Origin of the sequence: Paenibacillus aurantius (assembly GCF_032268605.1) — a bacterium.
Lineage (GTDB): Bacteria > Bacillota > Bacilli > Paenibacillales > NBRC-103111 > Paenibacillus_AO > Paenibacillus_AO aurantius.
In genome coordinates this window covers 1368880-1426550 of sequence record NZ_CP130318.1, presented here as the reverse complement: position 1 = coordinate 1426550, position 57671 = coordinate 1368880, and the positions used below count along the sequence as shown (strand labels likewise).

General features: G+C 58.2%; 52 protein-coding genes (1 of these 52 running past the window's edge). 13 read left to right on the top strand and 39 right to left on the bottom strand.

All coding sequences use genetic code 11. The features are described 5' to 3' along the window. A protein-coding gene (locus tag MJA45_RS06945; RefSeq protein WP_315606544.1) for an MBL fold metallo-hydrolase crosses the window boundary here: on the bottom strand, window positions 1-379 show its start. It extends 479 nt beyond the left edge of the window; only the first 379 of its 858 coding nucleotides appear in the window; its start codon is at window positions 377-379; its stop codon lies beyond the left edge, outside the window. A 243-nt stretch (window positions 380-622) separates the two neighbouring features. Between MJA45_RS06945 and MJA45_RS06940 the strand changes: the two genes are divergently transcribed. Then, window positions 623-1186 (top strand): hypothetical protein, encoded by a 564-nt coding sequence (locus MJA45_RS06940; RefSeq protein WP_315606543.1) that lies wholly within the window; start codon window positions 623-625, stop codon window positions 1184-1186. A gap of 178 nt (window positions 1187-1364) precedes the next feature. On the opposite strand, the gene MJA45_RS06935 is transcribed toward MJA45_RS06940, so the two are convergent. The 6 genes from MJA45_RS06935 to MJA45_RS06910 all read right to left on the bottom strand — a co-directional run bounded on the left by MJA45_RS06935 (window position 1365) and on the right by MJA45_RS06910 (window position 8100). Next, entirely contained in the window at window positions 1365-3719 is a 2355-nt protein-coding gene (locus MJA45_RS06935; protein WP_315606542.1) for an FdhF/YdeP family oxidoreductase, read from the bottom strand. A gap of 297 nt (window positions 3720-4016) precedes the next feature. After that, window positions 4017-4808, bottom strand: a complete 792-nt coding sequence (locus MJA45_RS06930; protein WP_315606541.1) for a DUF4367 domain-containing protein — start codon at window positions 4806-4808, stop codon at window positions 4017-4019. After that, entirely contained in the window at window positions 4805-5380 is a 576-nt protein-coding gene (locus MJA45_RS06925) for an RNA polymerase sigma factor (protein ID WP_315606540.1), read from the bottom strand. The genes MJA45_RS06930 and MJA45_RS06925 overlap by 4 nt, the downstream gene beginning before the upstream one ends. 24 nt (window positions 5381-5404) lie before the next feature. Beyond that, complete coding sequence (locus tag MJA45_RS06920; RefSeq protein ID WP_315606539.1) at window positions 5405-6187, bottom strand: SDR family NAD(P)-dependent oxidoreductase; 783 nt, start codon at window positions 6185-6187, stop codon at window positions 5405-5407. Between the two features lie 249 nt (window positions 6188-6436). Continuing rightward, window positions 6437-6859, bottom strand: coding sequence for a selenium binding protein (locus tag MJA45_RS06915; protein ID WP_315606538.1), 423 nt, complete (start codon window positions 6857-6859; stop codon window positions 6437-6439). A 341-nt stretch (window positions 6860-7200) separates the two neighbouring features. Then, a complete protein-coding gene (locus MJA45_RS06910; protein WP_315606537.1) occupies window positions 7201-8100 on the bottom strand; it encodes an aldo/keto reductase in 900 nt (299 codons plus the stop codon). Window positions 8101-8299: 199 nt separating this feature from the next. Between MJA45_RS06910 and MJA45_RS06905 the strand changes: the two genes are divergently transcribed. Then, window positions 8300-9079 carry a TIGR01457 family HAD-type hydrolase gene (locus MJA45_RS06905; protein WP_315606536.1) on the top strand — a complete coding sequence of 260 codons (780 nt, stop codon included), beginning with the start codon at window positions 8300-8302 and terminating at the stop codon, window positions 9077-9079. A gap of 100 nt (window positions 9080-9179) precedes the next feature. Here the strand turns inward: MJA45_RS06905 and MJA45_RS06900 are convergent, their stop codons facing one another. Together MJA45_RS06900 and MJA45_RS06895 are read right to left on the bottom strand one after the other, a co-directional pair. Continuing rightward, on the bottom strand, window positions 9180-9887 hold the full coding sequence (locus MJA45_RS06900) for a response regulator (RefSeq protein ID WP_315606535.1): 708 nt from the start codon (window positions 9885-9887) through the stop codon (window positions 9180-9182). Further along, a complete protein-coding gene (locus MJA45_RS06895) occupies window positions 9884-11485 on the bottom strand; it encodes an ATP-binding protein (protein ID WP_315606534.1) in 1602 nt (533 codons plus the stop codon). Before MJA45_RS06895 ends, MJA45_RS06900 begins: the two co-directional genes overlap by 4 nt. 187 nt (window positions 11486-11672) lie before the next feature. Here MJA45_RS06895 and MJA45_RS06890 point away from each other — a divergent pair, with 187 nt between their 5' ends. The 5 genes from MJA45_RS06890 to MJA45_RS06870 all read left to right on the top strand — a co-directional run bounded on the left by MJA45_RS06890 (window position 11673) and on the right by MJA45_RS06870 (window position 15556). Then, a complete protein-coding gene (locus MJA45_RS06890) occupies window positions 11673-12710 on the top strand; it encodes a Bug family tripartite tricarboxylate transporter substrate binding protein (RefSeq protein WP_315606533.1) in 1038 nt (345 codons plus the stop codon). Window positions 12711-12789: 79 nt separating this feature from the next. Continuing rightward, window positions 12790-13245, top strand: coding sequence for a tripartite tricarboxylate transporter TctB family protein (locus tag MJA45_RS06885; protein WP_315606532.1), 456 nt, complete (start codon window positions 12790-12792; stop codon window positions 13243-13245). A 58-nt stretch (window positions 13246-13303) separates the two neighbouring features. Then, window positions 13304-14830 (top strand): tripartite tricarboxylate transporter permease, encoded by a 1527-nt coding sequence (locus MJA45_RS06880; protein ID WP_315606531.1) that lies wholly within the window; start codon window positions 13304-13306, stop codon window positions 14828-14830. Between the two features lie 220 nt (window positions 14831-15050). After that, on the top strand, window positions 15051-15245 hold the full coding sequence (locus tag MJA45_RS06875; RefSeq protein ID WP_315606530.1) for a DUF2188 domain-containing protein: 195 nt from the start codon (window positions 15051-15053) through the stop codon (window positions 15243-15245). 29 nt (window positions 15246-15274) lie between these two features. Continuing rightward, complete coding sequence (locus MJA45_RS06870; RefSeq protein ID WP_315606529.1) at window positions 15275-15556, top strand: hypothetical protein; 282 nt, start codon at window positions 15275-15277, stop codon at window positions 15554-15556. A 173-nt stretch (window positions 15557-15729) separates the two neighbouring features. Here MJA45_RS06870 and yqeK read toward each other — a convergent pair whose 3' ends face one another. Continuing rightward, window positions 15730-16347: a bis(5'-nucleosyl)-tetraphosphatase (symmetrical) YqeK gene (gene yqeK / locus MJA45_RS06865; protein WP_315606528.1), complete on the bottom strand. Its 618-nt coding sequence runs from the start codon at window positions 16345-16347 to the stop codon at window positions 15730-15732. A 351-nt stretch (window positions 16348-16698) separates the two neighbouring features. After that, on the bottom strand, window positions 16699-17847 hold the full coding sequence (dgoD, locus tag MJA45_RS06860; protein WP_315606527.1) for a galactonate dehydratase: 1149 nt from the start codon (window positions 17845-17847) through the stop codon (window positions 16699-16701). Window positions 17848-18192: 345 nt separating this feature from the next. Between dgoD and MJA45_RS06855 the strand changes: the two genes are divergently transcribed. Both MJA45_RS06855 and MJA45_RS06850 read left to right on the top strand, forming a co-directional pair. Further along, complete coding sequence (locus MJA45_RS06855) at window positions 18193-18888, top strand: response regulator transcription factor (protein ID WP_315606526.1); 696 nt, start codon at window positions 18193-18195, stop codon at window positions 18886-18888. Then, on the top strand, window positions 18878-20371 hold the full coding sequence (locus tag MJA45_RS06850) for a sensor histidine kinase (protein WP_315606525.1): 1494 nt from the start codon (window positions 18878-18880) through the stop codon (window positions 20369-20371). The genes MJA45_RS06855 and MJA45_RS06850 overlap by 11 nt, the downstream gene beginning before the upstream one ends. A gap of 144 nt (window positions 20372-20515) precedes the next feature. On the opposite strand, the gene nagA is transcribed toward MJA45_RS06850, so the two are convergent. The 18 genes from nagA to MJA45_RS06760 all read right to left on the bottom strand — a co-directional run bounded on the left by nagA (window position 20516) and on the right by MJA45_RS06760 (window position 44509). Next, window positions 20516-21703: an N-acetylglucosamine-6-phosphate deacetylase gene (nagA, locus tag MJA45_RS06845; protein ID WP_315606524.1), complete on the bottom strand. Its 1188-nt coding sequence runs from the start codon at window positions 21701-21703 to the stop codon at window positions 20516-20518. Between the two features lie 56 nt (window positions 21704-21759). Continuing rightward, window positions 21760-23385, bottom strand: a complete 1626-nt coding sequence (locus tag MJA45_RS06840) for a putative N-acetylmannosamine-6-phosphate 2-epimerase (protein WP_315606523.1) — start codon at window positions 23383-23385, stop codon at window positions 21760-21762. 48 nt (window positions 23386-23433) lie between these two features. Next, on the bottom strand, window positions 23434-25008 hold the full coding sequence (locus MJA45_RS06835) for an FAD-dependent oxidoreductase (protein ID WP_315606522.1): 1575 nt from the start codon (window positions 25006-25008) through the stop codon (window positions 23434-23436). A 25-nt stretch (window positions 25009-25033) separates the two neighbouring features. Continuing rightward, window positions 25034-26671: a glycoside hydrolase family 3 protein gene (locus MJA45_RS06830; protein WP_315606521.1), complete on the bottom strand. Its 1638-nt coding sequence runs from the start codon at window positions 26669-26671 to the stop codon at window positions 25034-25036. Further along, window positions 26652-28496 (bottom strand): YyaL domain-containing protein, encoded by a 1845-nt coding sequence (locus tag MJA45_RS06825; protein WP_315606520.1) that lies wholly within the window; start codon window positions 28494-28496, stop codon window positions 26652-26654. Before MJA45_RS06825 ends, MJA45_RS06830 begins: the two co-directional genes overlap by 20 nt. A gap of 133 nt (window positions 28497-28629) precedes the next feature. Beyond that, entirely contained in the window at window positions 28630-29640 is a 1011-nt protein-coding gene (locus MJA45_RS06820) for a hydroxyacid dehydrogenase (RefSeq protein ID WP_315606519.1), read from the bottom strand. A 297-nt stretch (window positions 29641-29937) separates the two neighbouring features. Beyond that, complete coding sequence (locus MJA45_RS06815) at window positions 29938-31764, bottom strand: sensor histidine kinase (protein ID WP_315606518.1); 1827 nt, start codon at window positions 31762-31764, stop codon at window positions 29938-29940. After that, the gene (locus tag MJA45_RS06810) at window positions 31764-33335 is read right to left on the bottom strand and encodes a response regulator (protein ID WP_315606517.1); all 1572 of its coding nucleotides are present in this window, start codon (window positions 33333-33335) and stop codon (window positions 31764-31766) included. The genes MJA45_RS06815 and MJA45_RS06810 overlap by 1 nt, the downstream gene beginning before the upstream one ends. A 349-nt stretch (window positions 33336-33684) precedes the next feature. Further along, window positions 33685-35169, bottom strand: coding sequence for an extracellular solute-binding protein (locus MJA45_RS06805; RefSeq protein ID WP_315606516.1), 1485 nt, complete (start codon window positions 35167-35169; stop codon window positions 33685-33687). Between the two features lie 141 nt (window positions 35170-35310). Next, window positions 35311-36240 carry a carbohydrate ABC transporter permease gene (locus MJA45_RS06800; protein ID WP_315606515.1) on the bottom strand — a complete coding sequence of 310 codons (930 nt, stop codon included), beginning with the start codon at window positions 36238-36240 and terminating at the stop codon, window positions 35311-35313. After that, the gene (locus MJA45_RS06795; RefSeq protein ID WP_315606514.1) at window positions 36240-37196 is read right to left on the bottom strand and encodes an ABC transporter permease; all 957 of its coding nucleotides are present in this window, start codon (window positions 37194-37196) and stop codon (window positions 36240-36242) included. The genes MJA45_RS06800 and MJA45_RS06795 overlap by 1 nt, the downstream gene beginning before the upstream one ends. Window positions 37197-38433: 1237 nt before the next feature. After that, entirely contained in the window at window positions 38434-39273 is an 840-nt protein-coding gene (locus tag MJA45_RS06790) for a sugar phosphate isomerase/epimerase family protein (protein ID WP_315606513.1), read from the bottom strand. A 218-nt stretch (window positions 39274-39491) separates the two neighbouring features. Further along, on the bottom strand, window positions 39492-40061 hold the full coding sequence (locus MJA45_RS06785; RefSeq protein ID WP_315606512.1) for a ferric reductase: 570 nt from the start codon (window positions 40059-40061) through the stop codon (window positions 39492-39494). A 6-nt stretch (window positions 40062-40067) separates the two neighbouring features. After that, the gene (locus MJA45_RS06780; RefSeq protein WP_315606511.1) at window positions 40068-41042 is read right to left on the bottom strand and encodes an FAD:protein FMN transferase; all 975 of its coding nucleotides are present in this window, start codon (window positions 41040-41042) and stop codon (window positions 40068-40070) included. A 30-nt stretch (window positions 41043-41072) separates the two neighbouring features. Continuing rightward, a complete protein-coding gene (locus MJA45_RS06775; RefSeq protein ID WP_315606510.1) occupies window positions 41073-41588 on the bottom strand; it encodes a hypothetical protein in 516 nt (171 codons plus the stop codon). Between the two features lie 122 nt (window positions 41589-41710). Then, window positions 41711-42256, bottom strand: a complete 546-nt coding sequence (locus MJA45_RS06770) for a GNAT family N-acetyltransferase (RefSeq protein WP_315606509.1) — start codon at window positions 42254-42256, stop codon at window positions 41711-41713. Between the two features lie 65 nt (window positions 42257-42321). After that, on the bottom strand, window positions 42322-42933 hold the full coding sequence (locus tag MJA45_RS06765; RefSeq protein WP_315606508.1) for a PadR family transcriptional regulator: 612 nt from the start codon (window positions 42931-42933) through the stop codon (window positions 42322-42324). A 4-nt stretch (window positions 42934-42937) separates the two neighbouring features. Beyond that, window positions 42938-44509, bottom strand: a complete 1572-nt coding sequence (locus MJA45_RS06760; protein ID WP_315606507.1) for an MDR family MFS transporter — start codon at window positions 44507-44509, stop codon at window positions 42938-42940. 243 nt (window positions 44510-44752) lie between these two features. Here MJA45_RS06760 and MJA45_RS06755 point away from each other — a divergent pair, with 243 nt between their 5' ends. After that, complete coding sequence (locus MJA45_RS06755) at window positions 44753-45418, top strand: hypothetical protein (protein WP_315606506.1); 666 nt, start codon at window positions 44753-44755, stop codon at window positions 45416-45418. A gap of 688 nt (window positions 45419-46106) precedes the next feature. On the opposite strand, the gene MJA45_RS06750 is transcribed toward MJA45_RS06755, so the two are convergent. The 3 genes from MJA45_RS06750 to MJA45_RS06740 all read right to left on the bottom strand — a co-directional run bounded on the left by MJA45_RS06750 (window position 46107) and on the right by MJA45_RS06740 (window position 48761). After that, window positions 46107-46568: a hypothetical protein gene (locus tag MJA45_RS06750; RefSeq protein WP_315606505.1), complete on the bottom strand. Its 462-nt coding sequence runs from the start codon at window positions 46566-46568 to the stop codon at window positions 46107-46109. An 82-nt stretch (window positions 46569-46650) separates the two neighbouring features. Beyond that, window positions 46651-48075, bottom strand: a complete 1425-nt coding sequence (locus MJA45_RS06745) for a sensor histidine kinase (protein WP_315606504.1) — start codon at window positions 48073-48075, stop codon at window positions 46651-46653. After that, complete coding sequence (locus MJA45_RS06740) at window positions 48072-48761, bottom strand: response regulator transcription factor (RefSeq protein ID WP_315606503.1); 690 nt, start codon at window positions 48759-48761, stop codon at window positions 48072-48074. Before MJA45_RS06740 ends, MJA45_RS06745 begins: the two co-directional genes overlap by 4 nt. Before the next feature lie 194 nt (window positions 48762-48955). On the opposite strand from MJA45_RS06740, the gene MJA45_RS06735 reads away from it, so the two are divergent. Continuing rightward, window positions 48956-49378 carry a hypothetical protein gene (locus MJA45_RS06735; protein WP_315606502.1) on the top strand — a complete coding sequence of 141 codons (423 nt, stop codon included), beginning with the start codon at window positions 48956-48958 and terminating at the stop codon, window positions 49376-49378. 106 nt (window positions 49379-49484) lie between these two features. Here MJA45_RS06735 and MJA45_RS06730 read toward each other — a convergent pair whose 3' ends face one another. From MJA45_RS06730 to MJA45_RS06700, 7 genes are all read right to left on the bottom strand, one after another. After that, window positions 49485-49712 (bottom strand): hypothetical protein, encoded by a 228-nt coding sequence (locus MJA45_RS06730; RefSeq protein ID WP_315606501.1) that lies wholly within the window; start codon window positions 49710-49712, stop codon window positions 49485-49487. A gap of 55 nt (window positions 49713-49767) precedes the next feature. Then, window positions 49768-50652 (bottom strand): ABC transporter substrate-binding protein, encoded by an 885-nt coding sequence (locus tag MJA45_RS06725; RefSeq protein ID WP_315606500.1) that lies wholly within the window; start codon window positions 50650-50652, stop codon window positions 49768-49770. A 57-nt stretch (window positions 50653-50709) separates the two neighbouring features. Continuing rightward, window positions 50710-51366 carry an ABC transporter permease gene (locus MJA45_RS06720; RefSeq protein WP_315606499.1) on the bottom strand — a complete coding sequence of 219 codons (657 nt, stop codon included), beginning with the start codon at window positions 51364-51366 and terminating at the stop codon, window positions 50710-50712. Further along, the gene (locus tag MJA45_RS06715) at window positions 51363-52493 is read right to left on the bottom strand and encodes a betaine/proline/choline family ABC transporter ATP-binding protein (protein ID WP_315606498.1); all 1131 of its coding nucleotides are present in this window, start codon (window positions 52491-52493) and stop codon (window positions 51363-51365) included. Before MJA45_RS06715 ends, MJA45_RS06720 begins: the two co-directional genes overlap by 4 nt. A gap of 298 nt (window positions 52494-52791) precedes the next feature. Then, complete coding sequence (locus MJA45_RS06710) at window positions 52792-53427, bottom strand: TrkA C-terminal domain-containing protein (protein WP_315606497.1); 636 nt, start codon at window positions 53425-53427, stop codon at window positions 52792-52794. A 170-nt stretch (window positions 53428-53597) separates the two neighbouring features. After that, entirely contained in the window at window positions 53598-54761 is a 1164-nt protein-coding gene (locus MJA45_RS06705) for a S1C family serine protease (RefSeq protein WP_315606496.1), read from the bottom strand. A 257-nt stretch (window positions 54762-55018) separates the two neighbouring features. Next, on the bottom strand, window positions 55019-55525 hold the full coding sequence (locus tag MJA45_RS06700) for an Hsp20/alpha crystallin family protein (protein ID WP_315606495.1): 507 nt from the start codon (window positions 55523-55525) through the stop codon (window positions 55019-55021). Window positions 55526-55717: 192 nt separating this feature from the next. On the opposite strand from MJA45_RS06700, the gene MJA45_RS06695 reads away from it, so the two are divergent. Together MJA45_RS06695 and MJA45_RS06690 are read left to right on the top strand one after the other, a co-directional pair. Then, on the top strand, window positions 55718-56620 hold the full coding sequence (locus MJA45_RS06695; RefSeq protein WP_315606494.1) for a LysR family transcriptional regulator: 903 nt from the start codon (window positions 55718-55720) through the stop codon (window positions 56618-56620). Between the two features lie 74 nt (window positions 56621-56694). Further along, window positions 56695-57501 (top strand): histidinol-phosphatase, encoded by an 807-nt coding sequence (locus MJA45_RS06690; RefSeq protein WP_315606493.1) that lies wholly within the window; start codon window positions 56695-56697, stop codon window positions 57499-57501. Window positions 57502-57671 lie beyond the last annotated feature (170 nt).

Below are 57671 nucleotides of genomic sequence, written 5' to 3'. Positions count from 1 at the left end.
TCCGGTCTTCCGAGATGCCGATCTCGGTCAGCCTCGCGGTATGAGGGGCCGGGCAGATGAAGCGGGCGTTCGGAGAGCTTTTGCCGATTCCGTTCAACGTATAGGGATCCAGATGGTCCAGATGATCATGCGAAATCAGCACGTAATCCGCATTCGTCACCTCCTCCGGCTTCAACGGAGGCGGGAAGTTTCTTCTCATGTCTCCTCCAAGCTCGGCCGAAAGAAACGGATCGAAATAGAGAATACGGCCTCCGCGCTTGACGGCCATTCCCTCCTGGCCGAGATGCCACATGGCGATGCCGTCCGCCGGAACCTCCGTGCGGTTGATCTGTTCAATCAAAGCTCTTCCCGTTCGGGATCCTTTTCCCGTCTGGCTCATGTTGGGTTCCCCTTCCTTCTATTAAAGTTTATTCTTGCTATTACAAATTAACCGGTCACTGGACTATTCAAAGTTTACCCCCGAAAAGGCTGGATGAAAAATCCGGTCCCAACCGCCTACCTTCGACAAATATCAGCAAAACGGCAGGTCCAAAAAAAAGTTACTTTTTTCCTGTAACAAAAACCCAAGTTATGGTGTCCTTTATAATGTGCGAGCGCACAACTATCTTAAGGAGGGATACCCATGTATCCAAAGAACTACCGTATTCGGAAACTCCCCTTCATCATGATCGGCCTCATACTGACTATCCTGATGAGCGCCGCGACCGCCTCCGCCGCTCCTAAGGAGCATGGGGCCAAGACCTCTCCACCCCCAATCTCCGACAGCGTTACCCGGTACTTCCCCGGCACGACGACCGGCTCTGCGACCTCCGGTACGGACTCCTCGGGGAACATGCAGTCGATGGGCAGCGACTTTGACCCTAACCATCAGTATCTCGCCACCGGCAATGTGACCATCGGGTCCCCGGGCAACGGCAACATTCACTACAGCGGCTCCACCTATGCCTCCGTCATCGTTGATTCCATCAGCATCTCCCTTACGGTTCAGCGCTGGACTGGCTCGAGTTGGGTTGACGTGGCGTATTCCCCGTTCTGGGTCCGCTTCGATTCTCCCTTTATCGGAGAAGGAACCGATACCGTCCAGCCTAGAGGCTACTACTACCGCGTCATCGGGTATCATTCCGTCGCTCATAACGGCGTAACCGAGAACGGCACGACCGTGGGCAGCTATTATCTCGTCAACTAATGCTTGAGGCGGTGCCCTGGGTCCGGATCTGTCCGGCCCGGGAGCACCGCCCTTTTTCATCCTTCTTTGAAGAGCGGATGATCTGCCGCGGCCGACAAGGCACTCCTCTGGTAATCCCTTTTTTCCTCCCGTTTGCCGAACCCCGGACTAATAAGCCCTATTCCTCTTCCGGTCTGCCTTACCCCGGACTATCGAGCTCCAGCTCTTCCATCCTCTTCTCCACATACCGGGTATCCTTCAACGCGTGATAGGTTTCCGCCTTCTCTACGACCACGTCCGTGTTGTATTCGGGAATGCCTGCTTCGGGCTCATAAACGCCTTTGCGAAAGAGAACATTGCCCTCCGGCCAGAACAGCTCGACATTGCCGGGGGCGATGTCCGCCGTCTTCATCCGGGCGTGCATCAGCCCGTTGCGGTTGTAGACGACGACGGCGTTTCCCTCCTCTATGGAAAGGGCGGCCGCGTCTTGGGGATTCATCAGAATATCGTACCGGTCCGCCCCGTTGAAGGGATCCTTCTCCCCGAACACCATGGAGTTGAACTGCTTCCCCCGGCGCGTCGTGGCGAAGAACCTGCCCTCCGGCTTGCGCAGCTCCGGGAGCTCGACGGGGATCAGGCGGCCGCGGCCGTCCGGGGTCGGGCACACCCCGCCCTCGCACAGCCAGGCCCCGCCCCACTGGAACACGTCTCCCTTCCCTTGAAGGTGCTGGATGCCGTCGTAAGCTGGGGCCGCCCTCGCGATTTCCTCGCGCACGGCCGCCGCCTCCCGGAACGCCGCCAGCCGGTCCCCTTCCGGCTTCACCCGGGCCGCGAGCTCCCCGTAGATGAGCCACTCGGCGCGGGCTTCCCCGGCACGCGGGCCCTCGATCTCCGGTGAATAATAAACCATCCGCTCGGTGGAGGTGGACGTTCCCCCTCCCGGCTGCTCGTAGCGGGTCATGGCCGGCAGCACGATCACTTCCTCCCGGGCGTCCACCAGCGTCGAGGTGTTCAGCACGATGTCCTGGTGCACCCGGAGCTCCACGTTCTCCAGACAGGTGCGAACGAAGTCCGGATCGGGCATCGTCTCGAGGAAATTGCCTCCTGACGTGTAGAACACCTTCAGCCGGCGTTCATGGTCGTCGGGAAGCCGGGCGTTCTCCAGCGACACCCCGACGATGTCGCCCTGCCAGCGGGGGATAGGGAAGCCCCAGACGCTCTCCATCCGCGTGATGTCCTCTTCCTTGAACTCGCCCCCCGGCAGGGAGAACGGGTCCGCACCCATCTCGCCCGAGCCCTGGACTCCGCTGTGCCCGCGGATGGGCATCAGGCCGCAGTGCTCGCGGCCGAGAAATCCGCGCAGCAGCGCCAGATTGGCCACCTGCGAGATGTTGTCGGTCCCGAACCGGTGCTGGGTCAGGCCCATGCTCCAGACGAACACGCCGGAACGGGCTCCGGCCAGCAGCCGGGCGAACTCCCGCATGCGCTCCCGGGACAGCCCGGACGATTCCTCCAAGAGCTCCCACCGCTGGCCCGTTACATGCTCCCGGAGCTCCTCGTAGCCGTTGACATGCTCACGGACATAAGCATGGTCAATGGCCGAGCCCGGCCGCTCCTCCTCCATGTCGAACCAATGCTTCATCACCCCGTGCATGAAAGCGATGTCCCCACCGATGTTCACCTGGTAGAAATCATCGGCGAGCTTCGTTCCGAAGAGAGCCGACTCGGCGATGGAAGGGATCCAATAGCCCTCCATCGCCGGCTCGCGGTAGGGGTTGATGACGAGGATCTTCGTGCCCCGCCGTTTGGCGGCATACATGTACTTCGTCGAGACCGGCTGGTTGTTGGCCGCCACGCTTCCCCAGAACACCAGGACGTCCGTCCCGATCCAGTCCTTGTAGCTGCAGGAGGAGGCGCCGATGCCCACCGAGCGCTTAAGCGCGGTCTTCGACGGGGAATGGCAGATGCGCGAGGCGTTGTCGATGTTGTTCGTCCCGATAAACCGGGCCGCCTTCGCGGCGGCATAATAGACTTCATTCGTGATGCCCCGTGCGGTCAAATAGAACGCGAGCTGCTTCGGATCGATGCTGCGGATCTTGGCGGCTATCCGGTCCAGTGCCTCGTCCCAGGAGATCCGGCGGAACGAGCGATCTCCCTTCTGCCGCAGCAGCGGATAAGGCAGCCGGCCCAGCTTGCGCAGCGCCGTGCTGTCCAGCTTCCGGAGCTCGGCGATGTCCGCGTGAAGCTGCTCCGGCTTGATCGCCGGCATCGTATTCAGCCGCAGGACATTAAGCCGCGTCGTGCAGACGTGCGGTCCCGTAAGCGTCTGGTCATACAGACCGGACACCCCGAGCGCACAGCCGTCGCATACGCCCTGCGTCAGAATGCGGTAGGCATACGGCAGGCTGTCCCGGTTCTCCCAGACCACCTTCATCGTATCCCGGATGTGGTGCGGCTTGATCCGGCCGAGACCGAACGGCACCCGGCTTACCCACAATCTGGGATCGGGCCTGGCGGGCAGCCGGATCCGGCCCGTGTGCTTGGTTTGGCCCATAACCTTCCCCCTTTTTCTTACAGAAGCAAAAAAAAGCCCTCGAGAACGATTCCGGCTGGAATTCATCGTCTGCGGCATGCGGCACGTCGGGACAAACTGCCTCTGTTTGTGCGAAGAGAACAGGACCCGACCGACAACCCTTCCCAGCAAGGGACCGTCTGTAAGCGTTATCAGATTCACTGCCCAGTATAGCAAAAGTCCCCGGCCTGTGCCAGGGACTTCCTGCTTGCTTGGTCGTCAAGTCTACCTCCTTCGGTTGATGCTCGCCCGCCTTCCTTGGGGAGGTCAGGAGAGCTTTTATTTGGCGCTTTCCAGGATGCGGACAACCTCCTCCTTCGGCAGCTCGCTCATGATATAAATAAAGGAAGAGGGCTTCCTGAGCAGAACTTGCACCCGACTTTCCCTTGTGATCATGAGCTTGCCCGGGTTTCCGTTAATTTCAATATCGGTCACGTGGTCCGTAAACTTCTGGGAGAACTGGTTAAAGGTAGCCAGCGTCCGTTCGGTGATCTGGAGGATCGGCTTATCCCCGTTCTTGTAGATGAGGTTGACCCCTTCGAAGGTCGTTCCGTTGGATTCATAGGGAATGGCAAAAGCAAACGAGTAGCCGTCAGGAAGATACGCAGGCTTGGCCAGCGGAAACGACAGCCCCTTCTCCGCTTCACTCAGGCTGAGCATCCCGTTAACGGGGTCCACCGGGCGCTTGTCTTTCTGCTCCTTCTCCCCTCCATGCTGCCCTTCAAATTCGGCCGGAGGAGAATCCGTCTTCGCCCCGGAGGTATTCTTCTCATCCACCCCGTTAAAGAACGTAACCAGATCGCCTTTTAAATTATTCAGCATTTTGGTAATGGGATTATAGGCATTGGTCTCCATCGGGACACTGAATACCGTTCCCCCGATCAGCAGAGAAGCCGCGGTCACGGCCACCATGGCTATCCGGCGTTTGCCAAGCCTCTTCCTCCGCTCTTTCTCGAGCTGAAGGGAAACCTTCGCCCAGGAGGCCGACGGATCCGGCACTTCAATCCGGTAGCTTTCCTCCAACGCCTTCTTCCACAGCTCGTCAAACTGTTCCTGATCCGAATTCTTCATTCTCTTGTTCCCCATTCTTCATGGAATCGGTGCCGGATGGCCTCCCTCGCCCGGTAAAGCTTCTGCCGGACCGTTCCTTCTGTCACATTCAGGGCGGCGGCCATTTCCTTATAGGAAAGGTTCTGAATCCAGCGCATCTCGATCATCTGACGGTAGTCGGGCTTCAGTTCATCCAGGTAACGGGCGATCGACTGCCTCATCAGACGAAGCTCCACCTCCTCCTCCACCGGAAGCGTTGCATTCGGAAGGGAGGGGTCTCTATGTTGAAAGACATCTTCAGCGTCCAATTCCTCACGGTTTCGCGAAAATTTCCTAAGATGGTTGAGGGTTACGTTGCGGGCCAGCGTCTTGATCCAGCCCTCCAGCTTGTCCACATCCTTCAGCTGGTCGGCCTTGCGGATGGCGCGGAGAAACGCTTCCTGAACAATATCCTCCGCCGTTCCGTGGTCCTTGAGAATGAAATAAATAAGGGGATAGACCATTTGGTAGAACTCGTAATAAATGCTCTGCTGCAGGCTGCGGGGAAGGCTGTAATAATTTGAGGTAAAAAGAAGGACAAGATGATTAGGCATGGGTACCTCCACGAATCGGCAGCATCATTTCTTGCTCAGCATCCGGATGGCCACCCGGTCCAAGAGCCGGGGAAACAGCTGATACAGCTTTACGCCCGCATTGGCGGTAAAAGGGAGGTTGACCTCCGCCTTCTCCCGTTCGATTCCCGCTATCACGGCTTCCGCCACCTTCTCCGGCTTAAGCATAAACCAGCGGACATTGTTGACATAGGTTCCCGATGGGTCCGCCCGGTCGAAGAAAGGGGTGTCAATGGGTCCCGGGTTAACGGCCGTGAGGCCGATTCCCGTGCCGGCAAGCTCCTGGCGGAGACAGTTCGTGAAGCCCAGAACGGCATGCTTGCTCGCGGAGTAACCGCTCGACTTGGCGGAGCCGATCTTGCCCGCCATGGAGGCGATGTTCACGATATGCCCGCTTCCGGCCTGCCGCATGGACGGCAGCACCGCCTTGATGCAGCGGACGGTTCCGAAGTAATTGACGTTCATCATGTCTTCGATGGTGTCGAGAGAAGCATCCTCCACCCGTTCAAAGACTCCGTAGCCGGCATTGTTGATCAGGATATCGATCCTTCCGTACCGGGCCAGAATCTGCTCCGCCGTACGGTTGACCTGTTCCTCCGAGGCCACATCCATCGGAATCGCAACGGATGGACCGGGCAGGCTTGCCGCGATCTCCCGGAGCTTATCCTCCGAACGGGCCGTCAGGATGAGCTCGGCGCCAAGCTCCGACAGACGGCGGGCCATCAGGGCGCCTATTCCGCTGGACGCCCCAGTAATCCATATGATTTTATTGGTAAACGATGTCTTCATCGCAATGTCCTCCTGAAGCCGGCTTTGCACCTTATCGGTCCTGAATATAAAAAAGCCGAAAAAGCCGGACCGGCTTTCTCCTGCCTTTGTTTTCCTTTTTCATTATACCTGATTGGGCCCTGACAAGTATACGGGGGGTGGAAAGAATGCGGAGGCGGCGATGATAAGAACGCGCAAAAAGCCCTGCTCCTAAAGGAAGCGGGACTTTGTCAGCAGGCTATAAGCCCTTCATATTCCGTGATCAAAAAGTTATCGTTGTCTAAATTCTTCAAGTAAATCACTTAATTGCTCGTTCTTCTTAATAAATTCATATAAGTATTCCTCTGTAACAATTATTTGTTGTCCATCTTTATATTTGGTCGCTAAAATTTGTTCATCGTTATGAGTAACTTGAAAGCTATGAATAATTCTGTTTCTCATTTTGAAAACCTCATCAAATAGAGAAGCTATTTCTTCCCCTGATTTTTTTGTTATTGTTTCTTTTATCGGTTCAGTTAGTTTACCAGAAACTTTATCAATCAATTCATACCAATTGTACTTTTTGTCATCATCACTTCTTAGTATGTTCTCGATGATAAATGCATTATTAGAGTTAAACACACAAATTGCACTCCCTAACAACTCACGATACTTTTTAGGTGGAAGTGACTGTCTACTGTAATCTTCGTACATATTGTCCCCTCTCTGGAATTACATCGAATCCCTGTAGATTATTAATGTAATCCTAGAAAACTCAGGTAAAAGGAATAATTTACCTGTAATTTTGATGTTTTTTAGACGGTTTGTCAAGCTAAGGGAGACACCTCATCCAGAAAAATTTCTTATGCTTACTTCTAATTCAGACATTTGGGTCTTTCTTTATTAGCTGTCGCATTTCATCTTACAATCCGTCAAATAAAAAAGCTTACCCTAAGGGCAAGCTTCCGGTTCAAAAAAAACTTAAGGCAAATTCATAGGTAATTAAAGCTAGTTATAATGAAGGTTACGGCTAATTACAGGCTTTGATTATCACCTTACACCTGGCCGACCCAATCGTCTCCCGCCTTCTCCTTCCAGCGGAGGCGGATTTCCTCCATCTGGTCATCCGAGAGCTTCCCTGGAACCAGCAGCTCGGCGTTCTGCCCCCAGCGCCCGGGATTGTTCGTGCCGACGATCGCCGTGTGAACGCCCGGAAGCGAAAGGGTGAAGCGCAGGGCGATCCCCACCGATTCCTCCAAACCGCGGGTAAGGAAGTCATAATTGAGCTCGCGCAGGCGTTCCCAATAGACCTGATGGTACTTCTCCGAGGGCGGTTCGGTGCCGGTCTTCCAGGCCGCGTTCGCGATGGGACGTTTGGCGATGACCCCCATCCCCCGTTCCCGGGCCTCCGGAAGGATCCGATCGATCCCTCTCTGGTCCGCAATGTTGATGGAGGTTTGAAGCGAATCGAACGCTCCCGTTTGGACGGCGAACAGGGCCGCTTCATTCTCGCCGCTGTAGCCGATGTAGCGCGTTTTGCCCGCTTCCTTCGCGCGCTTCAGCACGTCGATGACGTCCCCTTGACGGAGAATGTCCTCCGAGCAGCTGTGCAGATGAATCAGATCGACGTAGTCGGTGTTGAGGCGCTTCAGGCTGCGGTCGATGCTTTCGGCGAGCATGGCTGGATCCCAGTCGGGGCGGTCAAAGCCGGAAGCATGTCCGCATTTGGTGAAGAGGTAATAGTCGCCCCTCCGTTTCGAGATCGTCTTTCCGATTAATTCTTCACTCGTGTTGTAGCATTCCGCCGTATCGATGACGTTCAGCCCGGCATCCAGAGCGCTTCCGAGCAGCTTGTCCACCGTTTCGGGAGAGGCGCCGGCAAAGCCGATTTCGGCACCGCCAAAGCCAAGAATGCTGACATCCATATCCGTCTGTCCGAATCTTCTTCTCTCCATACCGATGATCATCCTCTCGTTTAGGTGGGATTTTGGGTACGGTTACATTGTACTCCTCTGGGGTGGGAAATGCGAACGGGGTTGGGTTTGCCCCGCGATTTTGATAGGATAGAGTCGAAAGCCGGCGTCCTGCAGCGAAGCTTGACGGACGCCTTCACGTGTTTGACGAAACAGACATTGGCCAACGGGGGTTACGGAAATGCCGGGGTTTCTTATCGATTTGGATGGAACGATGTATGCGGGCACCCAGCCCATTGAGCATGCTAAGGAATTTATCGGGGAGCTGAGGAGAAGAAGCCTTCCCTTTCTCTTCGTCACGAACAACTCTTCCCGGGTGCCGGCCGAGGTGGCCGCCCACCTGCGGGACATCGCCGGGGTAGAGGCGAGGGAGGAGGAGATCTTCACCTCCTCCCAGGCCGCCGCCCGCTATGTCGCCGACCGCAAGCCCGGAGCGCGCGTCGCCTTCATCGGCGAGGCGGGCCTGGAGCAGGCGCTCGCCGGGGCCGGGCTTCAGCTGACGGAGGAGGCGCCCGATTACGTCGTGCAGGGCATCGACCGGGCGTTCTCCTACGCCAAGCTGGAGGCCGCGCTGCGGCATCTGCTGAACGGGGCTTCGTATGTGCAGACGAACCCCGATCTGCTGCTGCCGACCGAGCGCGGCCTGACGCCCGGAGCCGGAGCGCTCGGGGCCTCGCTTGCCGCCGCGGCCGGGGTCGAGCCGGTCGTCATCGGCAAGCCGTCGCCGGTCATCATGCGGTACGCGATCGAGCGGCTCGGGCTGGCGGCGGACGACATCTGGGTCGTCGGGGACAACCTCCGCACGGACATCGGCGGGGGAGCCGCGGCCGGCTGCCGGACGGCGCTCGTGCTGACCGGCGTGGCGACTCCCGCCAACTACCGCGGGCAGATCGAGACACTCGGCATCCGGCCGGACGTGACGGCTCTTCATCTGGAAGAGCTGCTGCGACTGCTCGGATAAAGGAAAACGGGTCAACCGGCGGGGACCAAGTCCCCGCGGTTGACCCGTTTTCTGCGTTCCCCTGCTCCTCCTTCGAAAAAGACCTCCGCCCGCAGGAAAGCTACCCTTCCCGCATCCGGCTGCGGTATACCCGTTCGGGGCGGCCCACCGTCCCATAAGCCAGATCGGCCTCCAGCTCTCCCTTCGAGACGAAATATTCCAGGTATCGCCGCGCGGTGGAGCGGCTCACGCCCATACGCCGGCCCACCTCCTCGGCCGTCACACTCTCCTCCATCTCCCGGATAAAGGCCGAGACCTTCTCCATCGTCAGCCGGTCGATTCCTTTCGGGAGATAAGCGCCCGCCCCTTCCCGGCCACGGCTGGAAACGGCTCCGCGCAGAAGCTCATCCACCTCCTGCTGCCCGACCTGGCCGCTGCTCTCCTCCAAGGCGTTCAGCTTGCTGCGGTAACGGTGGTACTGAAGCATTTTTTCCTGAAAGCGCTCGAAGATGACCGGTTTGATGATAAAGTCGCAGACTCCCCCGCGGATCGCTTCCCTAACCGTTTCAATCTCCTTGGCCGCCGTAATGATGATGACATCGGTCCTCCGGTAGCTGCTTTGGATGTAGGAAAGCAGGTCAAGTCCGTTCATATCGGGAAAATACAAATCAAGAAGAACGAGATCCGGCTCAAACACCTCCAGATGCTCCCTCGCCTGCTTCCCGTCCGTGGCGATGCCGACCACCTGAAAGCCGGGAACCTTCTCCAGGAAGCGCCGGTTGATCTCGGCAATGCGCACGTCATCCTCCACGATCAGCACTTGAATCATGGCCCTTTCCTCCTTCCCTGTTTGGGGACGACCACCGTAAACACCGTCCCTCCCTGCTCGCCCGAAGCGTACGTCACGTACCCGTTCAGCTGCTCGGCCGCCTGCTTCACGAGGGCGAGGCCAAGTCCGCGGTTTCCCCCCTCCTTGGTCGAGAAGCCGGATACAAAAATCCGCTCGCCTGCTTCCTCGGGAACTCCTTTTCCGGTATCCTCCACTTCCACGATGAGGTCCTCCCCAAGATCCGTAAGGAAAACGGTCACCCGCCGTCTGCCTTCCTCCTGCTCCAGCACCGCCTCCATCGCATTGTCGATGAGATTGCCAAGAATGGTGACCAGGTTGAACCGGTTGACGGAGGAGGGGATATCCTTGAAGGTGCTTTCCGGGTCCACGACCAGCTCGACCTTGAGCTCGTTCGCCCGGTTGAACTTGCCTACGAGCAGCCCCCCGAGAAGCCGGCTTGGAATCTCTTCCATGATGAAACCGATAAAGTTCTGATGCACGTCCGTTTCGCGTGTGATGAGATCAATCGCCTCCTGGTACAGACCAAGCTGGATCAACCCGGAGATCATGTACAGCTTGTTGGAATACTCATGCGTCTGGGCCCTCAGCCCTCCCGCATAGAGCTTGACCTGGGCGAGCTCCTCGTTCAGCCGGTACAGCTCCGACTTCGTCCGGAAGCTGGAGACCGCCCCGATCACCCGGTGGTCCTCGTCAAGCACCGGGAGCCGGTTAACGACGACCACCTCATCGCCCAGGATCATCTCCTGGTCGAATTCCGCCTGACCCGAGGCGATCACCTCAACAAGGCGGGAAGACGGAAGCACGTCCAGAATGTAGCGTCCGGTCACCGTTCCGTTCTCCGGAACCCCCAGGAGCTGAAGCGCCGTCTGGTTGGCGAGCGTTATGGTCCCCGTCCGGTTAACCGCGAGAATCCCTTCCCGGATCGATTCCAGAATGGCTTTCTTCTCCTGGTACAGATGTCCGATCTCCTCCGGTTCGAGCCCCAGAATGCTCTTCTTGACCCCTCGGGCGATAAGAATCGCCCCTCCCGTCCCTCCGAGCAGGGTGAGGAAGGCGATCAGGAGAACCGTATTGCGGTAATGCACGGCTTGCTCGTTAATGTCCTCCAGCAGAAAGCCGACGGACACCACGCCGATCACGTTTCCGTTATCGTCCAGCACCGGCGTCTTGCCGCGGAGGGACAGCCCCAGCGAGCCTTTGGCCTCGGAGGTAATGGACCGGCCCTCGAACACCGGCCCGTTGTCGCCCCCCACCATATCCTTGCCGATCCGGTCCGGATCGGGATGGGAGTAACGGATGCCCTGCCGGTTGCCGACGACAATGAATTCCGCCCCGGTCTCCACCCGGATCGGCTCAACCAGAGGATTGATCAGGCGGGCGGGGTCCGGGTCCTGAAAGGCCCGGCGGATGTCCGGCATGGCCGCCACCGTTTTGGCTATGTTCAGCGCGGTTGCGCCGATTTGCTCCTTATGGGAGGTGGTCCACATGCGCTGAAATGAGAAGGCAAGAACCACGATGACCAGCGACAGCAGCGAGCCGATCAGAAGAATGAGTTTGGTTTGCAGCTTGAGCTTCACGGCTTCCCTCCTCTTTTGCCTTCATTGTATAGCAGAGAAAGCGCAAACACTCATACTTTTTATGAACAAAATGACCAATATAGCCAGTATCCAACTTATCCCCATAAGCTATTCAAACCAAAACGGGGCATGGTACTCTCCTCTTACGAAAGCGCTATCACAAAATAATATAGGGGAGGACATAAGCATGCAAAAGAAAGCAAGATGGACGACCGGGGCGTTCGCCGTTCTTATGGCGGTCAGCCTGACGGCCTGCGGCAGCTCCAAAACGGCGCAGGGAACCGAAAGCGGTTCCAAGGAGAAAGGCTCCTCCTACCCGACCAAGCCGATCACGGTAGTCGCTCCGTCCGGCGCCGGCGGAGGCTGGGACAAAACGGCCCGTTCCTTGACGAAAATCCTCTCGGAGACGAAGCTGGTCAGCCAGACGATGACCGTCGAGAACAAGCCGGGCGGCGGCGGAACGGTCTATATGGCGGAGTTCGCCACCAAGGAGAAGAAGAACCCTTATACGCTGATGGTCAGCTCCCCTCCCATCCTCATCAACAACCTGAAGAAGGAAGGAAGCAGCCCCTACGGCTATAAGGACACGACTCCGCTTGCCCAGCTGACGAAGGACTACGGGGCCATCGCCGTCAAGGCCGACTCCAAGTATTCGGATTTGAAGGCCCTTATCGCCGACCTGAAGGCGGACCCGAGCAAAATAACCATGGCCGGGGGCTCCTCACCTGGATCCATGGACCATCTCGTCTCCATTCTGCCGGCCTTCAAATCCGGGATCGACCCGAAAAGCGTCAAGTACGTCTCCTATGACGGCGGGGGCGAAGCCGTAGCGGCTCTCCTCGGGAACAACGCCACGGCCATCGGAACGGACGCTTCCTCCCTCGAGCCTTATCTGAAATCCGGCAAGGTCAAGGTGCTCGCCGTAACCTCGAGCGAGCGGCTGAAGGGAACCTTCAAGGACGTCCCGACCTTAAAGGAGCTTGGGATGGACACCGAATTCAACATCTGGCGAGGGGTATTCGGGCCGAAGGACATGAGCAAGGAGGAGCTGGCCTTCTGGGAGAAGACCCTGAAGGCGATGACGGAGAAGGAGGAATGGAAGAAGGAGCTTCAGGCCAACACCTGGGAAAGCGACTATCGCAACTCCGCTGACTTCACCAAGTTCCTGGGCGAGCAGGAGAAGCTCGTCAAAGACCTGCTTACCGCGCTGAACATGGCGAAGTAAGCCGGAAGAGGTTCCATTCCTGGAGAAGAGAGCCCTCTCTTCTCTTTCTTTTTCCAGCCTTGAAAGGAGGCACTTTCGCATGAACCAAACCTTTGACCGTTATGCCAGCCTGGCGTTCTTCCTGGTCGGCGCGGCCTTCGTATGGGAGAGCCGCAAGATCAGCGCTACCTCCTATGGAAGCAGCGTGGGGCCGGATATTTTTCCTATGGGGCTCGGCATTCTGATGATGCTCCTCAGCCTGAGGCTGTTCTATGAGGTCTTCCGCAGCCGCCCGGATGGTGCGGGCAAACCGTCTCTCGACTACAAGCGATTCGGAATCATTCTGGGGACCGCCGTTCTCTATGCCTTCTTCCTGGAGGACATCGGCTACGTCATCGGAACGACTTTGTTCCTGTACGTCGGATTCCAGGTAATCGAGCCCGGCAAACGGCTGATGTCCCTTGCGGTCTCCGCCCTCTTCTCGGCCGCCGTTTACTACGTGTTCGTCGTGCTGCTCGAGGGCTCCCTGCCCGGCTTTCCCGCCTGGTTCTCGTAAAGCCCGGCCGGTACACGGCCCTCTGGCCCGGATTAAAGCTCTATAAGGAGGTGCCCCTATGGGCGTACTGGACTTTCTCGCCAACGGCTTTGCTACAGCCCTTCAGTGGCAAAATCTTCTCTTCGCCTTCGTGGGCGTGCTGATCGGAACGGCGGTCGGGGTGCTCCCCGGCATCGGTCCCATGAGCGGAGTCGCGCTCCTCATCCCCGTCACCGCCAGCATGACCGGCGGACTCAGCCCGGAGGAAGCCGCCACGAGCTCGATCATCCTGCTTGCGGGCGTCTATTATGGCGCCATGTACGGCGGCTCGACCACCTCGATCCTGCTCAACACACCGGGCGAATCGTCGTCCGTCGTCACCACGCTCGATGGCTACCAGATGGCGCGTCAGGGACGGGCGGGAGCCGCCCTCTCCATTGCCGCCATCGGCTCGTTCGCCGCCGGAGTGTTCTCCCTTGTGGCGCTGGTCTTCCTCGCCGGACCGCTGTCGGACGCCGCCATCCGGTTCGGGCCGGCCGACTACTTCTCGCTCATGCTGCTAGGCTTGGCCGCCGTAAGCGGCCTGGCCGGCAAATCGATGACGAAGGCGCTTATCATGACCGTCTTCGGCCTGCTCCTCGCCACCATCGGAATGGACAGCGTGTCCGGGGTGGCCCGGTTCACCTATGACCAACCCGTGCTCTATTCCGGTCTGGAATTTCTCACCGTCGCCGTCGGCCTTTTCGCTCTCGGCGAGGTGTTCAAGACGATTCTCGAGCGGGATTACGCGAGCGGCGAGGTCACCAAGGTCGGTCGCATTCTGCCCACCCGCCAGGATCTGAAAGACAGCGCCGGCCCGATCGCCCGCGGTTCGGTGCTCGGCTTCTTCATCGGCATCCTTCCCGGTGCCGGAGCGACCCTCGCCTCCTTCTTCAGCTACATCATGGAGAAGAAGATCAGCAAGAACCCGGCCAAGTTCGGCACGGGAGCTATTGAAGGAGTGGCGGCACCGGAGTCGGCCAACAACGCCGCTTCGGGCGGGGCCATGATCCCGCTTCTGACGCTCGGCATCCCCGGCTCCGGCACCACGGCCATCCTCATGGGAGCCTTGATCATGTACAACATCCAGCCGGGCCCTCTGCTCTTCGACGAGCATCCCCAGGTTGCCTGGGGACTCATCGCCAGCATGTTCATCGGCAACCTGATGCTGCTCGTGCTGAACATGCCGCTCGTCAAGGTGTTCGCCAAGATCATCGAGACGCCGGCGAAATACCTGCTTCCGATCATTATCGCCATCTCGGTCTTCGGTGTCTACGCCGTGCAGGCGAACACCTTCGACCTCATGCTGCTCATGGGCTGCGGGCTCGCCGGCTACTACCTGTCCCGGCACGACTTCCCGCTCGCTCCGCTTGTGCTCGGCCTGGTGCTCGGGCCCATGATCGAGAACAACATGAGGCGGGCCCTGACCACCTCGAACGGGGATTTCTCGATCTTCCTCGAGAAGCCGCTCTCCGCCGTCTTCCTGATCGGCGCCGTTCTCTGGATCGTCATTCCGCTGCTCTTGAAGCTGCGGGGACGGAAGGTGCTCGTCAGCGAGGAGGGCTGAGCTTCGGGAGTTACACTCAACAAAGCCGCCCCGGCTGCAGAGAACGGGGATCCCCAAAAGGATCCTGTTCATCGGCCGGCGGGCGGCTTTTTCCCGTTTCGAGCGTTTCCTTTGGCAGCCTTCGTCCCTTGGCCTGATAGCCGGGACACTGATCGCTGTTAAAATTTCCTGTTTAGATGGGCCGGATGACGGCTAAATGTTATTAAAGGAGGGATCACCGATGCCATGGACGAAGGAAGATTACCCGCCATCCTTGAAAAATTTTATGGCTCCGATCCGCTACAAGGCCATTGAGATCGGAAACGAGCTGCTGGAGAAAGGCTATGAGGAAGAACGGGCCATCTCAATTGCGACCGCCAAAGCCAAGGAATGGGGAGAAGACCACCACAAACAAATCCGCAAAAAGGGCCAATGAATGCCTTCTGATCGGAAAGGAGTGCTAGGATGCGACGAGGACCGAAACCCGATTTCACCCGCAAAGACGCGCAGGATGACCTCTATTACGAAATGAAATTCGAATCCGATAAGGAAAGATGGGTGCTTCTTAAGGAAGGTTCCGACCATGTACTCCGGGCCGCCGATCGCAAAACGGACCTGCTTCAGGCCGCGCAGGAGCGTGCGGAATCGAAGCATGCCCATTTGAAAATTTACCATGCGGACGGCTCGCTGGAAGTGGAGACGGACTATACCAAAGACAGCCCCCATTTCCGGTATCCTTCCAAATAAGTCCGCTCCAATGCCCGTTAACGGAAAGGAGCGATCCTTCCGCTAACGGGCCCCTACTTTTTCTCGATAGGGATTCCATCCCTTATCAAGACCAAATCATTAGAGATCCAGTTTCCAAGAGGGGTGTTACAAATTGTACATGGATAATATGTTCATGCCACTATCGTATCCGTTTAGTCCCCTACAAGTGGAGCTAACTCTTCATACGCATCCCTTAACCATGGATGAACTACCCTTAATTTTTCGCGTTGCTGCCAAAGATAATTTATATAAGCAAATGAAGCATGGACAATTGATTTCTCAAGTTCATGAAGTATGTTCTCGATGTAAGGGGGAGTTCCCGGTTGGTCCCATTCCATTTTATCTGCAACAAATAACACCTTATCCAAAAGTGTAGATTGTTTTCTCAATGTTGTATGGCACCCTACAGCATTCAAAGTTTCTGGTTTCGATATGTTAAATAAATCCCGAGCCATCTCTTTTGAAATTTTTTGATGAATGATCATTGGGAAGGCTTCTTCTTCCGATAAAACCTCAATTCCTAACTGTCTAGCAATTGAAATTCTTCTTACGTTCGGGAATACAGCACTGATATCGTGCAAATATCCTGCATATTCGGCTTCAATAGGATTGCCCCCCACCATTATAGCGATTCTTTTCGCTTCTTCCCCAACTTTCAAGCAGTGGTCTGCTGTCTTTTCGCATCCATTTTTCGATAAGAAAGTAAAAATATCATTACGTAAATTTCCGGTCAATTCACTAAACGACAACCCTGAATAGGCTTCATGCATTAACCAGTACCTCCTAAAAACAAATGGCGAAACAATTAATATAGATAAAATTATTTTGTACTACGTGCAGGCAAGAGCGACTTCCAAGACGCCTTAAATTCACAGCATAACAGCTATGCCGAAGCACTCTGGTGAGTCGCCTCGGCCATACTTGAAAGTGACATTTTCTCGGACGAGTTAAGGTGACATTTTCACAGACGATTGACATATCTGAATAATAGAGGAGCATAGAAAAAATAGAGGATATATACACTTAGATTGTACATATTATCCTCTATTTACATTGGGCTGAATAACCTTCCCAATCGGGTGTCTATCATCCCTTACCGGTCATCGGGATCTTTGTGTCCGTTACCACTCCGCGACCGAGCCGTCCTTGTGCCGCCAGACCGGGTTCTTCCAGTCGTGGCCGATCCCGGCCATCTTCCGCACCTGCTCTTCGTTGATTTCAATGCCGAGCCCGGGGCCTTGCGGAATGTCCACCATACCGTTCTTGTAGTGGAACACGGACGGGTCCACCAGGTAATCGAGCAGGTCGTTCAGCTCGTTGTAGTGGATGCCTAGGCTCTGCTCCTGGATGAAGGCATTGTGCGCCGTGGCGTCCACCTGCAGGCAGCCGGCCAGGGCGATCGGACCGAGCGGGCAGTGGGGAGCCACCGCCACGTCGTAGGCTTCCGCCATAGCGAAGATTTTCTTGCACTCGGTAATCCCTCCGGCATGGGACAGATCGGGCTGGATGATATCCACGTGCCCGGATGCGAGCAGATCCTTGAAATCCCAGCGCGAGAACATCCGCTCCCCGGTGGCGATCGGGATGCTCGTGTGAGCGGCGATTTCCTTCAGCGCTTCGTTGTTCTCCGGCAGCACCGGCTCCTCGAGGAACATGGGCCGGAACGGCTCCAGCTCCTTGGCGAGAATCTTCGCCATCGGCTTGTGCACCCGGCCGTGGAAATCGATGCCGATGCCCACTGTGGGGCCGACGGCGTCCCGGGCGGCGGCGATCCGCTCCACAGCCTGGTCGATGGCGGCATACGAGTCTATGTATTGGAGCTCCTCCGTCGCATTCATTTTGACCGCTGCAAAACCCGCCTCCACCGCCCGCCGGGCGGCTTCTCCGATCTCGCTCGGCCGGTCTCCGCCGATCCAGCTGTATACCTTCATCGTGTCCCGGCACGCCCCGCCCAGCAGCTGGTAAACCGGCGCGTTGAAATAGCGTCCCTTGATATCCCACAGCGCCTGGTCGATGCCCGCTATGGCGCTCATCAGCACGGGACCTCCCCGGTAGAAGCCGCCACGGTAGAGGACCTGCCAGTGATCCTCGATCCGCAGCGGGTCTTGGCCGATCAGGTAGCCCATCGCCTCCTCCACCGCCGTCTGCACGGTCCGCGCCCTTCCTTCCACAACAGGCTCTCCCCAACCGCAGATGCCCTCGTCCGTTTCAATCTTCAGAAAGAGCCAACGCGGGGGCACGAGAAACGTCTCAAACCCGGTAATCTTCATAACCAACCACTCCCTTTCCCATTAGGAATCCGCTTTCACGGTTAAGTTTACCAGACGGCACCTTTAAGAGAAAGTTAAGGTTTCGCCCATGCCCGCTTTAAGAATTGTCCCTTATACTCAGAGAATGACAGGAACATCCCTCCCGTGAGGCGGAAGCTCACCGGCTTCCTGCGGGCATCTTTCCGGCTTGCCTCCTTCCGCCGCGAGCCTTCCAAGGACCGCTGCCCGGAGCACCGCCGGAAGCCTTGCCTTTCCCCAGGCGGTATGGTTAAGTAGGGATAGTTCCCCCCTGGACCTGCAGGAAAAGGGCGGGCCTGCCAAATTACAACAAAGCGAGTGTACCCTATGGCCAAAGAAACCATTCTCCTGGTCGATGACGAGAAAGAAATCCTCGACCTGCTGGAAATTTATTTAAAGAACGACGGCTTTCACATTCTGAAGGCGGCGAACGGCATCGAAGCGCTGGACGTGCTGCAGAATCACGAGGTGGACCTGATCATTCTCGATGTGATGATGCCCCGGATGGACGGCATTGAAGCCTGCCTCAAAATCCGCGAACGTAAAAACATGCCCATCATCATGCTGTCCGCCAAGAGCCAGGACATCGACAAGATCCTCGGCCTCAGCACCGGAGCGGACGACTATGTGACGAAGCCGTTCAATCCTCTCGAGCTGCTGGCGCGCGTCAAATCCCAGCTCCGCCGTTACCATCGTCTTAACGTGCAGGATGCCCGCAAGGAAAACGAGATTGAAGTCGATGATCTGACGATCAATACCGACACGCATGAGGTAAGAATCGAGGGCCGCGAGGTCAAGCTGACGCCGCGCGAATTCGCCATTCTCGAGCTGCTAGCCCGCAACCGCGGGATCGTCTTCAGCATCGAGCGCATTTACGAAAGCGTGTGGAAGGAAGCTTTTTTCGACTCGGAGAACACCGTCATGGTGCATATCCGCAAAATCCGCGAGAAAATCGAAGCGAATCCGCGCCAGCCTCGTTACATCAAGACGGTATGGGGGGTAGGCTACAAAATTGAAACTTAGCCGCATCTTCCCTTTCAACTGGCTCGGAGACCTCTTCCGCTTCCTGCGATCCACGGTCCGGCTTGGCAAGGAGAATGTTCAGAGCTCCCTGCGGCTTCAGCTGATCTTCACCTTCGTCATCTGCCTGCTGGCCTCCGTGCTCACCTACTCCCTGTCCGACGCCATCCTGGGCGAGGTCAACCGGGCCCCCCAGTTTGACTATACCGCCGACATCAATAACATGGACGAAGAAGCGCGCAACATTGCCGGCTATTTGAAAATATCGCACACCTCGGACCCTGGTAAAGAGGACGCCCGCTCCTTTCTCCAGCGTCATATTGAGCTCAGCCAGTACAAAATCATGGTGCTCGATCTGGACGGGAAGGTTCTGCTGAAAAGCAAGGATGCACGGGAGACGACCGTCGATCTTCATAACCTGTTCACGAACGCCTTAGAGGCGCGGAACAATCCGGATAATCTCCGCCGGGAGTACACCAGCTTCTACCCGATCGACCTGGATGGCCAGAAAGGGTACCTCGTCGTAAGCGGCATTCCCCAGCCGACCATTTATTACGTGAGGGACGGAAGCCCTCTCTCCATTCCTTTCAGCATTGCCGTCTTCATCCTCCTGTTCTACCTGCTCACCAAACGCAAAATGAAGGACCTAGAGCGGCTGACGAGCGGACTCTTGGAAATCTCCCGCGGCCGGCTCGATTACCGGGTGAAGCAGAACAGCCGGGATGAGCTCGGGTCGCTGGCCAACAACATCAACCGGATGGCCGAGGAGCTGCAACGGACGCTTGAGGAAGAACGCCGTGCGGAACGAACGAAGAATGAGCTTATTACGAATGTCTCGCACGACCTTCGGACGCCGCTCACCCTCATCATGGGCTACCTCCGGCTCTTGAAGGACAAGAACTTCGAAGACGAGAAGCAGGCCGACTCCTACATCAGCATCGCCTACGGCAAGTCGGAGAAGCTGAAGGGCTTGATCGACGACCTGTTCGAATACACGAAGCTGACCAACCACGGCATCCGGATGCACCAGGAAAGGGTCTGCCTGAACGAGCTGCTGGAGCAGCTGATCGAGGAGCTGGTCAGCCACGCGGAGGAGAACCAGCTGCAGCTCATCCGCAGCCTGCCGGCGGAGAAGCTGAACGTCTCCATCGACCCCGACAAAATGATCCGGGTGTTCGAGAACCTCCTTACGAATGCGATCAAATACAGCCACAAGCCTGGCACCGTGAAGGTAACGATGACCCCCGACCCGGACGGCTATGCCCTGGTGACCGTGGTCAACCAGGGTGACCCGATTCCGGCGGACGAGCTGCCGCGGCTGTTCGACCGTTTCTACCGGGTCGATGCGGCCCGCACGTCTTCCGCCGGCGGCTCGGGTCTCGGGCTTGCCATCGCGAAGAGCATCGTCGAGTCGCACGGCGGCGAAATCTGGGCCGAGAGCGAGGAGGACGAGGTCCGCTTCTGCGTGCGGCTTAAGCTGTCGTAAGCCGGGATTCTCGGACCGGCAGCCGTTTGAGGCGTCCGTTGAACAATAGCAAACAAAGAGCACCTGACTCCCCAGGAGGGAGTCAGGTGCTCTTTGTTGCGTGACCGCGTGGGCAATTTAGGGATTCCGACAGAATCCCGTTCTCTAATCAGACTTCCGGTAAACGGGCACACCCTCCCGCAAGGTGAGCAGGACGTCATAATTCGCATCCAGAAGGACAAGATCCGCCCTTTTGCCCGGGGAAAGGGAGCCCCGTTCCCGTTCCTCCCCTATGATTTCGGCGGGAGTAAGAGAAGCGAGGCGGGCCGCTTCATGAGGGGCAAGGCCCAGCACCTGAACGGCATGCCGCACGGCCCGGTCCATGGTGAGCAGGCTGCCGGCCAGCTCTCCGCTTTCGAGCCGGACGGTCCCTTCCCGGACCGTCAACTTGCGGCCCGAGGCTTGCCAGTACTCCCCGTCGGGAAGCCCCGCCGTATGGACGGCATCCGTGATCAGGCACACCCGGTTCAGCCCTTTGCAGCGAAGGAGAACCTGGGCCGCCGCCGGGTGAACATGCTGAAGATCGAGAATAAGCTCAGCGCTCACCTCATCGTTAAGCCAGACGGAGGCGGCTATACCCGGTTGACGGTGGTGAAACCCAGGCATTCCGTTATAGAAGTGGGTGCTGTGCGTAACCCCCTTCCGCAGCGCCTGCTCCATCCCGTCATAATCCGCTCCGGAATGGCCGGCCGACACGACGGCGCCTTTCTCTCGGAAGAAGGTGATGACCTCCTGCGCTCCAGGGAGCTCGGGAGCAAGGGTAACGAGACGAATCCGGTCGCCGGAGGCCTTCATCCACCGGCGGGCTTTCTCCACGCATGGCGCTTGAAGCCATTCCGGATTCTGGGCTCCCCGGTAAGCCTCGCTTAGAAAGGGGCCTTCCAGGTGAACCCCCAAGGCTTCAGCCCCCATGCTACCGTCCTCTGACGAAGCGTAAGCCTGGGCGGCTTCCAACGCCTCCGTCAGCCGTTCATCCGGCAGGGTGGACGTGGTGAGGAGCAGACCCGTTGTGCCATGGCGGGCATGAAAGGCGCACATCCTGGCGAGCGAACGGGGATCCCCGTCCGATACACCGGCCCCGTCTCCACCATGAACATGGAGATCGAGGAAGCCGGGAAAGACCCACGCCCCTTCCGCCTCCATGACCGTCTCCCCCTCTAAGCAGGGAAGCGCCTCTCCTATCTCCGCAATCCTTCCGTTACGAAGGCGGACATCCGCTCCATACCGCGTGGACTCCGGCAGGACGACATTCCCCTTGCGGATGAGCCCGTCTATTCTTTCCGCTCTTTCCATTGGTTACCTCCCCGTGTACCGAATCCCTTAAACCGGTGCTGCCGGATCGTGTTGATTTATAAGGAGCTGCTATCCGTTTGGGCGGAGGAAGCTTGGATGGCAGCATGTTTCGTCATGGCGTACCGGGCCGCCCCCAGAATGCCCGCCCGGTTTCCGGTGGCGGCAGGCTTAACCTTTACGGATTCGCAGCCGGCTTCTTCGATCGCCCTCTCGAGCCGGGAGCTCCAGCCGTCATACGTCTCGCCCACTCCTCCGCCGAGAATAATGAGCTCCGGGTCGAAGACCCGCTGGATATTCACAAGCCCAACAGCCAGACGGAAGACGAACGCCTCCATTACCTCAACCGCCCGCGGGTCTTCCTCCGCGAGAGCCTGCAGCAGCTTCCGGCTGTCCCAGCCCGGCACGGCCGCCGCCGCATCGCGGGTCAAGGCGGTTCCGGAGGTGTACTGCTCCAGACAGCCCTTCTGTCCGCAGTTGCAGACCCGGCCTCCGGGCTCCACGATGATATGCCCCACCTCTCCGGCTCCGCCGTGGACGCCGGGGATGACCTGCCCGTTCCAGGCAATCGCCCCGCCGACGCCTGTCCCCATGGCCAGGTAGGCGAAGTTAGGGTGCCCCGCAGCGGCACCAAGCCAGCCTTCGCCCTGCGCCGCCGCGTTCACATCGTTATCGATGAAGACGGGAAGGCCGAACGTCCCCCGGATTTCATCGGCCAAACGGACGCCGGTCCAGCCGGGAAGGTTGCTGGTCGCAAAGAGGATGACGCCCGCTTCCCGGTCGATGCTGCCGGCGGACGCGATGCCAATCGCCTCTACCGGGCCTGCCTGCTCGATCAGCTCACCGATCAGCTCCCGCATAGACTCGAGAATGCCCTCTCTTCCGAGAGCGGTAGGCGTCGGCCGGGAAGCCGAGGCCCGAAACTGCCCCAAGCGGTCCACGACCGCTCCTTTCATGCCCGTTCCGCCCAAGTCTACGCCGATATAGAGGGAATCCGGGCCCATAAGCGCTTTCTCCGGACGGCGTATGCCCTCTGCGAAACGTGCGGTGATGCTCTGCGGGCGGGTGATGGCCCCGCCCACCACGACGAAATCCGCACCGGCCTCGAGGGCGGCTGCCGCCTCCTCCGGCCGGGAAATGCCGCCTTCGGCCACGACGGAGCCCTTCAGCTCCTCCGCCAGTCTGCGCACCAGGTCGAGATTGGGCAGAACGGTGTTTTCCGTATATGGCGTGTACCCGGACAAGGTGGTGGAAACGTAATCCGCACCGTAAGCGGCCGCCTGAATTCCTTCTTCGAAGGTGGAAATGTCGGCCATAACCCGAACCCCCTTCTCCTTCAGAAGGCGGATGGTCTCCTCCAGCGTCCGGCCGTCCGGACGAGGACGGGAGGTGGCGTCCAAGGCTACGATATCCGCTCCCGCCTGGTGAACCGCCAAAGCGTCCTCCAAGGTCGGGGTTATGTACATTTCGAAGCCTTCGTAATCCTTCTTCCACAGACCGATCACCGGCAGGCTGACCGCCGCTTTAATAGCGGCCACGTCGGGCAGGCTGTTGGCGCGGATGCCGCCGGCGCCGCCGGCCGCGGCCGCGCGTGCCATGGCGGCCATGTGGTGGGAGCCGTGAAGCGGCTCGTGCTCCAGCGCCTGGCAGGAAACGACCAGGCTGTTTTTAGGAATGATGCTCATCGGTTGCCCTTCTCTCTATATGGATTCTTACGGGAACCTGCCCGTTATCTATACGGCATGAATCGACGGCCACTTCAGCTCCACTCCCGCTTCCTGAAGCATGGACTGGTATTCGGCCAGTAGGCTTTCCTCGCTCCGCACCTGACGCGGCACCGCTCCCCGGGAGAGGCAGAACGCAAGAAGGTAGCCGACGGACTCTCCGATGTTCCATTCCACCGGATGCAGCCGGTAGCAGCCGTTCGTGATATGAGTCGTTCCGATGTTTTTGCAGGCGGGCAGAAGGTTGTTCACGCGCACCGGCAGAAGGCTGCCGAGCGGAATCTGGAACGGCAGGGAGGAGACGTCGATATACGTCCTAAGCCCCGTGCTCGGGTGAAGATCGATCCGGTAAGAGCCGACGCCTACGGAATCCGGATAGTTCTCCGCCGTCCCGTCGGGCCGGAGGTCGGGATTCAGATGCTGTTCCACCACGGTCAGCTCCGCACGGATGCGGCGGGATTCACGAACATAGTGGGTCTTCGCCAAGCCGTCCTCCGTCCCGACGATATCGGGACGCAGACGCAGGCCGGGATAGCCGGCTTTGCCGTCCGGCCGCGGGGCTTCGGTCTGCATCCAGTACAGAAGTGACAGGCTGAGCTGCCGGGCCCCTTCGAGATGCTTCGCCCTTTCCTCCGCGGGCACGTCGATGATCGGACCGAGCCAGTAGTCGTTGGCCGGCCAGTTCACATTGGTCACATCGCTCGCGAAGGTGCCTTCGCGGAATTGGGACCGGTCGATGAGTCGGCGGTATTTCCACAGGGAGAACGATTTCCCGTCCGGAAACAGGCTGTACCGCACCGGCTCGAGCGTATGGGGAACAAGGCCGGCCCAGCTGAGCTGCTTGTCCGGCCAGAAGTCCGCCCGGTAGGCGTTCCAGAAGTCATACTGCGCCGGCTTCGGGATCGTAAAGTCTTCCCCTTCGATGTAATCCATTGCAAAGCAGTGGGTGAACGCCTGCATGTCCATCGGATCGGCGTCTCCCTCCAAGGCATGGGGCTCGCCGGTTTCCTTAATGGATTCGCTTCCCGTGACATATTCCACTCCGGCCAGAGGCAGCACATCCCCTTCTTCCGTCGCGTCGACAAAGTAAGGAGCGGTGAGCACTATCTGGTCTCCGGTTAGCGAATCGGCTACGGTTACGGAACGGACCGAATCCCCCTCAGTCTCGGCGTCAACCGGCCGGCAGCCGTACAGAATCGTCAGCCTTCCGCTGTGAACATAAGGCGCCAGCATATCGCGGAGCACCGCGAGAGCGGCTCTCGGCTCGTGGGCGATGCGGCTGACCGTCGCGTTACCGGGGTTAAACGGCTGATGAGCGGGCGCCGGCTTGACCAGCGGGAAATTTCTCGCGTAATACTCCCTTACGCGGCTGCGGAATTCCCGGTAGCTTGCCGTGCTTCCGAACTTCTCGATCCACGGATGCTCGTCGGGCGGCACCGCCTGACTCGTCAGCTGGCCTCCGATCCAATCCGTCTCCTCCGTCAGGATAACCCGGTGACCGGCACTTGCGGCGGCCAGCGCCGCCGCACAGCCCCCGGTTCCTCCTCCGATAATGACGATATCGGCTTGCAGGTGTTTATTCATTCGGCTTTTCTCCCCTTCCTAATCGTTAACGGATGCCTTCCCAATAATCGGCCGCCGCCTTCTGCAGGCTTGGCGCCCGGTCGTATAGCAGCAGAGCCGGCACGTGAGACAGATGAGCCAGGTCATACGGTGAGCCAAAATGAACCAGCTGGACCTTGCCCGGACGGGCCGCGGCAAAACGGTCGAGTGCGGCCAGCACATCAGCCGGAATGGGCTTGTTATGCGTCAGGGCGAACAGCCAGCTTCCTTCTTCCGCTTCACACTGCGCAAGAAAGCCGGGCAGCTCCGCGAACGAATCCAGCTTGTGCTCCCTGCGAATTTCCGCTCTTCCGCGCAGACGGGCGGCGAAGAAATCCACCTGACGGTCCCAGATCAGGGTGACCGGGGATGCCGGCGCCTCTTCCTTGGACGGCACGGTAAAGGCGTTCGATGCCGACAAGGCCCTCCTCGCCAGCTCGTCCGCTGCTTTCTGATTGTCCTCCCTCTCCAGCTTCACCGGGTCAAACGCCGGCTGCCGGAAGTTCTCCCGGGTCAATCCGTACTTGGCCTTCTTATCCAGAATCCGCTCCACCGAAGCCTCCAGACGCTCCATGCTGATCTCCCCTTGGCGAACGGCTTCGGTCACCCGGTCGATCATGGCCTGGCCCTCTTCCGTGGAAGCCGGACAGACGAGCAGAATATCTGCGCCTGCCAGAACGGCCATGACGCAGGCTTCCGCCTGGCTGAACTGGGCTGTGATCCCTTTCATGGACATGCCGTCCGTTACGATCAGACCCCGGAAGCCCAGCTCCTCCCTCAGCAGTCCAGTTGTAATCGGGTAGGACAGCGAGGCAGGAAGCTGGGACGGATCGAGCGAAGGCACGGCGATATGCCCGACCATCACGGCATCCACTCCGGCTTGAATAGCGGCGCGGAACGGCGCCAGCTCGAAGCGGTCCAGCCGCCCGCGGTCAAAGGGAAGCACGGGCAGCGCATAATGCGAATCCACCTGGGTATCCCCGTGCCCCGGGAAATGCTTCGCTGTGGCCACCATGCCGTTGTCCTGGTAACCGGCGATGACCGCCTCGCCCATCCGCGCCACCCGCTCCGGATCCTCTCCGAAGGAATGCGTGCCGATAACCGGATTCAGCGGGTTGTTGTTCACATCCACCACGGGGCTGTAGTTGAAATTCACACCGATGGCAAGAGACTCCTCCGCGGTAATCCGCCCGGACTCGTAGGCGAGCTTCGCGTCTCCAACCTCTCCGACCGCCCGGTTCTTGGGAAAATGCACCGCCCCGCCATCCCGCAGCTTGCAGCCGGCGCCGGCTACCAGATCCGCCGAGAGGAACAACGGAATTCCGCTTCCTTCCTCCAGAGCGCATGCTTGCAGCTCGGCCGTCAGCTCATACACCTGCCGGGGATTATGCAGAATCCCCATATCGAGAAAGATTCCGCCGGCTTTCCACTCCCCTGCCGCCTTTCTCGCCCGGGGAAGCTCCTCCTCGCCATTCAAATAAAAGGCAAAGAGCTGGCCCACCTTCTCTTCTAAGCTAAGCTCCGCCAGCATCCGGGCTCTGCTTTCCTTGCTCTCTTCCACCATAATCGTCTCCCTGTCTGTAAGCAACCCCTTCTTCGAGGTGCCCTGCATTCTTTTGTCTCCCTTACTCAAAAACCGACTCATCCAGCAGGCCTAAGAGAAGTCCCGTTCCGATCATAGCCTGCGTCCAGCCGCTTTCCATGCAGTACGGTCCCCAGCCGGTGTCCCCGTTGTTGCCGAAGTATTCCCAGCGGTTCAAGTCGAACGCTCTCATCCAGCCCCCGTTGAACCGGGCGTCGCCGCTTGCAATCTGAATCCGGCAGAGGAATTCCCTCAGCTCTTCATATTTGACCTTGTAGGCGGAATCTCCTGTCGCTTTCCACGCTTCCCATGCATTCATCAGCAGAAAATTGTTCGTGTAGAGCTGGTCCGCGATGCCCTCGCCATTATACAGGTACACCCCGGCGTCCTCCTGGCCGAACCGTTCCGGATCCGGATTGTCGGCTTCCTCAATGGCGCCCGAGGCATGCTGCCGCGAGAACAGCTCCTCCGTTACCTTTCGGAGCCCTTCCCCGATCGTACCCGTGGAGTCATGGGAGCTCAAATAGGAGAGCGGAAGCAGGAATCGTCCAAGCCCCGAGGTCCGGCTGTACATGAAGGCCAGCTTATCGGCATTCTCTACAAGCGTAATGGTTCCTTTAACGGCAGTGTCCAGGTAAACCTGCTCTCCCGTCACCCGGTAAGCCTGAACGAAGGCGGCATGGGCGATGCTTTCAAAATGCGGGTTCCAGCTTGCGTCAAGCGGAACCGCAGATTCCCGGCCTTCCTTGCGGAGAACGTCCCCGAGCAGCATATTGGCCCGCAGCCCGTCCGGCCGCTGGGTGGCGAGCATCGCTTCCGTTACCGCAAGGCCCCTCACCAGGTACTCCTCCCGTCCGGTCTGCCGGTACAGGTACAGCAGCACGAAGGCGGCCCAAGCGTTATCGTCCGTAAAGATCTGGTCCGGCTTCTCCTCCGGGAAATCGTACCACTTGAAGAATCCATAGGTGGCCGAATCCGGCTCCATGTCCTGGTAGCCCCCTTCGAAAAGGGACTGCAGCAGACCATGCGCCGCCTCTTCCCAAGCCTTCTCTCCCAAGGCCTTGCCATACAGATAGAAGAACAGCGCCGTGTGGGCGTGGCAGTCCGGCCGGCGGTCCGCCATCAGCCTCGCCGTTACGGAGTGAACGTTCTCATAGATGCCGGCGCTTCCGTCCCTTTCCGGCAGGATACCGGAATCGAGGAACCAGCTCATGCAAGCTTTGACCGCTTCGTCCGGATCGGTTCCGCCCGAAGGACGGATAACGGGCTCGGGCTCCCCGAAGGACACGCCGGTCCGTTCGGACAACGTCTTAAGCACGTCCTTCCATACGCCGTTAGGCCGGAAGGCGGCCGGCTCGGTGCTTCCGAAGAGGGAAAAGGCGCTGTACACCGAGGTGCCTTCTCCAAGAGAACGCGCAAGGAGGGCGGGATAGACCCTTTCCCCATGTGCCCGCTCCGCCTTGTGCGTCTCTTTGAAGACCCCGTGCTCGAGCAGCACCTCGGCATGAATCGGGAAGCCGTACGCCATGGCCCCGTCCCATTCGAGAAGAGAGCCTGCGGGCCCGCCCGCTTCCGTCACCCTCAGCTTTTCCATCGTTCGGCGGGTTTTGGGGAAATCCTGCTTCCACCCGAACAAACGGGACCCGGCAAAATCAAACGCCTGAATCATTTCGGCGTACAGGACGCCGCCTTGGCGCACATATTGCCAAAGCCTGTGAATCGTTTCCCGCGTAAGCGAGCTCTCTTCATCCAGCTTGGGAGAGCCGATCAGAAACACCGCCTGAAACCCGGTCAGCTCCATGGCCTCCAGCTCGCTAAGCGCGAACACCCGCTTGTGCGGAAGCGCCGGTCCCTGCAGAGGGCCGGCGGTAAATACGGCAACACTCATCTTCTATCCCACCCTTTTGGTTAGTCCTATCTTTTCCTACGGTCCTCGGCCCGCCACGTGCTGCAGCTTCTTTCGGATCGACATAGAAGGCCGCCGAGCGCATCACGGCAGCCGTCAGCTCCCCCCGAAGGGGTTAAGCCTTCGTATTCAAACTAGAGGGGAGCACTTCCCCTGCCAAGCAGCCTTCTTCCCTAAAGCGGAAATACTCCTCCATGGCAAAACGTCCCAGCGCATGAAGCCCGTTATTAACCGCTCCGGCAATATGCCCGGTCAGCACCACGTTCGGCAGCGTGCGGAACGGATGATCCGCGGGCGGCGGCTCGGGAACGGTCACATCCAGGCAGGCCCGGATGCGTCCCCGCTTCAGCTCGGCTATCAGAGCCTCCTCGTCCACGAGCGAGCCGCGGGCGAGGTTGATGAGGGTCGCTCCTTCCTTCATCCGCTCCAGGCGGCCGGCATCGATCATCCGGTACGTTTCCGGAAGCTCGGGTGCGAGAACGGTCACCACATCGGCACGGGCGCACAGCGTATCGAGATCCACCAGCTCCGCTCCCCATGCATCGGCCTGTTCCCGGGTCAAGGTGGGGTCGTTCAGAAGCAGCCGGACCCCGTAAGGCCGGAGGAGCTCCATGTAATGCCTCCCCGCATGTCCGGCTCCGATGCAGCCCACGGTGGACCCATACATCTCCCGGATGCGGGACCGGGTTCCGTCGCTCCGGTAGCCCCACCAGTTCTCTGTTCTCGCCTTTTGTGTAATTTCCCATATGTTCTTAAGAGAGACGATCGTAAGCCCGAGCGCCGTTTCCCCGACCCCCCGGCTCAACACCGAAGCGGCGGACGACACGCGGATCCCCCTTGCCCACAGCTCGGGAGTGACGACCGGCTTCACCGAGCCGGCCGCATGCAGGACTAGCTTCAGGTTCGGGGCCCGGTCGAGAATGGCCTTCTCGAGAAGAGGGCATCCCCAGGAGGTAAAAACCACGTCGGCCCCGGCTATCCATTCCGCCGCCTCTTCGGAGGTGGGATTGGCCGTTCCTTGATTAACTATCAATTCGATTCCGCTGTTCTCAAGCGCTTCCAAGTGCTCCGGAAGAAAGACCCGCTCGGTCACGTGCTTTCCCGGCAGGAAGACAATCTTCCTCATCGGCTTCCCCTCTCTTTCTACCCTTGGCGGGCGATAAGCCTTTTTATCCTTCTATTGTGCAGGCAAACCTTACGGGAGGACATGCTTCGATCTTACGAAAAAGAGGAATATATTAAGGTTTTGTCCATCGCCCTATCTCCCGGGATTTCCTCCTATAACATGGAACACGGCAAAAAACCGACCGGGTGTCCCGGTCGGTTACCTCTCGTGGCGCTTATCTGTTGGTATCCCCCAAAAATTCCCGCATGAGGGCAAGCGGCCGCTCCGGCCTGTCCCATCTCATGCTGTCTTCTAGCCCTAACCTTCTTCCCCTGGGAGCATGGAAGGCGGCGGATAAGGCACGACCGGCAGGCGGATGACCGCCTTCGTCCCCTGTCCGGGCGCCGTGACGTAGGACAGGCCGTATTCCTCGCCGTAATAGAGCCGGATTTTTTCCACGACGTTGCGGATGCCATATCCGCCTTCGCCGCTCCGGGACTCCTCGAACAGTCTTTCGGCCTGCATCGGGTCCATGCCTACCCCGTCGTCCTCCACCTCGAGAACGATGGTGTCCCCAACACGGCAGCCCCGGATGCAGATGGCCCCGCGCTCCCCTTCCTCCTTCTCCCGGATGCCGTGAAGCACCGCATTCTCTGCAAGCGGCTGCAGAAGAAGCTTGACGGCCGCGAGCTCCTCCAGCCCGGGCTCGATCTCGAACCGGACGTCGAGATTTCCCGAGAAGCGCTTGTTCTGAATGTCCAGATAGATCCGGACATGCTCGATCTCATCCCGCAGCGGAATCACATCCTTGCCTCCGCTTAAGCTGAGACGGAAGAATTTCGCCAGCATTCCGACCAGCTCGCTGATGTCGAACGCCCGGTGCTTCATGGCCATCCAGTGAATCAGCTCCAGCGTGTTGTACAGAAAATGCGGGTTGATCTGCGCCTGAAGCGCCTTCAGCTCGGCATTCTTCTTCGCCGCGTCGGCCTGGTAGGTTTCCCGGATGAGCTGCTTGATGTTCTCCCTCATCCGGTTGAAATGCTGTTGCAGCCAGCCGATTTCGTCCCGGCTTTCCACGGGCAGCGCCTGGTCCCATTTTTCCGTTTCGATTCGGCTCATATGGTGGACAAGAAGGCGGATGCGGCGGGTAATCCCGCTCGATACGCCGATAGCCGTCAGGACCGCGATAACCACGAATATCCCCAGGACCGCGAGCAGGTCTCTCGCGAGAAGCCGGCTTCCTCCCACGATCTCCTCCTGGGGAATGACCGCGGCAAGCTGCCAATTGGTTCCCTCCACCTGCTTGCGGATGAGAATCGACCCATCGGGGTTATGGCCGGAGCCGACTTCTTCTTCGGCTGAAAGCTCTTTGTCCGCTTCGGTATACTCCTTGAGAATGGTGCCAATCTTCGATTTGTCCTTCGCGGAGATAACATAGCCCTGGCTGTCGAGCAAATACACTTCCCCGCTGTTCGTAATGTTCGTCTGCTGGATGATGGTGCCGAGGCTGTCTTCGAGGACATCGACCGACAGGATGCCGGCCGGCTGTCCGGTTGCCGGGTCGGCGGACAACGGCCGGATACAGGAGATGATCTTCTGCACGCCTCGCGCATCCAAATAGTTGTAGTCATAGGTCGGCCGGCAGTAAATGCTCTGCTGGTTGGCGAGCATTTGCTTGTACCAGTCCGTCCCGGTGATTCCCGCCATCCCGAGGATGGTGATGTTCTCCCGGGCATAGAGGGCGTCGCTGTTGACGAAAAGCCGTATGCTGTAAATATCCCGGCTCGTCTGGACCGAACGGATGATTTCGATCAGCTTCTGGTAATTGTCAATCTGCTCCCGAAGGGAGGTATCCTCCCCTTTCGTTCCGAGGATTTCCGTCAGCGTGGGGTTCAGATACAGGTAGCTCGAGACATCCTTGATGTTATTCAGCTTGTAAGACAGAAAGGTATTGGCCTGCTCGAACGATTTGCGTGTGGATTCCACCACCCGGCTTTCGATCATCCCGGAGGTACGCTGGTAGGTGATCCAGGCGATCGTCAGCACCGGGACCAGAATCAGCAGCAGATAGGTGAGGAGCAGCTTCCCGCGGATCCGCATGTTCAAGAAATAACTTCGCAGCCGCTGGTATCCCGTGCCAAGCATCAGCCGTATTCCTCCAGTGTGTCGCGGTATTCGGAAGGGTTGACGCCGGTCAGCTTGCGGAATACCTTCGAGAAATAGTTGGCGTCCTGGTAGCCGACCATCCGGGCAATTTCATAAAGCTTTAATCCCCTTTCCCGGAGGAGGGCCTTCGCTTTCTCGATCCGGTAGGAGGTAATGTAGTCGTTAATGGAAACTCCCCGGTCCTTCTTGAACAGGAGACACAGGTAGGTGGGGGTCAGATAAACATGGCCGGCAATGGCCGCGATCGTAATGTCGGCATCGTAATGCTGGTGAATGTATTTCAGAACGTCCCGGATGACGGATCGCTCGACGGGCGCCTTCTCCCCGAGGCTTTCTTTGATGATCTCCAGGCGGCGGGCCATGAATTGCCGGACCGTATGAAGCTCGCCGGCCACGAACACGTTCGACCACAGCTCGTCGTTCTCGACCTCCCACATGGCCTCGGGGGAGATTTTGGTCATAGAGACATACCAGAAGAAAAGCTTCTTGCGCACCGACTCCACGTCCCCTACCGGATGACCGAGCAGCTCGTCAACCGCTTGTCCCAGCCCTTCCTCCGCCTCGGCAAAATCATTCCGCCTCAGCGCTTCCTCAAAGCGCTTCAAATGCTCCTTATTGAACAGAAGCAGATCGTCCCGGCGGGTTCCCGGGAGCTCCCGGTGCCAGAGCACGCTTCCCCAGCCCCGGTAAAATTTGTATTGAAGCGCATTCACGGCTTCTTCATAAGACTCCTCCGCTTGGGCAAGCGAATGAATGACGCTGCCCACCCCGGCCGAAACCGCGGCCCCGGCGTCTCCCTCTTGGCGGCCAAGGGAGACCATCCGGTTCAGCCAGAGGGTCAAGGGCTCCAGGCGCCTCTCCGATTCCAGCGCAGCCATCGCGACTCCCCGCCCGTCCACTACCGCGGCGAGCACCGTAAGACCATGAACCGCCGCTTCCTTGGCCGCCTCCCGGCTCCAAGCCTCCCGCGCCACGGCATCAGCAAACACCGCTGCGCAGCATACCCAGGTTCCGGCTGACGGGAAGGAGGGGTTCAGCATCGCGAGCTCGCCGAGCGTCCTCTCCCACTCCGGTCCCGAACGGGCCGTCGGGCTGACCAGCCGGCGGATCACCTTGCCGGCTACCTCCGGCCGGCTGGTGTCCCAGCTCTCCCGGATGCGCTTGGCCCGGAGGCTCTCCTCCCGGGCCCGCCGAATGTCCTCTCCCGTCCGCTCCAGAAGCTCCTCGAGCTCGGGGATCTGCACCGGCTTCTCCACATAATCGACGGCCTGCAGCTTGATCGCCGTCTTGAGGTAGTCCACGTCCGTATATCCGCTAAGGAAGATAAATTTGCAGGCGGGCGCCTTATCCTTCAGCGAACGGGCCAGCTCCAGGCCGTCCATGTGCGGCATGCGGACATCGCAGACAAGCAGATCGGGCGTAAGCTCGCCGAACCGTTCCAGCGCCTGGCGCCCGTTCTCGGCCATGCCCACCACCTGCATATCGAAGCGGTCCCACGCAATAAATTCCTTCAGCCCTTCTCTCGTCATTTTCTCATCATCAACCAGCATGACTCGAATCAAGACAACCACCCTTTTCCTTTTGTGCCTATTCCTGATGAATGCTTCAACGGACCAATTCCGACTAGCTTTTATTGTAGCACTAAACGGGAAAATGGTCCTGACATAGTGCCTTATCCGGTAACTTTGTAGGTGAAAAAACCTATTAATGCGCACGCAAATCAGTTGAAAAGCAGAACTTCCTTAGCGGATAAGGCATTAGGACGTTAATCCTAGAAAAAAGGAGAAAAGCAATCCGGGACTCTTCTTGGTTATGGGAAAAAGTGGAATTTTATGGAGCCCGCTCACAAGAAAAAAGCCTCCGCCCGGCGGAGGGCCGGTCGAAGACTTATCCATAACCTTATTTCTTTTTGGAGGAAGCGTACCAGTCGGACAGCTCCTTGAGGACATCGTTACCGCCCTGCGATTTCCACTGCTGCACGAAATTGTCGTAGCCGGACAGCTTCTCGGCCCCCGCAAAGGCTTTGATGATGTAATCGGACTCCAGCTTGTTCAGCTTCTGCATGTTGCTTCCGACCACCGGAAGCGGTGGAGCCATCAGCGTCGGATCCTGCTTCGAGACGCTTTCCTGCTTCTGGATCTCTTCAAAGGTGCTGTACAGAATAGGATCCTTGCGCACACGGAGGAGCCAGTACTCTTTGAAGGCCTTCACGTCCGTGCTCGTAATGAACCAGTCGGCGTTACCGCGCGATTCGTTGAACTTCGGAAGAATCGGAACGAGCTTGCCGTTCTCCGTTTTGTATTCTTCGTTTTCTTTCCCGATTGCCAGCTCCTTGAACGTGTCCGGCTGAACCTTCGCATCCAGGTATTTCATGGCGTCTTCCTTATGCTTGGACGATTTCGGGATAGCGATGTACCAGCTTACTCCCCCGCCCTGCAGCCAGTTGCCGACTTGTCCGTCCTTGCCCTTCAGAGCCGGGATCAAGGTGATTTTGGCGCCCGGCGTTGTTTTCTCCAATGCCGCGGTTACGGCCGGAGCGATTCCCCATCCGTAGGTGATGACGCCGGCTTTGCCGGTGGAGAACTTCTGCTGGACGGTTGCCGTTTTGTTAACCGGCCATTCGGGGTCCATCAGGCCTTCCGTATACAGCTTGTTCATGAAGGCGAGGTATTCCTTCATACCCGGATCGTCTAGGCGGTGAATCAGCTTGCCGTTGGCATCTTTCCAGGTGGTGACCACACCGAAGGCGCCGGAAATTTCCGGAATGATGCTCTCAAAGCCGCTGAAAGGAACAATGCCTTTCTTCTCCTTGATGGCTTTCAGCAGGTTGTAGAACTCGTCGATCGTCGTCGGAACCTTCATGCCGAGCTCATCGAGAAGTCCTTGCTGGATCGCAAGGGAGCTGCCGACGAAAGCTTTCGGATGCTGCTCCGGAATGCCGTAAATTTTGCCGTCCACCTTGGCGTTCTCGAACGATTCCGGAAGGTTGACGCTCTTCAGTGTCTTGCCGTATTTTGCGAGCAGGTCATCGAGCGGCTCCAGGGCACCCTGGGCGGCCAGGCGGTTATATTGGGAGCCCGACAGCTTCAGAATGTCGTACGGCTCTTTGTTGGCCATGAGCAGATTGAGCTTGTCGTCGGCGTTCTCTACCGGTAGCGCTTCGTATTTCACCTTGTAGCCGGTTTTCTCTTCCAGAAACTTAGCCGTCGGATCCTGGTTCGGATCGAAGTTTTTGGCAAAGCCGAGCTGACGAAGCTCCGGCTTCGGTCCGTCCGATGCGGCGGGCGTGGAGCCCGCTTCCGAGCTGCCGCCTTTGGAGCCGCAGGCCGAGAGAAGAGCAGCCGACAGAGTAAGGGCCAAAGAAGCTTTCAATACGTTTTTCATGGATGTCCCCCATTTGTATGGATTTGGTCTTGCCCTCTTGCTTATATATCATGAAAGGCGAATACGCCCGTTCACTCCTGCTGCGCGCGCCCTACCCGAATGCCGGAGCCGTCACGACAAGGCGCTTAAGATGTTCGGCTGTCAGCCCTTTACCGAGCCGACGAGCACCCCTTTGACGAAATACTTCTGAAGAAACGGATAAACGAACAGGATCGGCAGGGTCGCCGTGATGATCGAAGCGGCCTGTACGGCCTCCGGCGTCGAATTCAGATCCCGGTTGATGTCCACTTCCCCCGCCATCTTCATGACGTCGCTCGTGGAATCGATCAGCTCCTTCAAGTAAAGCTGAAGAGGCTTCAGAGCCGGGTCGGTGATGTACGCCATGGCGTTGAAGTAGCTGTTCCACAGCGTGACCGCATAGAACAAACCGATGGTAGCAAGAACCGGCATCGACAGCGGAAGAATGATGCTGAACAGGATGCGGACATTGGAGGCTCCGTCGAGCTTGGCTGACTCCTCGAGGCTTTCAGGAATGCCCTCGAAGAAGTTTTTGACCACCAGCATATTGAAAACGGCGATAAGGCCCGGAACGAAGAGCGACCATACCGTGTTGACCATGCCGATCTTTTGCATGAGCAGGTAGGTCGGAATCAGACCTCCGTTGAACAGCATCGTGAAGATGAAGACAAGAAGAAGCGGTTTACGGAAGGCCAGGTTCGGCTTCGAAAGCGGGTAAGCGGACAGTACCGTAAACAGCAGACTTAATAATGTTCCCAAGACGGTAATGAAGGCCGTAATTTTGAACGAGTTGAGGAACTGGGTGTTGCCGAGCACGAGCTTGTAGGTGCCGAGCTGAAAGTCAATCGGGTAAACGGTCACCATTCCCGACACGACGGCGCCCTCGCTGCTCAAGGACTTGGCGATGATGTTCAGAAACGGGAACAGGGTGGCCGCTCCGAGCAGACAGAAGAACAGATAATTTGCCGTGGTAAACAGCTTGTCTCCGAAGGAGGTCCGGATGCCGCCTGTTTTCCCTTTACGCCGGGGAGCCGCTGCATTCATTTGCGCCATTACCAAATGCTCCTTCCGAGGTACTTTTTGCAAAGCGCGTTGCCGGTTACGATCAGCAGGAAGGCCACGACCGATTCGAACAGCCCGACCGCCGTCGAGAAGCTGTAATCCGAGGCCCCCAGGCCGACCCGGTAAACATACGTTCCGATTACATCCGCCACATTATACACGACCGGGTTGTACATGACGAGGACCTGCTCGGTCCCCGCCTCCAGCATGTGGCCGAGGCGCAGGATAAGCATCAGCACGATCGTGGAGGCCATCCCGGGCAGCGTTACATGAAGAATTTGGCGGAAACGGTTCGCCCCGTCCATGCGGGCGGCTTCATACAGCTGCGGGTCAATCGAGGAAATGGCCGCCAGGTAAACGATGGTGCCCCAGCCGACCTCCTTCCAGCCTTCCGTCACGACGAGAAGAGAGCGGAAAATGCCGGGATCGAGGAAGAACGGAATGGGAGAGCCCCCCAGCTTGGTGATGATCGTATTCACGATCCCTCCGTTCACGGAAAGCATGTTGATGAACAATCCGCTAACGATAACCCAGGAGATGAAGTGCGGCAGGTAAACCACCGACTGCACCACCCGTTTGAAGAACATTTTGGTCAATTCGTTCAGGAGCAGGGCAATGACGATCGGGGCGGGAAAAAGAAAAACAAGCTTATACACGCTGATCAGCACCGTGTTCGTCAGAACATCGAAAAACTGGTCGTTGTTGATCAGGCGGTTGAAATGCTTAAGCCCGACCCAGGGGCTGTCCTGGATGCCTTTGAAAATGGTGAAGTCCTGAAAGGCAATGACCAATCCGTACATAGGCGTATATTTAAAAATCGCCAAAAAAAGCAGTCCGGGAACCAGCATGAGGTACAGGTCGTAATCCTTTCGGATGCGCTTCCATCTGCTCAGCTCTTGAGCCTTCGGCTTCGTGCCGAGAGCGGGGTCTTTGGATGCTATGTCCATTAGAGGCCTTCCTTTCTAGTTGTTCTGGGTTCTGTCTTTATTGTCTCTCGGAGGGCCTTCTTACGAAATACTGCAATCTTACGATTACCAAGAAAATATTATGATTGTGTAAAGCTGCCGGGGCGGGAAGGTAAAAAGTCCCAGGGGAAAGGCGATTCGGTGGGGCAAGCCATCCACCACCTGCTGGCGATTGAGCACTACTCCGGTCGCTTCTCTCCGCCGTTAGCGTAATGGCGCTTTATCCGTCAGTACTCCGGTCCCTTCTCTCCAGCGTTTAGCGGAGTGGGCCTGGCAACTTCGTTTCGGTCTGCTTGTTTGTCGTCTGCTTGTTTGTCGTCTGCGTGTTCCTGCCTTGTGAGTGTCGGTCTGCTTGTTGTCGTCTGTGTATTCCTGCCTTGTTTGTGTCGATCTGCTTGTTTGTCGTCTGTGTGTTCCTTCCTTGTGAGTATTGGTCTGCTCCTCATTACCTTTCGTGCGCATACGGAGGCCATCCCGCCAACAAAGGTACCGGATCAGACACTAGCGAGAGGAGCGCCGAGGATTTGGACTATTGAAACGGGTAGGCGGACAGACTGACAGAACAGAGATAAAGGAACTAGGATCCTCTATTTCCTCTCTTAGGACTGCTTCCCGGTAAATAGAGGAACTCTGTTCCTCTATTTAGGGGTAAACGGGCTTCCCAAGCCCGTTTACCGGCGGAATAGGGAACTGGCGTTCCCTTATTTTAGAGGGAACGCTACTTTTCCGGGCAATAAGATATCGGAGTTCCTCTATTCCCGGAAAACACTCATTAGCCGGGCTATAAGACCGGACCTCCTCTATTCACAGGGAAACGTTCCTTTTTCCGGCTTCTTATACAAGAGCTTCATTAATAGAAGCTGCCTCAGCTGCCAATAGTACGGCAGCGCAGCCTCGTAACTGCCTGCCTAGCACAAAGAAACCGCACAGGTCTTCAAGAGACCGTGCGGCTTGTTTTCTGGTTTTGTTTTCTGGTTTTGTTTTCTGGTTTTGTTTTCTGGTTTTGTTTTCTGGTTTTGTTTTCTGGTTTTGTTTTCTGGTTTTGTTTTCTGGTTTTGTTTTCTGGTTTTGTTTTCTGGTGTTCTATTCCAATCCTAACCCAAACCAAAAACAAAAAACGACTACACTCCATGCAAAGGAGCTAACCCATGATTAGCTCCTTTGTCATTTTGGTCGATCATCACATTCTAAGCCTCATTGCCAAAGAGGATCCCCCGACTCAGGCAAGCTCCCACTGGTCCTTGACGAACCTCAGGGCATCCGTCCCGAGCCGCTCCAGCTCCTCCACCGTTTCATAGCCGCATTCCAGGCAGATGCGCCCTTCATACCCGGCGCCCTTCAGCGTGCGGAAGAACGCCCCGTAATCGACGCCCCGCTCCACCGGCTGTCCGGGGAAGTGCCTGTCGCGGTCGGCGATATGAACGTACGCCAGCAGGCCCAGGTCGACGGCTTCCTCGAGCATGTCGGCCTCCTCCCGTTCGATCAGCATGTGGTACGAATCAGCGGCGACGCGGACATGTGGCAGATACAGCCGCGCCGCGAGCTCGACCGCGTCCTCGAGCCGCTTGACCACGTTGGTTTCCTTGCGGTTAAGGGGCTCGAGCGCGAGAAGGAGCTCTTCCTTAGCGGCTGCCTCCTCGGCGGACGCCAAGAACCGGGCGAGCTGCTCCACGCCCTCTTCCTTCGGGAAGCCGTCCGGCACGGAGCGGACCTTTCCCCCGCCCAGCACCAGCACCTCCGCACCGATGGCCTTCGCCAGGGGAAGCGACTTCCTCATATAGGCCTCCAGGACGGACAGCTGGGCGTCGGGCCCCGTTACGGGAACCTGCGGCGGGAAAAACCCGCTGAACGCCGGCACGGGAAGTCCCGAGTCCGAGATGATCCGCTTCGCCTGCTCCAGAGCCGCCTCCCGCAGATTGGCGAGCGGGGCGAGCGACAGCTCGGCAAAATCGAAGCCCGCCCGCTTCACGGCGGCAAGCCCTTGCTCCAGCCGGCAGTGAAGCACGCTAACCTCATCCGGCTGCACGAAGGGGAGGTATAAGCTGGCTCCCCATTTCATCGTTTCATTCTCCTCTCTGGGTACGGTCAACCTGTCAGGTTCAACCTCTCCGTTCCATCATACAACATTGGCGCGGCGGAACCAACCGGCCCACCCGGAAAGGGCCAAAGCCGAGCTCCCGCCAAAACGAAAAACGCCCGAGACGGACCCAGTCCATTTTCGGGCGTTTTCCAAGGTTCAGGCGCTGCGGCCCTCTCCGATATAAGGCGGCCAAAGCGTCAAGCATTCATCCGCTGCGTCTTGCTTCTTCCTGCCGCTCCCGCCCGGTAAACGGTGAGCCCCAGCACAATCGCCCCCGACGCTCCATACAGAGCTTGGACGGCGCGGGACGGCGTATCCGTTCCCACCCCAATCCCGTGCAGCAGGGCCATGATGAACACCGGATAAGCGAGCATATGCAGCATCCGCCACGAGCGCCGTCCGAGCACATTTTTCAAATCCGTGGTGAGGAACACGACCAGCATCCCGTACTCGGCCAGCGTTCCTAAGCCGTTCCACAGCGGGGCGTTCGCCGCCGCAAACGGCACCAGGAGCTCCTTCCACCCGAAGGGCATATAGGCATCGACCACCAGCAGCATGGCATGGCCGACGCCGATGAAGAACCCGGCGCCGAGCGTAACCGTATGCAGCCGGTAAACAAGCGCTTTGGTCCAGCTCAGCCTGAACGGCAGGCTGTAGAGGATCCCCAGGCAGATCCCCACAAACAGAAGGCCGTAGGACACGAGGCCCGAAACGCGGATGATGGTCCAGGTCGGAAGCGATACTATCCACTCAGTTAACAAAGCCATCCCTCTCTATTCCCCTATCGTGCGGTCGATCTCCCGCCCCGTCCAGGCGTCCCTCTTCTCAGGCCGGCCGCAATAGATAAGCCGGCCCTCCTCCGTGAAGCAGAAGGCCGAGTAAGACGGCGCCCGCTCGCGAAAAAGCTTCAGGCCTTCATCCGAGCCCAGAATGCACAGCGCCTTCGCCCAGGCCTCCGCCAGCGGAAGACGGGGACCCGCCACCGTGCACTGGACGATATCGCTCCGGGACGATTCCATCGTCCGGGGATCGATCAGGTGATGGCGCTCCCCCCGGTCCGTCGTCCAGCGCCGTCCGAGCACGCTGGAGGTGGCGACCGCCCCTCTGCCGCTCACGGCGAGCATGCCGGCATCCTCGTCGCCCTTCCACGGGTCGGCCGTCCCGACGAGCCAGCTTTCGCCGGGGGCGGGGGCTCCCCAGACGGAGAGGTCTCCCCCGGCATTGACGATCCCCGCCCGGATGCCCCAGCGGCCCGACAGCCACCCGGCGAGCTTCTCCGCCGCCCAGCCCTTCACCACCCCGCCCAGGTCGAGGCGGGAGCCGGCGGCCAGGCACACCGCCTTCATCCCCGGGTTCCATTCCATACCCGGCCGGACAGGGGGAACGGGGCCGCTGATGGAAGCCCGGCCCGGAAGCCGCTCGAAGGATTCCCGGTAGCCCGAGGCTTCGAGCGCCTCGAGCAGCAGGGGGCTGAACACCCCCTGCGTCTCGCGGGTAAGCTGCTCCGAGAGGCCCAGCACCTCCGCCATCGTATCCGAAACCATCCCCAGAGCCCCGCCGCTCCGATTGATCCGGCTGAGCTCACTGTCCGGACGGAAGCGGCTGAACACTTCCTCGGCAAAAGCAAACCAGTCGGCGGTGTACGCCTCGAGCCGGCCGATCCGGTCGTCTCCCTCCTCCAGCAAGAGAATCGTCTCCATGTCCGTATTCATGGCACGGAAGGAATAAGTATGCAAGGTTGTCGTCATGATGAAGCCCTCCTCATGCCTTTCTTTAAGCTAAGAGCGGCGCGTCCGGGTCTGGGCCCGCGGGGCCGCATTCGGCTGGCTGCCGCTTGCTCCGCCGTTCAGCCGGGGATCGGCCGCTTGGCCACGCGCGCCTCCCATCGAACGGTCTGCGGAGGGACCGCCCCTGCCAGGCTGGCCGCCCGGGGCTCCTTCTTCCCCGGGGCCGTGCCCCCGGCCGCGGCGCTCCATTCCCCGTTCGGCTTCGCGTCCTGGCAGGCTGCCGCTTCGCGGTCCGGCGGTCATACCGCTGCCGTCCCGGCCCGCCGGACCATCCCGGCGTTCCGTAGCCCCGCCTCCCGCCCCTCCGGGCGAGTTCCTTCCCGCCTGCCACTCCTCATAAACCTTGTCCGTTCCGGCCGCCGGCTCCGTCACCGAGCCTTGGGCTGCCGCCTTCTGGCGGGCTTCCTGGAAGGCCGGCTCCGCCTTGACCGAGTTCAGCATGAGGGCAGTGGCAGCGACCGCTCCCGCGCCGATGCCCCATTTCCTCCATTTCCGGTGGATGCCCATCCGGTTCCCTCCCTTTGAAATGCTTATACCACCAGTGTAGCGGAAGAATATGAAAAAAAGATGAAAAAGCACCCGGTTTCTCGGGTGCTTGGTTAGCATACGGACACTGCGATTCCCTTTACCTATCGTGTGCCGTTAGAAGTTTGATCGATATGAAACAAAACATGCTTGCTCAAAGGACTGCTTTTCTCCACTCTCGGGTGATGGAAGGTTTTAATAAATTTCATCCCGATTTTGGCCATGACGTTTTTCGACGGGTGATTAACATCGGCGGTAAAGCTATAAACGTCCGTAAACCCCAATTGTTTAAATCCATAAGGCAGGCAAGCTCCCGCTCCCTCGGTTGCATACCCTTTTCCCCAAGCCTCTTTTTTCAGCCGCCATCCAATTTCCACACATGGGGTAAAATCAGCCGCGAAGGTTGCCCTGCTAAATCCAATAAACCCTATAAACTCTTTGCTTTCTTTGACTTCTACAGCATAGAACCCGAATCCGCATTCGTTAATCTCGGCTACAACGGATTGATAGAACGCCTTGGTTTCTTCGGTTGATAAGGTTTTGGGAAAATACCTCATCACCGTTTCGTCCGCATTCAGCCGGCAAAAGGGCTCCAAGTCCGCTTCTTCCCAGCCGCGCAGCCGCAATCTAGGTGTCTCTATATAGATCATTCTATACCTCCCCAAAAAGGGTTAATGGGCAGCTGGAGTTGACCAACATAGCTATTCGTCCGGCGCTACAGCCCGTCCGCCTCTTCCGGCGGCTCCTCTCCGTCCAGGGAGGACGGGACGAACTCGAGCGGCCGCCCCCGTTCCTGCAGCCTCCCGGCCCGGGCGTCGGCGGCCAGCCGCTCCAGCCAACGCAGCTCCGTGCGGGCCCGTTCGTAGCCTCCCCACATCAGGTGGAGGACGGAACGGGGGACGGTCAGCCGGTGCTCCTCGTAAAGCCCTCGCATCTCCTCCGCCTTCGCCCGGAAGAGGCCGATCTTGCGTTCGAAGGCCTCGGCCAGCAGCTCGGGATCGCCGTGCTTGGCAAAAGCGAGCGCCGCCGACAGCGGGTGGATGCCGAAGCCGGCCTCCTCCACCTGGGCGAGCAGCAGCTCCTGAAAGAGCTCCCGGCCCGCCTCCGTAATCCGGTATATCGTTTTGTCCGGCCGGCCCGGCTCCTTGACCAGCTCTACGGCCTCCACGCGCTCTTCCCGGCGCAGCTGGTCAATGGCGTAATAGAGCGACCCGTCCTGGATCTTCATGTAGTTCCCCATGCGGCGTTCCTTCATGGTCTGACGGATCTCGTACGGGTGACGGTCCCCCTCCATCAGCAGCCCAAGAATAACCAGCTTCATCGTCATCGGCTTACGTCCGTTTCGGTTCCCGTCCCGGACGGGCGTTAGGTCCGGCCTCTCCCGCTGCTCCCCGGCCGGCGGCTGCCGGTATTTCCAGCCGGGCTCTTCCCATGAACAGAATGCAGATGAAGCCGAGAATCCCAAGCAGAACCGACCATTGGAAGACGAAGGAGATGGAATCCGCCAGTCCGCCGAGCAGCTTATGCAGGGCTTCAGGGGGAATTTGCTTCTGGACCTCCTCCTGAAGAAGCCCTCTCCCATCCCCGATTTTCCCGGCGAAAGCCGGATCGACGGCATTTCGAAGGCTATTTTGCAGGTGATGGGACTGAAGGGTGCCGAACACGGTTACCCCGATGGCGGAGCCGATCGTCCGGAAGAACGAGTTGAGGGAATTGACGCTCCCCCGGAAGCGCATCTCCACCTTATGAAGAGCGGATAAGGACAAAACCGGGAAGGAGGCGCCCATGCCGAGTCCGAGCAAAACCATATAGATCGTAATGATCCACCGCTTCGTATCAATCGATATCGTTCCGAGCAGGAACAGAGCAACCGTCACGAGCACGACCGAAACGAGCATGATCGTCCGGTAGGTGGCTTTCCCTGCGAACCGTCCCCCGACCGTACTGCTTGCCACCACCCCGAGCATCATGGGCGTCAGGACGAGGCCGGCCCCCGTCGCATTGACGCCGAACACTCCCTGGATGAACAGCGGAATGTAAGAGGCGCCGGAGATCATGACCGCCCCGTACAGGAAGCTTACCCCCATGCTGGAGGAGAACAGCCGGTTATGGAACAGCCCGAGCGGGATAATCGGATCCGCGGCGCGCTTCTGCGACCACAGAAACAACCCGAACAGGATCACGAAGCCCGCCAGCAGGCTCACGATGGGCCAGGAGGTCCAGGCGTACTCGACGCCTCCTACCGTTTTGCCTCCGAGCTCCAGGCCGAACATGAGACAGAGCACCGTTCCGACCATAAGAATGGTGCCGAGCCAATCGATGACGGCCTTGCGGTGGTCGACCGATTCGTGATAAGCCGCTTGAATGAGCAGGAAAGCGACGATGCCTAACGGAAGGTTGATGTAGAAAATCCAGCGCCAATCGACGTAATCGGTGAAAAAAGCTCCCGCCAGCGGGCCGAGCACGCTTGAGATGCCGAATACCGCTCCGAACAGCCCCTGCATCTTCCCCCTTTTCTCGGGAGGAAAAATATCGAAGACGATGGTGAAGATGATCGGCATGAGGGCTCCGCCCCCAATCCCCTGAATAGCCCGGTACACGATGAGCTGGGTCATCGATTGAGCCGTTCCGCAAAGCGCCGAGCCGATCATGAAGACGACGAGGCCAAGGATAAAGAACCGCTTGCGTCCGTACATATCGGACAGTTTTCCGAAGATCGGCATGCCCGTCACATTCGCAATGAGGTAAGCCGAGAATACCCAGACGAATTTGTCGAGCCCGCCGAACTTCTTGATAATGGTTGGCATGGCCGTCGAAACTATCGTCTGGTCTAACGAAGCCAGCAGAAGAGCCAGCATCAATCCGATAACCGTTAACCGGGTATTGGTCTGTTTGGTTACCATGGGTCGCCTCTTTTCCATTGATATGTAAACTGCTTTACCCATTATATTCAAATTTGAATAGGCTGCCTAGTGCCTTACCCGGCAACTTTGTTGGCGGGAAAACCTCTAGATGCCCACGCCAATCAATAAAAAAGCAGAAGTTCATTTGCGGATAAGGCACTAGCGGTCATTTCGCGTTACAATGGATAGAAAACTCGAGGCCGTTTGTTACATGAACCCTCGCGAGAACCAAAGGAGATCCCTATGACCGAACGTACGATAGCCTGCCTGCATGCCCATCATTCCAACATCGCCTATTTCGACTCCCTTCCAAAAGAGAGCGGGTTGTCTTTCGTCCATTTCACCGAGCCGGGGCTTTCCCGGAGGCTTGCCGGAGACGCCGGCTTCACCGAGGCTCAAGCTTCCGCCCGACTCGCCGAGACGGTGCGGTGGATCGCCTCCTGCCGGGTGGAGGCCGTCCTCGTCACCTGCACCCAGTACTGCGCTCTCCTGCCGGAGGTTCTGCAGGCCGCGGTTCCGGTCTACCGGCTCGACCGGCTGTTCTTTGCCGGCCTCTGCTCCATCGAAGGCCCCCAGCGGATCGTCTTCACCAATCCGGCGGGCGTAGAGCCCGGCATGACGGAGCTGAACCGGTATGCCGAAGCGGCGGGTCTGACCCTTGAGGCGGAGCCCCTGCTTATACCCGACTCGTTTGAGCTTGTCATGAGCGGCCGCCAAGAGGAGTACCGCCGGTTGGTCACGTCCTTCCTGGAGCGGAACGCCTCTTCCTCGGACCGGCCGCTTTCTGTCTTTCAGCTGTCCATGACGGAAGCCGCGGAGCAGGCGGAGCGGTCCACCGGACGCCGGATCGGCCATCCGATGCGGGAGGTGGCGGCCTTTTTGCAAGGGCTCCCGGCGAGCGGCCGGTAGCGGAAGGGAAGCGGCGGGAATCGTACGGGAAGGCATGATGACCCTAGGGACGCGGATCTTCCTTAGCGATAAGGCAAGGAATGGCAGGAACCGAGACTTCCTAGGCGGATAAAGGTCCGTGACGGCGTGAGCTGCCGCTTCCCTCTAGGGGTCGCAGCAGACACGACGTGCACGTCCACTTGGTCCTGTCTCCTCGGCTCTTTTGGATGCGGACCAGCCTAACGAACCGTAGCGTGCTTATTCGCATCCAAATGTCCCTACGCTTTTTCTAACGAATCGTCGACACGCTACACGCCTCTTTCGGGTCAAAAGGGAGCCCCTTCCCGCGAATTAGCGTTACCAGGATTCGCAAGACTTGCTCTGGACCCTTTTTCAGCGAGATAAGGTGCTCCCGATTCGTTAGCCAGGTTGATACCGAGTGCCTTATCCGTGAGTGTTGTTCGCTTACCAATTGACCTCGTGGGCATACGGCGGTATCCTCGCCAACAAAGTTACCGGATAAGGCACTAGGCAATACACCATACAAAAAGCTGTCCCTCCGGTAGAATGATCTACTTCGGGGACAGCTTTTGCTTGCTTCTGCCATATAGCTTGCGTTAGTGCCATATTCGCAAATGAAGATCTGTTCCTTATTGATCTTCGTTCGCCTACCGAGGTTATCTCGCCAACCCTGGCACAGGTTAAGGCCCTACTTCTGCTTAGCGGCCCGCTTGGCTTGAACGGCGGCCTTGATATCCTGGCGAAGCTGCTCGTTCGTCTTGCCCTCCACCGGCACGTTCAGCTTCTCCGCGGTCTTCTGCAGCTGGGCCGTGTGCCTTGCCTTCAACGCTTCCTTCACGGCTTCTCTCAGCTCCGCGTTCTTCTTGCCCTCCACGGCAATGCCGAGCCGCTCAGCCTGCTTGTGCAACTGCCCGACCTTCTTAGCATGCTTCGCCTTCACGATCTCCTTGACGAGCTGCTTCGCGCTGAGCCCTTCCGTCGAAATGCCGAGCTTGGCTGCCTTCTCTTGCAGCTTAGCCAGCTTGTCGGCCTTCTTCTCCTGCTGCGCGGACGCTGCGGACGTCGGAGTGCCCGCGTCGGCGGCGAACGCCGGTACGGCCGCGAACAGCACGGCGGTGACAGCGGCGGCGCCTATCCATTTTTTGATCATGGCTTACCACTCCTCCTTGGGTAGGATCAGACCGATGACGGCCTGTATCTCCACTTTACCCGCCAAATGTATCAAAATCGTTTCACTTTACCGGGGTTACCGGTGTTACCGGCGTTACCGGAAGAAGGACGGTAAAGGCCGTCCCCCGCCCGAGCTCTGATTCCACGCCGATCCTTCCTCCGTGAAGCTCCACAATGTGACGGGCAATGGTTAGGCCGAGGCCCGCCCCCGGCGTATGCCGGCTGGCGTCCGCCTTATACAAGCGTTCAAACAGACGGCCGACGGCTTCCGGCGGAATCCCCGGGCCGTTATCCCGCACCGTGATCCGGCAAGATTCCGGCCCTTCCTCCAAGCCGACCGCGACCCGGGTTCCAGCAGGATTGTGCTTGGCCGCGTTGTCGAACAGATTGAGCAGAACCTGCCTTAGCCGATCCTCATCCGCCGAAATGGCCGTCCCCTGCCCGGCGCCGTTCCGTTCCACAACGAGCTCAATCCCGCGCTCCTGATACGTCTTCCTCATCTGCGCCGCCGTTTCCTCGACCAGCCGGGCCAGGCAGACGGGCTTCCGGTTCAGCTCGACCCGGCTTTCCTCGAACGAGGAAAGCTGCAGCAGATCGTCGATCAGCTGGCTCATCCGGCGGGTTTCCTTCAGGGCGATGCCCGTGAATTCCTTCTCCTCGGCCGGAGTAAGGATCCCGTCCTCAAGTCCTTGCAGCGAGGCCCGAACCGTGGTCAACGGAGTCCGCAGCTCGTGACTGATCTCCGAAAGAAACCTTCTCCTCCCCGCTTCCACCCGCTCCAGCTTCTCCGCCATCTCGTTGAAGGAGCGGGCTAGATCGCCCAGCTCGTCCTTGCCGGCCGGCTGGACGCGTTTCGTGAACTCGCCCTCGGCGATCCGGGCAGCCGCTCCCCGCATGGCGATAATGGGGCCGACGAACCGCCGGGAAACGTAAAACAAGACGAGCGCGGCCGGCACGGCCATCCCGAGCGAAACGAGCAGCAGAATCCGGTTGATCCGGTTGACGAGAGAGGTCATGGAGCTGACCGGACGGTAGACGAAGGCCGCGGCCACCGTTTCTCCGCCGCGCTGCAGGGGGAAGCCGAGAATCATCATGTTCTCTCCGGCATTGTCCTGGAAGGGAGCGGTGCGGCTTATGCGGCTGCCCTCCATCACCTGCTTGACCCAGCGCCCCACCGCGGGCTGCTCGCCGATGCTCAGCAGGTCGCCCTTCATGAAATTCAAACGCTTGCCCATGAGGCTCGTCCGGACATCGGTCGTTTTCTCCATCGTTTTAAGCCCCTTGGTAAACTCCACGATCGTCAGGCTGCCCTGGCTCCACTGAAGAAACAGGTCTTCCACGGCCAACGCCTGCGCCTCCAGGGTCTTCCGGCTTTCTCTATAAACGTCCCTTTCCAGAAAGAAACCGATGGTAGCCGACAAGCCCACGATCGTCACGAGCAGCAGGGCCAAATAAACCGTCAGCCATTTGCGGAAAAGGGAGTTCACGTCGCACTCCCCTCGAACCGGTAGCCCATTCCCCATACGGTGGCAATCTGCCAGCCCTGTGCCGATCCGCCCAGCTTGCTTCGCAGGCGCTGCACGTTCAGATCGACCACCCGGTCTTCGCCTTCATAGTCTTCGCCCCAGATCCGTACCACCAAATCCTCTCTCGGGAAGACCCGGTTGGGGTGCTTCACCAGCAAAAGAAGAAGCTCATACTCCTTGCGGGTCAGCGCGACGGTCTCGCCCTGCACCTTGACCGAAGCGGCCTGCCCGTCTACCTCGAGATTGCCGAACCGGTACCGGTCCCCCCTTGCTTCATCCCGCGAAGGCCGGGTCCGCCGGAGAACGGCTTCCACCCGGGCCACCAGCTCATTAGGATCGAACGGCTTAACCAGGTAATCGTCGGCTCCCAGCTGCAGCCCTTCTATACGGTCGTGGACCTCTCCCCGCGCCGTCAGCATGATGACGGGGACAGACGAGCTTTGCCGGATTCTCCGGCAAATTTCCCGGCCGTCCATACCGGGCAGCATCAAATCAAGCAGGATGAGGTCGTAGCGGTTCGTTTCCGAGAGCGCCAGAGCTTCCCTTCCGTTCAGGCTCGTATCGACCCCATATCCGCTTCTTTCCAAGTAGAGCTTTGTTATCCGTACAATGTTAGGATCGTCGTCCACAAGCAGCAAGTGCGCCACAGTCATCCCTCCTGCTTTCATTATACCGAAGCCGGAGCCTTACGGAAGGCAAACCATTCCTTTATTGCCATATGGACGGAAACCCTCTATAATGGAAAGAAATCAAAGATCGGAAAGTCACGGAGGAGCCTGTCACACTGGCTTCTCTTTGTTTTACTCACTTGACAAATCTTACCAAAATGGGAGGACTTTCCGTGGGCTCGAAACCGGCCAACCCCCGCGTCTACAAACTCTTCATGAGCCATACCTGGAACCACGGCAACGCCTTCTTCGAGCTTTACACCCTTCTTGGCAGGAACAAAAGCTTCCACCATCTCAGCACCCTCTCCCCCCGCACCTTGTCCATCATGAGGTACGGAAGCAGCGAAATCCGCCACGAGCACATTACCCGCAAAATGAAAAACTGCGACATCGTTCTCGTCATGTGCGGGCTGTACTCCGCCTACGGGGAGACGATGAGGGAAGAGATGGAGGTCTGCAAGGAGCTGGGCAAGCCGATGATCGCCATCGAACGCTACAACGAGAAGCTGACCTCCCCGCTTGTCAAAGAGAGCGCCGACCGGGTCGTTCCCTGGAATTCCCGCCGGATCATCCGGGCGATTAAGGAACTGACGTAAGGCAAACGAAAAAGCGGCCGTTCCGAACAGGTCCTCCTGTCTGGAACGGCCGCTTTCATTGACTTGTCACCCGCTTTACAGCCCCGCCAATCCGGCGCGCGGCCTCCTACTCCATATCGATGATCTCCGCGCTTCGGATCAGCTTTTTTTGCAGCAGCAAAAACATAGCGGCTCTCACCTGCAGCGGACTCATCCTTACGGCTTTCGCGATCTCGTCAAGACTGGCCCGGCCGGCGGCCGGATGAGCCTTCATATAATCGTACAGCAGCTTCTCGGGAGAACTCAGACTCACGACTTGGGAAGCCGGGAAGGCTTCCGGCTTATCGTTGTTCATGGTACGCCTGCCTTTATTGTGGTTTTGGCTGTCGGACGCTTTCCTTCCCTATCTCTTACTTAAGAATGCCCTTTTCTTTCAGAAATTCCTCCGCTACCTTCTCCGCCTTCAAGCCTTCCGAGTCGACCTTCGCGTTCAAGTCCTGCATGTCCTTCTCGCTCACTTGTCCTTCGAGCTTAGCCAGCGCATCCTTAAGCTTCGGATACTTCTCAAGCACATCGTCCCTCACCACGGGACCCGCATCGTACGGCGGGAAGAAGGACTTGTCGTCTTTCAGCACAACCAGGTTGTTAACCTTGATCTGCCCGTCGGTCGAGTAAGCGTCAATGACATCCACCTTTTGGTCCGTGAGGGAACGGTACATAATTCCGCGGTCCATCCCGGTTGCTTCCTTAAAATTCATGCCGTACGTCTTCTGAAGGCCGGGATAGCCGTCCGGACGGTCAATGAATTCGAACTCGGAGCCAAGCGTGAGAGAACCCGCCACCTTCACCAGATCGCTGAAGCTCTTCAGCTTGTATTTGTCGGCCGTCTCCTGCGTCACCGCCAGGGTGTACGTGTTATTGAAGCCGAGCTTGTTCGTAAATTGGATTTTGTCCTTCTTCAGCAGTTCCTTCGCTTTGGCCAGCGTCTCCTCCGAGGTCCCGGTCTTCTGCTGGTAGAAGTTAGCCACGATGGTTCCCGTATACTCCGGGTACAGCTGGATATCGTTGTTCTGCAGCGCCTTCCAGGCCACGTTCGTGCCGCCGAGGTTAACCTTTCTCTCTACCTTCAGGTCCGTTTCCTGCTCGATGACATCGGCCATCATATGGGCCACGAGAATGTTTTCGGTGAAGTTTTTGGAGCCGATCGTGATGCTTTCCTTGCTGCTGCCGGAGCTGCAGCCTGCCAGAGAGGCGGATACCGCCAGTGTCAAACCAACTATTGGCCATTTTTTCATAGTATGGAACTCCCCCTGTATCTTTTTGTCGAGTTTGGTGTGTCTTTTTGTTGTTGCTTAGTGGTTTCGTAAGCCTTTCGGAGTCGTCAAGCGCTCCAGATACCCCAGCAGAAAATCGAGCACCAGCGCCAGGATGGCGGCCGGCAGAGCTCCGATCAGAACCAGGGCGTCAATGTTGCGGGTAATGCCGAGAAAGATAAAATCCCCGAGGCCTCCCGCCCCGATAAAGGCCGCAAGCGTAGCCGTTCCGACGTTGATGACGGCTGCCGTGCGGATTCCCGCCATGATGACGGACAGGGCAAGCGGAAGCTCGACCTTGAAGAGAATCTGACCATTGGTCAAACCCATGCCCCAAGCAGACTCGATAATGGAACGATCGACGTCCTTAATCCCGGCGTAGGTGTTGCGTATGATCGGGAGAAGCGAATAAAGGAACAGAGCCGCGATAGCGGTCTTCATGCCGATTCCGAAAATAGGAATCATGAAGCCGAGCAAGGCAATACTCGGAATCGTCTGAAGAATCCCCGCTCCGCCCAATACCCAGGTCTTAAGAAACGGGAACCGGGTAATCGCGATGCCGAGCGGAATGCTCACCACAATGGCGATGGCCATCGAGATCAGGACAAGCTGAATGTGCTGCCCGGTGGCGGCCAGGAGGTCTTCCCCCCGCATGCTGAATTGATTAATGACTTGTCTCCATAAGCTGTCGTTCATATAACTTCCTTCCCTCCTGCCCATTGGTCCGCAAAAACCGTCAAGAGGCTCGACCGGGTCACGATCCCCGCTATCCGGTTGTTCTCGTCCACGACCGGAAGGATGCCGAACTTGGCGTCGGTAATGGCCAGAAGCGCGTCCTTCGCCGTTCCGCTGACCGGCAGCACCGATTGGGCCGGCACGCACACTTCTTCGATCGTTTGGATCTGCTCCAGCTTCGCCTGCAGGTCATAGGCGGAAACGATGCCGACCAGCTTCGCCTGCTCGTCGCCGACCAGAAGCGTATCCGTCCGCCGCTTGCGCATGAGGGACAGCGCCCGGGCCGGAGAAAGCGAAGCGAGGGCCGTGACCGGATTTTCCCGCATGATTTCATTAACGGTGATAAAGTCGGGATTCTGGTAAATCCGGTTGCGGCCGATAAACTCCTCCACGAAGCCGTGCGCCGGCTCCCGGAGCAGCTTCTCCGGCGTATCGAACTGAACGACCTCTCCATTCTTCAGGATGGCGATCCGGTCGGCCAGCTTCAGCGCCTCGTCCATGTCGTGGGTGACGAACACAATCGTCTTGCGGACCGTTTTCTGCAGACGAAGCAGTTCGTCCTGAAGCTGTTCCCGCGTAATGGGATCGAGCGCCCCGAAGGGCTCGTCCATGAGGACGATCTCAGGATCGGCGGCCAGAGCCCGGGCCACCCCTACCCTCTGCTGCTGCCCGCCGGAAAGCTCGCGGGGATAGCGGGAAGCGAAGGTGTCCGGGTCGAGGCCGATCAGCTCCAACAGCTCGCACGCCCGCTCTTTGCGCTTCGCGGCGCTCCATCCCTTCAGCTCGGGAACAAGGGAGATGTTCTGCTCAATCGTGTAATGGGGAAAAAGTCCTACCTGCTGGATGACATAGCCGATATTGCGGCGCAGCTCCACAGGGTTTTCCCCGGTAATGTCTTTGCCTTTGATCCGGATGGTTCCCTCGGTGTAGGGAATCAGCCGGTTGATCATTTTCATAGTGGTTGTTTTCCCGCAGCCGCTCGGTCCGATGAACACGATAAACTCGCCTTCCTCAATCGTGAAATCCATCGATTTCACGGCCCGAAAGCCGTCGGGATAGGTCTTGCTCACTCCTTCAAAGGTAATCATGAAAAACCCCTTCCTGTTTCTGTTGTCTCTTACCCTTCCCCTTAATTGGAATGCCTCGTTCTTGCAGAGCTTGGCCGGATAATAAGCCATGGGCGGAAAGCCTGGTCATTCGCAGCCGTACCAGAGGTGATCATTCGGGTATCGCCTATTATACCTATTTCGACGCAAACTGACAACCTCTCTAGTTTTATTAGGTTGTTAGTTGAAGATGAGAATAAAAAATAGACCAGCCGGAAAACCTTGGCTGGTCCTGGTATTTAGGGGATATGGCGCCTGGGAAATCAGGCGGTCCGACAATCTATCCTTCTTCATCTTCCGCATGCTGCTGATTGAGGAATTGCTCGGCTCTCGCTTGAACCGGCCCGTCTCCCACCACCACCAGCACATCGTCCGGCTGCAGGATAACGTGAGGGCCGGGGGAAATGGATACGCTCGTCCCGCGGCGCAGCGCCACGATGGTCGCCCCGGTGTTCTGCCAGAATTGCAGGTTGGCAATGGTCTGCCCCACGGCAAAGGAATGAGGCGCCACCTTCACCTCCATCGGGTGATAGGGCTTCAGGTTCTGCAGCCGGTCCGAGGCGTGAATGATTTCGTTAAGGAGCTTCTCGAATTTGCGGTCGATCTCATGCTTCTCGTGCAGCAGCATCTGGATATCCTGCTTCAGAGAGTAGACCGACTTCAAGTATTGGTTGCGGTTGATGTAATCATAAGCATTCTGTTCCGAGAGGATGGTAATCTCTTTGCCCTGCGAGACGGATACGATCGACTCTTCCTTCAGCAGACTCATGGCTTTGCGGATGGTCTCGGGGGAAACCCGGTACTGGCTCGCGAGCAGGGACCGGCCGGAAATTTTGCTCTGAACGGGGAACTCCCCGCTGACTATACGTTGGGCTATATCCAAGGCTATGGACTTATAGCTGGCCATTTCCTGCATCGCTATTGCTCCTTATAGTAAGGTATGAGACGCCAATTCTGGTGTGCCCTTTCTAAGAATACTCCCTTTCTCATTATAGTCAACCGGTTCTCCCTTCTAACCGCTTTTCCCGGGAAACCGGCTCAGCCGGAGCTAGTGCCTTATCCGGTAACTTTGTTGCACCAGACCGCTTATCGGGAAGGAGCCGGAAGAGCCGTCAAGGTTACGTTAAGCGTGCGTTCGCTTCCATCCGGCTTGTACACCTTCAGAGCAACGGAATCCCCGATCTTGTGCTTGAACAGCTCGGCATGCAGGGCAACCGAATCGGTGATTTTGACATTATCCATGGAGGTAACGATATCCCCTTTCTCCAGACCGGCCTGCTTGGCTTCCGGCGACAGCACCGCGGCCACGACGACTCCGTAATTCACGGGAGCCTGGATGCCGTAAGAAGCCGTCAGCTTCTGCAGGTCCCCTGCCTGAATCCCGAGTGCCGGGTAGCTGACTTTGCCGTTCTTCATCAGCTGGTCGATGATTTGACGGGCTTCGTTAATGGGAATGGCGAAGCCCATCCCTTCCACTCCTTCAGTGGCAATCTTGGAGCTGTTAACTCCGATCACCTTGCCTTCGATATTGCATAGAGCCCCGCCGCTGTTCCCGGGATTGATGGCGGCATCCGTCTGCAGAACGGCCTGCTCGTTCAGGAATTGCCCCGTGGCCTCATCGGTCACCGGCATCATCCGCTTGGTGCCGCTGATCACGCCGACGGTCACCGATTGGTTGAACGCTTGCCCCAGGGGATTCCCGATGGCGATGGCCGGTTCGCCGACCTGAAGCTTGTCCGAATCGCCCAGCTCCGCCACTCCCGTCACGTCGGCCGCCGGAATTTGCAGAACGGCCAAGTCGCTGTACGGATCCCGCCCGATCAGCTTCGCTTCGGTGTTCCTGCCGTTCGGCAGAAGCACCTCAAGCTTCGCGGCTCCCTCCACGACATGGTTATTGGTTACGATGTAGCCCTGTTTGTCGTATATAATTCCAGAGCCTTCTCCCTGGGCCTTAAGGCCCGAGCCGCCGGACACGTAATTCACGACCACTACGATAGCGGGCTTGACGGCCTTGGCCGCTTCGATAATCCTGTCACTGATATTCCCCTGTTCAGCTTGGGCAGCTTGGGCAGGCTGTGCCCGGACCGTCGGATCACCGGCTTGGACGATTTTGGCGGATGCGGCTTCGGCAGGAAAGCCGTTCATCTGAACCGCTCCGAGTGCGGCCACCGCCCCCACGACGGCGGACAGCAGCATGGCCGCCAGCCAGGAGCCCCAATGCTTCCCGTTATCCCGTTCCTTCTTCTCCATGAGCCCTTCCTTCCTTTCTTGAAGTTATCGTACTTCCCTCTCGTAAGTCCGTCTTCTCCTTGCCCGATTTGCACCCTGTTACGGGAATTAGTTGGCATGCTTACCAAATGCTTATACCCTAAAATTACCACTATCCCTTTCGCCTGAATCATTGCTCCCGAACGGCAAACAGCCCGGATCCTGACGGATCGGGCGGCAAGGTCACTCGAATAGGCGGTGCCGGTTCTTTATCGCCCGTCTGCTCTATCCCCTACGCCTTATTCAATCGGAATCCGGGTGTGCGGGGGGTCGGCCACCGGAATGCGCACGATAAGCAGCCCTTCCTGCAAAGCCGCCTTGACCGGTCCGCAGACGCCCTCGATCCGCCGGGGCATGACGAAGGAGCGCTCAAATTCTCCGCGTCGGCGCTCCGACAAATGGAGGGCTTCACCCGGCAGCCCTGTCCGGACGATGCCCTTCAGGTGGAGCTGCCCGCTGTTCAGCGACAGCTGAATATCCTCCTTCCGGACGCCGGGCAGGTCCACCAGCACGAGAATTTCCTGGGCGGTCTCCGCTATATCGGCGCAAGGGTAACCAGCCGGCGGGGGGCCGTTCCGGTTGGGGGAAGGCGCCTCCTCGAAGAGGAATTCTTCGGCAAGCGGGTTGTCGAACACTTCGGTCCAGAACTTTCCGCCGGTAACCGTTTTGGCCATTTCCATCCATTTGTTGAACTTCTCCGTATCCATCGGTACCCCCTTCTCTCCCGCATAACGCCAGGATTTCACGGGCAGTCCGTCTTCCGCAACGGCCCTTCTTCCTAAAGCATATTGGGCGCCCGCGTTTTCATACCAGCCGCCGCCGAATTTTCGGGATGGATCCTCGGAAGCGAAAGCCTTCCTTCTTTTGCCTTCCGGCCGGGTTGGTCTTATAATGAACACAATGAAATTAACTTAGGGCGTATCGAAGGGGGACGGCGGATGAACATCAATCAATTGGAAACCTTATTAATGATTTCCAAAACGATGAGCTTTCGCAAGGCGGGAGAATTTCTTAACCTGACCCAGCCGGCGGTATCCGCACAAATCAAGAGCCTGGAGGATGAATTCCAAACCGTCCTCGTCGACCGGAACCAGCCGGTTACTTTAACGGACAGCGGACGCGTCTTTCTCGAGCATGCCCAGCGGATTCTTCAGGTGGTGGAGGAGATGAAGCAGCGGCTGTCCGATCTCGAGAACACGCCGCAGGGGCATATCAATCTGGGGACCACGACGTCGATCGCCATGCAGATTCTGCCCCGGGTGCTTTCTTATTTTCAGAATCAGTATCCCCTGATCAAGACGAGCATCTATTCCATGCCCTCCTCGCAGATCATGACAAGCGTGGAGAACGGGAATGTCGACATCGGCATCGCTTACCTGTCCGACCGGACCCCCGGCCTGGAAACGTCCGTCCTGTATTATGACAATTTCGAGCTGGTGGTCTCGCCTTCCCATCCGCTTGCGCGGAACAGCCATGCCACGATGGAAGACTTGAGGCACATCCCGTTCATTATGCTTTCTCCGGACACGGCCGGCCGCCGGTTCGTCGATCAGCTGTTCCGCCGCTGGAACATTACCCCTATGATTGTGATGGAGCTGTCGAGCAGCGAGGAAGTGAAGCGGATGGTAGAGCTTAATCTGGGGGCCGCCATCATCTCGAAGCTCTCCATCGCGAACGAAACGAGGCTGGGCACCCTGCGGATGCTTCCGGTCAACGAGCTCGACATCAGTCACCCGGTCGGGGTCATCTACAAATCCGGCCGCTACCTGAGCTCGGCCATGCAGCAGTTTCTAAGCGACCTGAAGGGCATGCCCGAAACCCAGTTCCTCGGCTCGGAATAACGGATTTCGGCTTTACCGGAGAGATCCAAAGAGACCACTATAAAACCAACTAACTCAACGGAGGGACCGGATCCATGAAATTCGACCTGCATACCCACCATAGCCGCTGCGGCCATGCCGAAGGCGAAATAAGGGATTATATAGAGGCGGCTCTGAAGGCGGGGCTTCAAGTCATCGGTATCTCCGACCACTCGCCCTATTTCGGCAGCAAGGAAGACCACGCGGAGCCCGGCATTGCCATGGCGAAAAGCGAGTTCACCCACTACATCTCCGAGGTGCTGAAGCTTAAAGAGGAATACAAGGACCGCATTGAAGTGCTTCTCGGGGTGGAATCGGATTTCTTCCCGGAGCATGCCGACCTGTATAACCAGATGTATGAGCCTTATCCGTTCGATTATATTATCGGGTCCGTTCACCGCTCGGGCGGGGTAAGCATCTTCAACAAGAACCGCTGGAAGGGGCTTTCCAAGAACGACCAGATCAAGGCGAAGGATGAATATTACGATCTGATCCGCCAATCCGCGGACAGCGGCATGTTCCAGATTCTGGGCCATATCGATGCGATGAAGGGCTATTACCCCGAATTCAGCCGGATTCAGACCAAAATGGTCGAGGAAACACTGAAGATCATCGGCGGACACGGAATCGCGATTGAGGTCAACACCTCGGGCAAAACCAAAACGGTAGGAGGCTGGTACCCGGCCGACGATATTTTGGAGAGGGCCTTGTTCTACAACATTCCGATTACGTTCGGCTCGGATGCCCATCTTCCTTCCCGCGTCGGGGACGATTGGGAAGAGGTGCAGCGCAAGCTCCGGGAGATCGGATTCAAGGAGTGGGTGTATTACCGCCGCAAGGAGATGCAGAAGGTGCCGCTGTAAGAAGCTCTCTCGGCTCACGCCTGGCACGCTATGAAGCGTTAGGCGGACAATGACCCTGAAGCCAAAGCAAACAACCCCCTTTACGAAAACGCCGGGACGGCGCTTCGCAAAGGGGGTTTTGTTTGGAGAGGCGCTGCTCAGGAAGAAGCTCGCGCCGCATGGAATGGCCC

Coding starts and splice junctions, on each gene's coding strand:
- MJA45_RS06900 (WP_315606535.1), bottom strand. CDS start 9,887: ATGATTCAAGTGCTGATCGTGGAGGATGACGTGCGCATTGCCGAGATC.
- MJA45_RS06880 (WP_315606531.1), top strand. CDS start 13,304: ATGGGCGTACTGGACTTTCTCGCCAACGGCTTTGCTACAGCCCTTCAG.
- MJA45_RS06785 (WP_315606512.1), bottom strand. CDS start 40,061: ATGGCTTTGTTAACTGAGTGGATAGTATCGCTTCCGACCTGGACCATC.
- MJA45_RS06730 (WP_315606501.1), bottom strand. CDS start 49,712: ATGAACAACGATAAGCCGGAAGCCTTCCCGGCTTCCCAAGTCGTGAGT.
- MJA45_RS06920 (WP_315606539.1), bottom strand. CDS start 6,187: ATGAAGACATCGTTTACCAATAAAATCATATGGATTACTGGGGCGTCC.
- MJA45_RS06770 (WP_315606509.1), bottom strand. CDS start 42,256: ATGATCTATATAGAGACACCTAGATTGCGGCTGCGCGGCTGGGAAGAA.
- MJA45_RS06930 (WP_315606541.1), bottom strand. CDS start 4,808: ATGAAGAATTCGGATCAGGAACAGTTTGACGAGCTGTGGAAGAAGGCG.
- MJA45_RS06815 (WP_315606518.1), bottom strand. CDS start 31,764: ATGCTTGGCACGGGATACCAGCGGCTGCGAAGTTATTTCTTGAACATG.
- MJA45_RS06885 (WP_315606532.1), top strand. CDS start 12,790: ATGAACCAAACCTTTGACCGTTATGCCAGCCTGGCGTTCTTCCTGGTC.
- MJA45_RS06830 (WP_315606521.1), bottom strand. CDS start 26,671: ATGAGTCGGTTTTTGAGTAAGGGAGACAAAAGAATGCAGGGCACCTCG.
- MJA45_RS06875 (WP_315606530.1), top strand. CDS start 15,051: ATGCCATGGACGAAGGAAGATTACCCGCCATCCTTGAAAAATTTTATG.
- MJA45_RS06915 (WP_315606538.1), bottom strand. CDS start 6,859: ATGTACGAAGATTACAGTAGACAGTCACTTCCACCTAAAAAGTATCGT.
- MJA45_RS06795 (WP_315606514.1), bottom strand. CDS start 37,196: ATGGACATAGCATCCAAAGACCCCGCTCTCGGCACGAAGCCGAAGGCT.
- MJA45_RS06725 (WP_315606500.1), bottom strand. CDS start 50,652: ATGAAAAAATGGCCAATAGTTGGTTTGACACTGGCGGTATCCGCCTCT.
- MJA45_RS06820 (WP_315606519.1), bottom strand. CDS start 29,640: ATGAGGAAGATTGTCTTCCTGCCGGGAAAGCACGTGACCGAGCGGGTC.
- MJA45_RS06705 (WP_315606496.1), bottom strand. CDS start 54,761: ATGGAGAAGAAGGAACGGGATAACGGGAAGCATTGGGGCTCCTGGCTG.
- nagA (WP_315606524.1), bottom strand. CDS start 21,703: ATGGAAAGAGCGGAAAGAATAGACGGGCTCATCCGCAAGGGGAATGTC.
- MJA45_RS06910 (WP_315606537.1), bottom strand. CDS start 8,100: ATGGAGAGAAGAAGATTCGGACAGACGGATATGGATGTCAGCATTCTT.
- MJA45_RS06800 (WP_315606515.1), bottom strand. CDS start 36,240: ATGGCGCAAATGAATGCAGCGGCTCCCCGGCGTAAAGGGAAAACAGGC.
- MJA45_RS06935 (WP_315606542.1), bottom strand. CDS start 3,719: ATGGGCCAAACCAAGCACACGGGCCGGATCCGGCTGCCCGCCAGGCCC.
- MJA45_RS06905 (WP_315606536.1), top strand. CDS start 8,300: ATGCCGGGGTTTCTTATCGATTTGGATGGAACGATGTATGCGGGCACC.
- MJA45_RS06775 (WP_315606510.1), bottom strand. CDS start 41,588: ATGGGCATCCACCGGAAATGGAGGAAATGGGGCATCGGCGCGGGAGCG.
- MJA45_RS06870 (WP_315606529.1), top strand. CDS start 15,275: ATGCGACGAGGACCGAAACCCGATTTCACCCGCAAAGACGCGCAGGAT.
- MJA45_RS06695 (WP_315606494.1), top strand. CDS start 55,718: ATGAACATCAATCAATTGGAAACCTTATTAATGATTTCCAAAACGATG.
- MJA45_RS06890 (WP_315606533.1), top strand. CDS start 11,673: ATGCAAAAGAAAGCAAGATGGACGACCGGGGCGTTCGCCGTTCTTATG.
- yqeK (WP_315606528.1), bottom strand. CDS start 16,347: ATGCATGAAGCCTATTCAGGGTTGTCGTTTAGTGAATTGACCGGAAAT.
- MJA45_RS06925 (WP_315606540.1), bottom strand. CDS start 5,380: ATGCCTAATCATCTTGTCCTTCTTTTTACCTCAAATTATTACAGCCTT.
- MJA45_RS06710 (WP_315606497.1), bottom strand. CDS start 53,427: ATGCAGGAAATGGCCAGCTATAAGTCCATAGCCTTGGATATAGCCCAA.
- MJA45_RS06765 (WP_315606508.1), bottom strand. CDS start 42,933: ATGACGATGAAGCTGGTTATTCTTGGGCTGCTGATGGAGGGGGACCGT.
- MJA45_RS06855 (WP_315606526.1), top strand. CDS start 18,193: ATGGCCAAAGAAACCATTCTCCTGGTCGATGACGAGAAAGAAATCCTC.
- MJA45_RS06760 (WP_315606507.1), bottom strand. CDS start 44,509: ATGGTAACCAAACAGACCAATACCCGGTTAACGGTTATCGGATTGATG.
- MJA45_RS06805 (WP_315606516.1), bottom strand. CDS start 35,169: ATGAAAAACGTATTGAAAGCTTCTTTGGCCCTTACTCTGTCGGCTGCT.
- MJA45_RS06755 (WP_315606506.1), top strand. CDS start 44,753: ATGACCGAACGTACGATAGCCTGCCTGCATGCCCATCATTCCAACATC.
- MJA45_RS06780 (WP_315606511.1), bottom strand. CDS start 41,042: ATGACGACAACCTTGCATACTTATTCCTTCCGTGCCATGAATACGGAC.
- MJA45_RS06720 (WP_315606499.1), bottom strand. CDS start 51,366: ATGAACGACAGCTTATGGAGACAAGTCATTAATCAATTCAGCATGCGG.
- MJA45_RS06825 (WP_315606520.1), bottom strand. CDS start 28,496: ATGAGTGTTGCCGTATTTACCGCCGGCCCTCTGCAGGGACCGGCGCTT.
- MJA45_RS06690 (WP_315606493.1), top strand. CDS start 56,695: ATGAAATTCGACCTGCATACCCACCATAGCCGCTGCGGCCATGCCGAA.
- MJA45_RS06840 (WP_315606523.1), bottom strand. CDS start 23,385: ATGAGCATCATTCCTAAAAACAGCCTGGTCGTTTCCTGCCAGGCGCTG.
- MJA45_RS06835 (WP_315606522.1), bottom strand. CDS start 25,008: ATGAATAAACACCTGCAAGCCGATATCGTCATTATCGGAGGAGGAACC.
- MJA45_RS06940 (WP_315606543.1), top strand. CDS start 623: ATGTATCCAAAGAACTACCGTATTCGGAAACTCCCCTTCATCATGATC.
- MJA45_RS06790 (WP_315606513.1), bottom strand. CDS start 39,273: ATGAAATGGGGAGCCAGCTTATACCTCCCCTTCGTGCAGCCGGATGAG.
- dgoD (WP_315606527.1), bottom strand. CDS start 17,847: ATGAAGATTACCGGGTTTGAGACGTTTCTCGTGCCCCCGCGTTGGCTC.
- MJA45_RS06810 (WP_315606517.1), bottom strand. CDS start 33,335: ATGCTGGTTGATGATGAGAAAATGACGAGAGAAGGGCTGAAGGAATTT.
- MJA45_RS06715 (WP_315606498.1), bottom strand. CDS start 52,493: ATGATTACCTTTGAAGGAGTGAGCAAGACCTATCCCGACGGCTTTCGG.
- MJA45_RS06750 (WP_315606505.1), bottom strand. CDS start 46,568: ATGATCAAAAAATGGATAGGCGCCGCCGCTGTCACCGCCGTGCTGTTC.